Annotated in this window: 52 protein-coding genes, 1 tRNA gene and 2 pseudogenes (1 of these 55 only partly in view); 20 read left to right on the forward strand and 35 right to left on the reverse strand. The window is 63.3% G+C overall.

All coding sequences use genetic code 11. From position 1 onward, the window contains the following. Positions 1–657: the 3' portion of a thiolase family protein gene (locus AC4D6D_RS10895; protein ID WP_491325277.1), read on the forward strand. The gene continues 513 nt to the left of window position 1, outside the view; the window shows 657 of its 1,170 coding nt (coding positions 514–1,170); the start codon falls outside the window, past its left edge; its stop codon occupies positions 655–657. A gap of 35 nt (positions 658–692) precedes the next feature. Here AC4D6D_RS10895 and AC4D6D_RS10900 read toward each other — a convergent pair whose 3' ends face one another. Together AC4D6D_RS10900 and AC4D6D_RS10905 are read right to left on the reverse strand one after the other, a co-directional pair. Continuing rightward, a complete protein-coding gene (locus AC4D6D_RS10900; RefSeq protein ID WP_491325278.1) occupies positions 693–1,874 on the reverse strand; it encodes an acyltransferase family protein in 1,182 nt (393 codons plus the stop codon). Between the two features lie 169 nt (positions 1,875–2,043). After that, positions 2,044–2,826 (reverse strand): SDR family NAD(P)-dependent oxidoreductase, encoded by a 783-nt coding sequence (locus tag AC4D6D_RS10905; protein WP_491325279.1) that lies wholly within the window; start codon positions 2,824–2,826, stop codon positions 2,044–2,046. Between the two features lie 155 nt (positions 2,827–2,981). Here AC4D6D_RS10905 and AC4D6D_RS10910 point away from each other — a divergent pair, with 155 nt between their 5' ends. Beyond that, positions 2,982–4,232, forward strand: a complete 1,251-nt coding sequence (locus AC4D6D_RS10910; RefSeq protein WP_491325280.1) for a CaiB/BaiF CoA transferase family protein — start codon at positions 2,982–2,984, stop codon at positions 4,230–4,232. Positions 4,233–4,395: 163 nt separating this feature from the next. Then, positions 4,396–4,650 carry a hypothetical protein gene (locus AC4D6D_RS10915; protein WP_491325281.1) on the forward strand — a complete coding sequence of 85 codons (255 nt, stop codon included), beginning with the start codon at positions 4,396–4,398 and terminating at the stop codon, positions 4,648–4,650. 166 nt (positions 4,651–4,816) lie between these two features. On the opposite strand, the gene AC4D6D_RS10920 is transcribed toward AC4D6D_RS10915, so the two are convergent. Both AC4D6D_RS10920 and AC4D6D_RS10925 read right to left on the reverse strand, forming a co-directional pair. After that, positions 4,817–5,599 carry an enoyl-CoA hydratase-related protein gene (locus tag AC4D6D_RS10920; protein WP_491325282.1) on the reverse strand — a complete coding sequence of 261 codons (783 nt, stop codon included), beginning with the start codon at positions 5,597–5,599 and terminating at the stop codon, positions 4,817–4,819. Positions 5,600–5,632: 33 nt separating this feature from the next. After that, the gene (locus tag AC4D6D_RS10925; RefSeq protein ID WP_491325283.1) at positions 5,633–6,613 is read right to left on the reverse strand and encodes an NAD(P)H-dependent flavin oxidoreductase; all 981 of its coding nucleotides are present in this window, start codon (positions 6,611–6,613) and stop codon (positions 5,633–5,635) included. Positions 6,614–6,784: 171 nt separating this feature from the next. On the opposite strand from AC4D6D_RS10925, the gene htpX reads away from it, so the two are divergent. Both htpX and AC4D6D_RS10935 read left to right on the forward strand, forming a co-directional pair. Continuing rightward, on the forward strand, positions 6,785–7,654 hold the full coding sequence (gene htpX / locus AC4D6D_RS10930; protein WP_491325284.1) for a zinc metalloprotease HtpX: 870 nt from the start codon (positions 6,785–6,787) through the stop codon (positions 7,652–7,654). A gap of 101 nt (positions 7,655–7,755) precedes the next feature. Next, positions 7,756–9,171 (forward strand): aromatic ring-hydroxylating oxygenase subunit alpha, encoded by a 1,416-nt coding sequence (locus AC4D6D_RS10935; protein WP_491325285.1) that lies wholly within the window; start codon positions 7,756–7,758, stop codon positions 9,169–9,171. A 63-nt stretch (positions 9,172–9,234) separates the two neighbouring features. On the opposite strand, the gene AC4D6D_RS10940 is transcribed toward AC4D6D_RS10935, so the two are convergent. The 3 genes from AC4D6D_RS10940 to AC4D6D_RS10950 form a co-directional block, all read right to left on the reverse strand. Beyond that, complete coding sequence (locus AC4D6D_RS10940; protein WP_147215295.1) at positions 9,235–10,050, reverse strand: LysR family transcriptional regulator; 816 nt, start codon at positions 10,048–10,050, stop codon at positions 9,235–9,237. Positions 10,051–10,108: 58 nt separating this feature from the next. Then, entirely contained in the window at positions 10,109–10,507 is a 399-nt protein-coding gene (gene apaG, locus AC4D6D_RS10945; RefSeq protein ID WP_147215886.1) for a Co2+/Mg2+ efflux protein ApaG, read from the reverse strand. A 171-nt stretch (positions 10,508–10,678) separates the two neighbouring features. Next, positions 10,679–11,887, reverse strand: a complete 1,209-nt coding sequence (locus AC4D6D_RS10950) for a trans-sulfuration enzyme family protein (RefSeq protein ID WP_491325286.1) — start codon at positions 11,885–11,887, stop codon at positions 10,679–10,681. 131 nt (positions 11,888–12,018) lie between these two features. Here AC4D6D_RS10950 and AC4D6D_RS10955 point away from each other — a divergent pair, with 131 nt between their 5' ends. After that, a complete protein-coding gene (locus tag AC4D6D_RS10955) occupies positions 12,019–13,302 on the forward strand; it encodes a phospholipid carrier-dependent glycosyltransferase (protein ID WP_491325287.1) in 1,284 nt (427 codons plus the stop codon). Positions 13,303–13,319: 17 nt separating this feature from the next. On the opposite strand, the gene AC4D6D_RS10960 is transcribed toward AC4D6D_RS10955, so the two are convergent. The 8 genes from AC4D6D_RS10960 to AC4D6D_RS10995 all read right to left on the reverse strand — a co-directional run bounded on the left by AC4D6D_RS10960 (position 13,320) and on the right by AC4D6D_RS10995 (position 19,207). Next, on the reverse strand, positions 13,320–13,667 hold the full coding sequence (locus AC4D6D_RS10960; protein ID WP_491325288.1) for a hypothetical protein: 348 nt from the start codon (positions 13,665–13,667) through the stop codon (positions 13,320–13,322). Positions 13,668–13,745: 78 nt separating this feature from the next. Next, positions 13,746–14,393 (reverse strand): DUF2238 domain-containing protein, encoded by a 648-nt coding sequence (locus AC4D6D_RS10965; protein WP_491325289.1) that lies wholly within the window; start codon positions 14,391–14,393, stop codon positions 13,746–13,748. 11 nt (positions 14,394–14,404) lie between these two features. Further along, positions 14,405–15,580, reverse strand: a complete 1,176-nt coding sequence (locus AC4D6D_RS10970) for a glycosyltransferase family 2 protein (protein WP_147215303.1) — start codon at positions 15,578–15,580, stop codon at positions 14,405–14,407. Positions 15,581–15,642: 62 nt separating this feature from the next. Further along, positions 15,643–16,686, reverse strand: coding sequence for a 3-isopropylmalate dehydrogenase (gene leuB / locus AC4D6D_RS10975; RefSeq protein ID WP_491327241.1), 1,044 nt, complete (start codon positions 16,684–16,686; stop codon positions 15,643–15,645). 19 nt (positions 16,687–16,705) lie between these two features. Beyond that, positions 16,706–17,311: a DNA repair protein RecO gene (gene recO / locus AC4D6D_RS10980; RefSeq protein ID WP_491325290.1), complete on the reverse strand. Its 606-nt coding sequence runs from the start codon at positions 17,309–17,311 to the stop codon at positions 16,706–16,708. Positions 17,312–17,430: 119 nt separating this feature from the next. After that, the gene (locus tag AC4D6D_RS10985; protein WP_491325291.1) at positions 17,431–17,700 is read right to left on the reverse strand and encodes an accessory factor UbiK family protein; all 270 of its coding nucleotides are present in this window, start codon (positions 17,698–17,700) and stop codon (positions 17,431–17,433) included. A 67-nt stretch (positions 17,701–17,767) separates the two neighbouring features. Next, positions 17,768–18,322, reverse strand: a complete 555-nt coding sequence (locus AC4D6D_RS10990; protein WP_491325292.1) for a TspO/MBR family protein — start codon at positions 18,320–18,322, stop codon at positions 17,768–17,770. A gap of 93 nt (positions 18,323–18,415) precedes the next feature. Beyond that, positions 18,416–19,207 carry a TlyA family RNA methyltransferase gene (locus AC4D6D_RS10995; protein WP_491325293.1) on the reverse strand — a complete coding sequence of 264 codons (792 nt, stop codon included), beginning with the start codon at positions 19,205–19,207 and terminating at the stop codon, positions 18,416–18,418. A gap of 47 nt (positions 19,208–19,254) precedes the next feature. Between AC4D6D_RS10995 and AC4D6D_RS11000 the strand changes: the two genes are divergently transcribed. Both AC4D6D_RS11000 and AC4D6D_RS11005 read left to right on the forward strand, forming a co-directional pair. Further along, the gene (locus AC4D6D_RS11000; protein WP_491325294.1) at positions 19,255–19,803 is read left to right on the forward strand and encodes a hypothetical protein; all 549 of its coding nucleotides are present in this window, start codon (positions 19,255–19,257) and stop codon (positions 19,801–19,803) included. 874 nt (positions 19,804–20,677) lie between these two features. Further along, positions 20,678–21,778: a branched-chain amino acid aminotransferase gene (locus tag AC4D6D_RS11005; RefSeq protein WP_491325295.1), complete on the forward strand. Its 1,101-nt coding sequence runs from the start codon at positions 20,678–20,680 to the stop codon at positions 21,776–21,778. Positions 21,779–22,001: 223 nt separating this feature from the next. On the opposite strand, the gene AC4D6D_RS11010 is transcribed toward AC4D6D_RS11005, so the two are convergent. Next, positions 22,002–22,628 carry a TetR/AcrR family transcriptional regulator gene (locus tag AC4D6D_RS11010; protein ID WP_491325296.1) on the reverse strand — a complete coding sequence of 209 codons (627 nt, stop codon included), beginning with the start codon at positions 22,626–22,628 and terminating at the stop codon, positions 22,002–22,004. A 209-nt stretch (positions 22,629–22,837) separates the two neighbouring features. Here AC4D6D_RS11010 and yghU point away from each other — a divergent pair, with 209 nt between their 5' ends. From yghU to AC4D6D_RS11025, 3 genes are all read left to right on the forward strand, one after another. Continuing rightward, a complete protein-coding gene (gene yghU, locus AC4D6D_RS11015) occupies positions 22,838–23,686 on the forward strand; it encodes a glutathione-dependent disulfide-bond oxidoreductase (RefSeq protein WP_491325297.1) in 849 nt (282 codons plus the stop codon). Positions 23,687–23,771: 85 nt separating this feature from the next. Next, positions 23,772–23,846 (forward strand) — tRNA-Gln (locus AC4D6D_RS11020). 90 nt (positions 23,847–23,936) lie between these two features. Further along, positions 23,937–26,078 (forward strand): hypothetical protein, encoded by a 2,142-nt coding sequence (locus AC4D6D_RS11025; protein WP_491325298.1) that lies wholly within the window; start codon positions 23,937–23,939, stop codon positions 26,076–26,078. Between the two features lie 146 nt (positions 26,079–26,224). On the opposite strand, the gene AC4D6D_RS11030 is transcribed toward AC4D6D_RS11025, so the two are convergent. After that, entirely contained in the window at positions 26,225–26,932 is a 708-nt protein-coding gene (locus tag AC4D6D_RS11030) for a PIN domain-containing protein (protein ID WP_491325299.1), read from the reverse strand. 1,527 nt (positions 26,933–28,459) lie between these two features. Here AC4D6D_RS11030 and AC4D6D_RS11035 point away from each other — a divergent pair. Continuing rightward, on the forward strand, positions 28,460–28,879 hold the full coding sequence (locus AC4D6D_RS11035; RefSeq protein ID WP_491325300.1) for a hypothetical protein: 420 nt from the start codon (positions 28,460–28,462) through the stop codon (positions 28,877–28,879). A 393-nt stretch (positions 28,880–29,272) separates the two neighbouring features. Next, positions 29,273–30,607, forward strand: coding sequence for a hypothetical protein (locus AC4D6D_RS11040; protein ID WP_491325301.1), 1,335 nt, complete (start codon positions 29,273–29,275; stop codon positions 30,605–30,607). Positions 30,608–30,783: 176 nt separating this feature from the next. On the opposite strand, the gene AC4D6D_RS11045 is transcribed toward AC4D6D_RS11040, so the two are convergent. Continuing rightward, a complete protein-coding gene (locus AC4D6D_RS11045; protein WP_491325302.1) occupies positions 30,784–30,957 on the reverse strand; it encodes a hypothetical protein in 174 nt (57 codons plus the stop codon). A gap of 283 nt (positions 30,958–31,240) precedes the next feature. Here AC4D6D_RS11045 and AC4D6D_RS11050 point away from each other — a divergent pair, with 283 nt between their 5' ends. Next, positions 31,241–33,676, forward strand: a complete 2,436-nt coding sequence (locus tag AC4D6D_RS11050; RefSeq protein ID WP_491325303.1) for a hypothetical protein — start codon at positions 31,241–31,243, stop codon at positions 33,674–33,676. Positions 33,677–33,822: 146 nt separating this feature from the next. Beyond that, on the forward strand, positions 33,823–34,146 hold the full coding sequence (locus AC4D6D_RS11055; protein ID WP_491325304.1) for a hypothetical protein: 324 nt from the start codon (positions 33,823–33,825) through the stop codon (positions 34,144–34,146). Between the two features lie 34 nt (positions 34,147–34,180). On the opposite strand, the gene AC4D6D_RS11060 is transcribed toward AC4D6D_RS11055, so the two are convergent. The 10 genes from AC4D6D_RS11060 to AC4D6D_RS11105 all read right to left on the reverse strand — a co-directional run bounded on the left by AC4D6D_RS11060 (position 34,181) and on the right by AC4D6D_RS11105 (position 42,487). Then, positions 34,181–35,338, reverse strand: coding sequence for a hypothetical protein (locus AC4D6D_RS11060; protein WP_491325305.1), 1,158 nt, complete (start codon positions 35,336–35,338; stop codon positions 34,181–34,183). Positions 35,339–35,432: 94 nt separating this feature from the next. Then, positions 35,433–37,409: a S8 family serine peptidase gene (locus AC4D6D_RS11065; protein ID WP_491325306.1), complete on the reverse strand. Its 1,977-nt coding sequence runs from the start codon at positions 37,407–37,409 to the stop codon at positions 35,433–35,435. After that, the gene (locus tag AC4D6D_RS11070; RefSeq protein ID WP_491325307.1) at positions 37,406–38,299 is read right to left on the reverse strand and encodes a trypsin-like serine protease; all 894 of its coding nucleotides are present in this window, start codon (positions 38,297–38,299) and stop codon (positions 37,406–37,408) included. The genes AC4D6D_RS11065 and AC4D6D_RS11070 overlap by 4 nt, the downstream gene beginning before the upstream one ends. Before the next feature lie 309 nt (positions 38,300–38,608). Next, complete coding sequence (locus tag AC4D6D_RS11075; RefSeq protein WP_491325308.1) at positions 38,609–39,043, reverse strand: hypothetical protein; 435 nt, start codon at positions 39,041–39,043, stop codon at positions 38,609–38,611. A 109-nt stretch (positions 39,044–39,152) separates the two neighbouring features. Further along, on the reverse strand, positions 39,153–39,377 hold the full coding sequence (locus AC4D6D_RS11080) for a helix-turn-helix domain-containing protein (protein WP_491325309.1): 225 nt from the start codon (positions 39,375–39,377) through the stop codon (positions 39,153–39,155). Positions 39,378–39,474: 97 nt separating this feature from the next. Next, positions 39,475–40,263 carry a 3'-5' exonuclease family protein gene (locus AC4D6D_RS11085; protein ID WP_491325310.1) on the reverse strand — a complete coding sequence of 263 codons (789 nt, stop codon included), beginning with the start codon at positions 40,261–40,263 and terminating at the stop codon, positions 39,475–39,477. After that, a complete protein-coding gene (locus AC4D6D_RS11090; protein WP_491325311.1) occupies positions 40,260–40,601 on the reverse strand; it encodes a hypothetical protein in 342 nt (113 codons plus the stop codon). The genes AC4D6D_RS11085 and AC4D6D_RS11090 overlap by 4 nt, the downstream gene beginning before the upstream one ends. Before the next feature lie 183 nt (positions 40,602–40,784). Next, positions 40,785–41,411: a hypothetical protein gene (locus tag AC4D6D_RS11095; RefSeq protein ID WP_491325312.1), complete on the reverse strand. Its 627-nt coding sequence runs from the start codon at positions 41,409–41,411 to the stop codon at positions 40,785–40,787. A gap of 405 nt (positions 41,412–41,816) precedes the next feature. Continuing rightward, positions 41,817–42,269: a hypothetical protein gene (locus tag AC4D6D_RS11100; protein WP_491325313.1), complete on the reverse strand. Its 453-nt coding sequence runs from the start codon at positions 42,267–42,269 to the stop codon at positions 41,817–41,819. A gap of 29 nt (positions 42,270–42,298) precedes the next feature. Continuing rightward, positions 42,299–42,487, reverse strand: coding sequence for a hypothetical protein (locus tag AC4D6D_RS11105; RefSeq protein WP_491325314.1), 189 nt, complete (start codon positions 42,485–42,487; stop codon positions 42,299–42,301). An 84-nt stretch (positions 42,488–42,571) separates the two neighbouring features. Between AC4D6D_RS11105 and AC4D6D_RS11110 the strand changes: the two genes are divergently transcribed. Beyond that, entirely contained in the window at positions 42,572–43,660 is a 1,089-nt protein-coding gene (locus tag AC4D6D_RS11110) for an IS5 family transposase (protein ID WP_491325315.1), read from the forward strand. 322 nt (positions 43,661–43,982) lie between these two features. Here AC4D6D_RS11110 and AC4D6D_RS11115 read toward each other — a convergent pair whose 3' ends face one another. The 7 genes and pseudogenes from AC4D6D_RS11115 to AC4D6D_RS11145 form a co-directional block, all read right to left on the reverse strand. After that, entirely contained in the window at positions 43,983–44,249 is a 267-nt protein-coding gene (locus AC4D6D_RS11115) for a hypothetical protein (RefSeq protein WP_491325316.1), read from the reverse strand. Positions 44,250–44,325: 76 nt separating this feature from the next. Further along, a complete protein-coding gene (locus AC4D6D_RS11120) occupies positions 44,326–45,051 on the reverse strand; it encodes an SOS response-associated peptidase (protein ID WP_491325317.1) in 726 nt (241 codons plus the stop codon). Continuing rightward, positions 44,933–45,484 (reverse strand): annotated as a pseudogene (locus AC4D6D_RS11125) (transposase); the annotation flags it as partial. The gene AC4D6D_RS11120 and the pseudogene AC4D6D_RS11125, both read right to left, overlap by 119 nt. Positions 45,485–45,757: 273 nt before the next feature. Next, positions 45,758–47,014 (reverse strand): IS701 family transposase, encoded by a 1,257-nt coding sequence (locus AC4D6D_RS11130; RefSeq protein ID WP_491325318.1) that lies wholly within the window; start codon positions 47,012–47,014, stop codon positions 45,758–45,760. 65 nt (positions 47,015–47,079) lie between these two features. Beyond that, a complete protein-coding gene (locus tag AC4D6D_RS11135; RefSeq protein WP_491325319.1) occupies positions 47,080–48,381 on the reverse strand; it encodes a polysaccharide pyruvyl transferase family protein in 1,302 nt (433 codons plus the stop codon). Next, positions 48,378–49,280 carry a sulfotransferase family protein gene (locus AC4D6D_RS11140; protein ID WP_491325320.1) on the reverse strand — a complete coding sequence of 301 codons (903 nt, stop codon included), beginning with the start codon at positions 49,278–49,280 and terminating at the stop codon, positions 48,378–48,380. Before AC4D6D_RS11140 ends, AC4D6D_RS11135 begins: the two co-directional genes overlap by 4 nt. Positions 49,281–49,828: 548 nt before the next feature. Then, positions 49,829–49,978 (reverse strand): annotated as a pseudogene (locus tag AC4D6D_RS11145) (transposase); the annotation flags it as partial. 236 nt (positions 49,979–50,214) lie between these two features. Here AC4D6D_RS11145 and AC4D6D_RS11150 point away from each other — a divergent pair. From AC4D6D_RS11150 to AC4D6D_RS11165, 4 genes are all read left to right on the forward strand, one after another. Continuing rightward, positions 50,215–50,847, forward strand: a complete 633-nt coding sequence (locus tag AC4D6D_RS11150; protein WP_491325321.1) for a tyrosine-type recombinase/integrase — start codon at positions 50,215–50,217, stop codon at positions 50,845–50,847. Positions 50,848–51,159: 312 nt separating this feature from the next. Next, positions 51,160–51,834 carry a response regulator transcription factor gene (locus AC4D6D_RS11155; protein ID WP_491325322.1) on the forward strand — a complete coding sequence of 225 codons (675 nt, stop codon included), beginning with the start codon at positions 51,160–51,162 and terminating at the stop codon, positions 51,832–51,834. Between the two features lie 3 nt (positions 51,835–51,837). Further along, a complete protein-coding gene (locus AC4D6D_RS11160; RefSeq protein ID WP_491325323.1) occupies positions 51,838–53,235 on the forward strand; it encodes a sensor histidine kinase in 1,398 nt (465 codons plus the stop codon). Positions 53,236–53,414: 179 nt separating this feature from the next. Next, positions 53,415–55,928, forward strand: coding sequence for a TonB-dependent receptor (locus tag AC4D6D_RS11165; protein WP_491325324.1), 2,514 nt, complete (start codon positions 53,415–53,417; stop codon positions 55,926–55,928). Positions 55,929–56,629 lie beyond the last annotated feature (701 nt).

The raw sequence follows: 56,629 nt of genomic DNA on the forward strand, positions 1-56,629 counted from the left end.
CAGCTCGGCCAGATCGCCATCAACGCGTCGAAGAACGCCATGCGCAACCCCCGCGCGCGGGCGATCACCAAGGAAGAGCTGACGCTAGACAAGTACATGTCCGCGCGGATGATTACCACGCCGCTCTGCCTCTACGACTGCGACCGCTTCACCGACGCGGCGACGGTGGTGATCGTTTCCGCCGGAGACGCGCTGGACGAAGTGAAGACCACCCCCATACGCATCGCCGCGATGTCTGGTTCGGTCGATCGCTATTCGTGGGATCAGGCCGAGTGGTTCGCCACCTACGAGACCGGCGCTGACCTCTGGACCCGCACCGACTACACCGTGAAGGACGTGGACACCGTCCAGTTCTACGACGGTTTCGCGTTCCTGCCGATCACCTGGCTGGAAGGCCTCGGCTTCTGCGAAAAAGGCGAAGGCGGCAAGTTCATCGAGGGCGGCACCCGCATCGCCTTGGACGGCGAACTGCCGATGAACACTTTCGGCGGCCAGCTTGGCGCGGGCCGCCTCCACGGCTTCGGCTTTGCGCATGAGGCAGTGAACCAGCTTCGCGGCACGGCTGCGGGGCGGCAAATCTCAGGCGATCCGAAAGTGGCGGTGGCGACTTCCGGGGGTGGGCCGATGGCGGCGGCATTGTTGCTGGCGCGGGATTGAAGAGCAGGGATAAAGCAGGGGAGCCCTGCACTTCTTCAAGCGACGGCCACCTTACCTGCCACTTTGCGCTGCCCACGATGACGCTTGAGGCCGATCAAAGGCCGCAGCGGCCCGATCTCCCGGCCGATCAGGTAGAACAGCCAGGATCCGCCCGCGACGGCGGCGCAGAGGGTAAGGAACTCCGCCAGCGCGCCGAGGCCCATGTCGCGGATACCGTAGCTGACGAAGACCATCACCGTCTGGTGGGCGATGTAGATCGGGAACACCGCCTCCACCAGCGTCGCGCGCCAGCGGTGGTCGAAGTTCCAGAAGCGGTCGGCAATGCCGAACAGCGCGATCACCGTGCCCCAGCACTGCATCGACTTGGCGAAGGACAGCGGCTGCTCCCAGGCCGCGGGAGTCGGGATATTGCCGGGATAGAGCAGCGTGTCGCCGATAACCCATGCATAACCGAGGAGACCGAGCGCCAAGGCCGGTTTCCACTGGCGCGCGATCGCCTGTCGCATCGGCTCCGAGCCGCGCAGCAGGAAGCCGAACAGGAACATGCCGAAATAGTGGAGGTGCGCGCCGCGATCCTGAAGGAAATTGTGCATGTCCGTCCAGCCGTAGGGCAGCATGCGGATCAGGAAGATCAGCGCGATGCCCAGCGGCAGCAGCGCCGGTCCCGAGAGCAGCCGCCCACAACCGCGGCGAAGCGCCTCCTGCCAGGCTTTCGGCAGGACCATCAGCGCCGCGCAGAGCACCAGGGTATAGGCCAGCAGGTAGATCACAAACCACATGTGCATCGTGGCCGGAAGCACCTCGTATCCTACTTTGTGGAAGCGGAAGGCATCGTAAAGCAGGAAGTAACCATATCCATGCTCGTAGCCGCTGTTGACCAACCCCATGTAAGGCTGCGGCGGTACCACCACGGTAAGGCCGAAAAGCAGAGGAATTCCAAGGCGCAGGATGCGGCTCTTCAGGAAGGCCCGATTGTCGCCGTCCTTCTTGAGCAGAGCCGCGCTGGCATAGCCGGAAATCGCGAAAAGCAGCGCCAGGCGCCAGGCGCTGAGGCCGAGCAGCGGAATCTCCGCCCAGCCGACCACACCGCGCGAGGGCGTCTGATACCCCCAGGGCGTGAACGAAAAGCCGACGTGGTAAAAGATCAGCAGAACGAACGCGCCGATGCGCAGCCAATCCATTCCATAGTGGCGTTGCGACGGGGCAGGCTTCATCATTCTCCGGTAGCGTGGACGGATCCGCCAGGGTGCGGAAGCCCGGCTCACTTAGGGATTTCGCGGCTTTTTCGCAATGACGGGGTTGTATCAGGTCGTCGCAGCCACCCGGCGGAGCGGTCTTTCGGCACCCGTCCTGCCGGAAACCGGCGTTCCGAATCAGCTCCTTAAATCAGTTCTCGCCCGGCTCGATCCAGGTCGTTCGGGTCACGCGCGGACTGAGATATTTGGTCGCGGTCCAGCCGCCATCGACCACGATCGACTGGCCGTTGATCATTTCGCTGCCGGGCAGGCAGAGGAAGGCTATCACCGAGGCAACATCTTCCGGCAGGGCCAGGCGCGGATAAGGCGTGGTTTCCACATTGGCGCGCTTGAAGCCCTCGTCCCCGAAGCGGTGGCGCACCATGTCGGTCATCGTGACGCCCGGCGCCACGCAGTTCGAGCGGATGCCGCGCGGGCCGTATTCGCAGGCCATGTGCTCGGTCAGCGACTTGAGGCCGCCCTTCGCCGCCGAATAGGCGCCGCCGCGACGACCGCCGACATGCGCGAACGTGCTGGTTACATTGACCACGCTGGCCCCTTGCGAGAGGTGCGGGATCACGTCGCGACACAGGCGAAACGGCGCGACCAGCATGATGTCGAGGAAATCGTCCAGCGTCTCGTCGTCGGTCTCGTCCAGCGGCTTGGGGCTGCCGACGCCGGCATTGTTCACCAGCGCGTCGATCCGGCCGAAGCGTTCCAGCGCGGCCTGCACGATCCGCCCCGGCGCCGCCGGGTCGGTCAGATCGGCGCTGATCGCCAGCACATGGTCGGGGTTGCCGATCTCGGCCTCCAGCGCGGCCAGCTTGTCCCTGCTGCGACCGACGCCGACAATGGCGAAACCTTGAGCATGGAGAATCTTCGCCGTCTCCAACCCGATGCCGCTGCCCGCGCCGGTGATGATCGCCGTCTTCATCGCATGCTCCCGTTGACCTCTTTCACTTCGGGCTAGGCGCATTCCGCTCCGGGGATAAGCCCGGGCACGCCGCCTGGGATGCTTGATCGTCGCCGCGATAAGCAGCCCCGCTCACCTTGGCCGCCCCAAAGCGCCGGTCTAGCCTTGGCTCCATCATGAGCACCAACCAGAACGATAAAGCCGCATTGGGCGGCATCCGCGTCATCGACATGAGCCGCGTCTTCGCCGCCCCGGTAGGCTCGCAGATCCTTGGCGACCTCGGCGCGGACGTCATCAAGATCGAGCGCCCCGGCGTGGGCGACGACGGACGCGGCTACGGCTTTTCGTGGGTGCCCGGCAAGGACGGGATCGAGACCCGCCATTCCAGCTTCTTCACCGTCTCCAACCGCAACAAGCGCTCCATCACGCTCAACCATTCGAAGCCGGAGGGCCAAGCGATCCTCAGGGAACTGGTGAAGACGGCGGACGTGCTGATCGAGAACTACAAAGTCGGCGATCTCAAACGCTTCAGCCTCGATTATGAGAGCCTGCGGGAGGTCAACCCGCGCCTGATCTACTGCTCGGTCACCGGCTTCGGCCAGACCGGCCCGATGGCCGCGCGTCCCGGCTATGACGGGCTGTTCCAGGCCACCGGCGGCATGATGGCCGTGACCGGCATTCCCGAGGGCCAGCCCGGCAATGGCCCGCTGAAGACCGGCCCCAGCCTCGTCGACTTCGTGACCGGCCACAACACCGCCCTCGCCATCCTCGGCGCGCTGCAATACCGCAACCGGACCGGCGAAGGGCAGTTCATCGACATCGCCCTGCTCGACAGTTCGGTGGCGATGGTCAGCCACATCATGCAGGACTACCTGATCAGCGGGCAAGCCCCTCCCCGGCTTGGCAACGGCGGCAATGGCGGCGGCCCGGCAGACCTGATGCGCTGCGCCGACGGCATCATCTACCTCACCGCCGGCACCGACGAGCACTATCGCCGCCTGACCGTGCTGATGGAACAGCCCGAACTCTTCACCGACCCGCGCTTCGACAGCAACCTCAAGCGCGGCAAGACCAACCGCGCCCAGCTGATGGACATCATCAACGCCTGGAGCGAGAGCTTCTCCGTTACGCAGATGCAGGACATGCTGGACGGCGTCGGCATCCCCGCCGCGCGCTACAACGAACTGGCGGACGTGTGGGAGGACGAGCAGGTCAGGCACCGGAACTTGCGGGCTACCACGCCCCACGCCTGGGCCAAAAGCGGCTCGGTGGACCTGATCGCCAGCCCGCTTGCGAAAATGTCGGCCAGCCCGGCGACCATCCGCATGGCCCCGCCGATGCTGGGCGAACATACCGCCGAAGTGCTGGCCGAGATCGGTATCGACGAAGCGCGGCTGGCGGAATTGCGGAGTTTGGGCGCGGTCTGACGCTCCAACCTAACGACTATCGCGGCACCATACCCTTCCTCGTTCCAGCGCAGGCGGGAACGACAGGATACCCTCGACGGCAATCTGCCGCACGGTCCGTGCGGGTTGCGGGGATGATATGCTCATGCAAGTAAGGTAGCCAACACATTGAAGGATAGACGTAATGCCGACCATGCAGGACAAGCGACATGACTTCCTCTGGCTCGTGCAACTCTGGATGCAGCGGGAGCGGGACATTGCAGGCTGGACGGCAACCTGCGGCGATGCCGTGGCCGTAAGCTACAGGATTCCCGCCGCGATGACCGCGCGCGATGCCGCTTTCGACTTCCTGTCGTTCCACAGCGCCTCGTTCCGCGGCGAGACGGAGAACGAATGCCCGGAATGGCTGACCGCGCTGAGCGATCCCAGCTACGAATAGCGGGCGCGTTTTCCTACAGGGCATCGCCTGGGCTATGCTCCAGGCGATGCCGGCATTTTACCACCATATCTCGCAAGCGCCGCCCGGTCGGAAGCACCCTGCGCAAGGTGACGGTTTTTCTCCCTGGACCGTGTCAGCCGTGTCAACCTGACCGCCTTTTCCGCGATCAGCGCCCCGTGAAGACCGCCTCCCGCTTTTCGGCAAAGGCCGTCACGCCCTCGACGAAATCCTCGGTTCGGGAAGCATCGCGCTGGCCGAGGCGCTCGTTGATGAGGGCCTGCTCCAGCGTGCAGTCGGTCGCCGCCCAGGCCACCTGCTTGATCCGGCGCAGCGACCACGGCCCTCGCGCCAGCTCGCCCGCCAGAGCAAGCGCAGCGGCATCGAGCTCTTCATCGGGCACCACGCGGTTGACGAGGCCCCATTCCAGTGCCCCGGCGGCGGGCAGGCGCTCGCCCAGCAGCATCATCTCCATGGCGCGCACCCGGCCCACGGCGCGGGTCAGCAGCCACGAGGAACCCCCGTCGGGCACGAGGCCGACATGGCGGAAGGCCTGGAGGAAAAACCCGCTTTCTCCGCAGAGGATCAGGTCGCCCGCCATCGCCAGCCCCGCCCCCACGCCCGCCGCCGCACCGCGAACGGCGGTGACGACCGGCTGCTCCATGTCGCGCATGGCGATAATGACCGGGTTGAAGTGGCGGTCCAGCAGCGTGCCGACGTCCCGGCGCGGATCGGCGAGCATATCGCCCGCATCGCCAAGGTTGGCGCCCGAACAGAACGCCTTGCCTTCCCCCGTCAGCACCACCGCACGCGCTTCGAAGGCGGCGCGGTTCAGGGCGTCGAACAGTTCCTCGCCCATCTGCGCCGAACCGGCGTTGCGCGTGGCCGGATCGTTCATCGATATCCGCGCGACGCCGCTCTCCAGGCTGTAGAGGATCTTTTCGTAAGTCATTTCAGGCATCGCTCCGTCGATCTGCGTACTGGCTCAGGCCAGCATCGTTCCGAGACGGGCATTCACGATTTCCTCGGCTTCGGCAACGATCCTATCGATCAGTTCGCGGCAGGTGGGCAGGTCATGGATCAGGCCCTGTACCATGCCTGCCCAGAAGATGCCTTTGGTCAGGTCGCCGCTCTGGAGCAGTTCGCGGCCCACCGCCCCGGCGACGAGATGCCGGATGTCGTCGAACGTCGATTCGGGGCGGGCGGATATCTCGACCACTTCGTCGGACACGCCGTTCTTGCCGACGCGCGCGGTGTTCTTGAACTTGCGGAAGATCAGGTTGGTCCCGCGCTCGTCGTTCTCGATGTACCTGGCCTTCACGTTGTCATGGATCGGCGCCTCCCGCGTGGCACAGAAACGGGTGCCCATGTTGATGCCCTCCGCCCCCAGCGCCAGCGCCGCGACGAGACCGCGCCCGTCGCCGAAGCCGCCGCTCGCCAGCATCGGGATCGAGATCCTGTCCGCCGCCGAAGGGATCAGGATCAGGCCGGGAATATCGTCTTCACCGGGATGCCCGGCGCATTCGAAACCGTCGATCGAGATGATGTCGCAACCGTGCTTCTCGGCCGAGAGCGCGTGGCGCACGGCAGTGCATTTGTGGATCACCGTGATCCCGTGCGGCTTCACCAGTTCCCAGATCTCGCGCACCTGCTGGGTACCCGCCGTCTCGACGATCTTCACGCCGCCGTCGATCGCGGCCTGCGCGTAGCCCTTATAGTCTGGCGGCAGCAGCGTCGGGAAAACGGTGATGTTCACGGCGAAGGGCTTGTCGGTCATCGACTGGCAGCGCTCGATCTCCTCGCGCAGCGCCTGCGGGCTGGGCTGCGTAAGCGCGGTCAACGTGCCGAGGCCCCCTGCATTGGACACCGCGCTGGCCAGTTCGGCCAAGCCCACCCCCTGCATGCCGCCTTGCACGATCGGATGCTCGATGCCGAGCATCTCGGTGACGCGGGTCCTGAACGCCATGGCTGTAAACTCCCCAAAAGCCTCTTCGCGGCCGTCCTAGGCGGGATCGGCGCGCTTGGGGACACCTCAGCAGCGCAATTCGCGTCGGCGATGGAATGCCCGTTCCGGATATTGAAAGTCCGCAGGTGATACCCAGATTCGACAGACAACGATTTCAAGGAGTTTGCAGAAGTGAACGGTTTCAAGACGGCCATGCTGCTGGCGGCGCTGACAGCGCTGTTCATGGGGCTGGGCTATATCTTCGGCGGTAGCGGCGGCGCGATGATCGCGCTCATCGTGGCGGCGGGGATGAACCTGTTCACCTTTTGGAACGCCGACAGCATCGTCCTGAGGATGCACAATGCCCGCGAAGTGGACGAACGCACCGCGCCGGAATTCTACAATCTCGTCACCGAGCTCGCCCGCCGCGCGCAGCTGCCGATGCCGCGCGTCTATCTGGTCGAAAGCCCGAATCCCAACGCCTTCGCCACTGGCCGCAATCCGGAGCACGCCGCCGTCGCTGCCACCACCGGCCTGCTCGACATACTGGACCGCGAGGAAGTGGCGGCCGTCATGGCGCACGAACTGGGCCATGTGAAAAACCGCGATACCCTCATCATGACGATGGTGGCGACGATCGCCGGGGCCATCTCGATGATCGCCAATTTCGGTCTGTTCTTCGGCGCAGGACACGGTGAAGACCGCCCTAACCCGATCGCTGCGATGGCCGCCGTGTTCATGGCCCCTTTCGCCGCGATGATCGTGCAGATGGCGATCAGCCGCACCCGCGAGTTCGACGCGGACAAGGCCGGTGCCGAGATCAGCGGCAATCCGCGCGCGCTCGCCTCGGCCCTCGCCAGGATCGCAGGCCCGGCACAGGCGGTGCCGAGTGTCGCTTCGCAGCGCAATCCGGCCGCCGCGCAGCTCTATATCGTGCCTACCGCTGTTTCGGACCTGTTCTCCACCCATCCGGCGACCGAAAAGCGGATCGCGGCGCTGATGGCCATGGAGAACGCGCCTCCGCGCCGATCGGCATCGGCTCTCGATCCGACGCGGCGATAAGCTCCAAATAGCGCGGCCACGATAGGTCCCCGCATTGCCTGACCCGCCCCCGGTTGTACATTCGTTCAATACGAACGAAGAACAAGCCGAGAGGTGTCGGAGTGCTGAAATCTGTCGACGGCGGGCTGCGGTCCGTCCCCTATCCGATCGATGATCCCGAGCGGATCCCGGCCAAGCGCTACTACGATGCCGATTTCTACCAGGCCGAACTCGACCATCTCTGGCCGCACGTCTGGCAGATGGCCTGCCGCGAGGAGCAGATCCCCGAGGTCGGCGATTGGATCGAATACGAGAACCTCGGCAAGTCTGTCATCGTGGTGCGCGCAGCCGGCGGCGTGAAGGCCTTCCATAACGCCTGCCGCCATCGCGGCGTGCCTTTTGCGGGCGGCACCGGCCATGCCCACGGCAACTGCAAGAAGTCCGGCTTCGTCTGCCCGTTCCACGGCTGGCGCTGGAACATGGACGGCGAATCCACCCAGGTCTACGGCAAGCACATGTTCTCCGAGCGGCAGCTCCAGGAAGACGATATCAACCTGATCCCCTGCCGTGCCGAGACGTTCATCGGCTGCGTCTGGATCAACCATGACGACGATGCGCCGTCGGTGCGCGAATCGCTCGGCCCGATAGCAGTCAACCTGGAAGCGCGCGGGCTGGACAGGATGCGCGCGGAATGGTGCTTCGGTGCCGAACTGCCTGCCAACTGGAAGATCGCGATGGAGGCCTTCATGGAGGGCTACCATGTGATGCAGACGCATCCGCAGCTCCAGCACGCCGCGCCGATGATGTACGATTCGATGTACAAGACCCCGCGCGGCCCGGTGCCGATCATGGCCGAACCGCACTTGTCCTATCGCGAGAACCAGGAGCTACAGGTCAGGTCGATGGCCCTGCTCAGCGAGGGCATGGCGGGCATGGTCCATGAGAAGGAAGTGGAGATCGCGCGCGGGCTCATCGGCATCGAGGAAGGCCTGCCGGAAGACCAGAACATGGCAATGTTCCATTGGCTGGGCATCGTCATGCACCAGATCACCGAGCAGCTGAAGGCGCGTGGAGAACCGGTTCCCGATCTCTGCACGCTGTCGCAGACACACCCGGTCAACGCCGTGGAATTCCTCTTCCCGCACTATTTCCTGCTGCCCTACTTCACTTCGATGTCGGCCTACCGCATCCGCCCGACCGGGCCTGAAAGCTGTTTCTTCGAGATCTGGTCGCTGACCTACTGCGCGGAAGGGGAAAACCCAGAGCCGGTCATGGAAGCCACCGTGCTTCCCTATAACAGCCCGGATTTCCCGCCGATCCCGCGGCAGGACTATGGGAACATCCCGCTTCAGCAGAAGGGCCTGCACGCCAGCGGCTTCGAATTCATGCGCCTGGCCAAGGACGTGGAAGGCCTGATCAGCAACTACCAGCGGATCATCGACGGCTATCTCAAGGGCGTGCCGCAGGACAAGCTTGCCACGGCCATCCACAAATTGGGCGGCAACTTCGACGGGCAGATCGAGGAACTCGGTTTCTGACGATGCGATGCCTGCTGCGATTGTCCACAAATCGCGGCAGGTCCGGCACATGTCGGCGCCTCGCTATCCGTCGGTCGGCAGGTCCGTCAGAGCCGCGACCAGTGCCTTGACCTTCTTCTGCCGCCACTGAGGGAGCGGCGCCACCAGCCAGTAGCCCCGGCGGCTCGGCGTGGTCGTCTGCATAACGCTGTCGTCGCCGGGGGCGATCAGGCCCTTGGCGAGAAGACCCGGCACGCGGGCGCGCCCAAGCCCGGAGCGCGCGGCGGCAATCGCTTGCCCGGCATCGCTCACCGCGATGGCGGGCTTGGCCTCCTCTTCGTTGTCTTCGGCTTCGGCGCCCGGCGTCGGGTCGCCCGGCCAGCCGATCCAGTCGCCCTCGCCCACTTCGACCCATTCCGCCGCGCCCAGAGCCGCGCCTTCGAGTTCACCGGGACCATCGGTCCAGCGCACGGCCAGATCGAGGTTCGCCTCGGTGAAGTCGGTCAGTTCGCCGTCGACGATGACATAGCGCACTTGCGGATTCTCGGCGCGGAACGTCGCCAGTCGCGGGGCGAGCCAGGCCGCGAAGAACTCGCGCGGCGCCGCGATCGTGTAGACATGGCTGGACTGGCCCGCCTGCATCGCCTGCACCGCATCCTCGAAGTGCAGGAACCCGGTGCGCAGCGCGGCAAGGCCGGCGCCCGCTTCGTCGGTCAGCTCCAGCCCCTTGCTGGTGCGGCGGAACAGGACCACGCCCAGCAGGTCCTCCAGCGCGCGGATCTGCTGGCCGACGGCCGCAGGCGTCACCGCCAGTTCGTCGGCGGCGCGGGTGAAGGAGAGGTGGCGTGCCGCTGCGTCAAACACGCGCAGGGCATTGAGGGGCAGGTGCGTGCGCTTCATGGGAGTTCCCTATGCGCTGGCTTGCACACGGGCAATGGCGAACTGACTTACGCCCGCGTCAACGCGCCGTCGCGGGCGCCGCAAGCGGGAAGAACGGGATCAGCGCCTCCACCTCGCTGCCGTCGTCGCGCAGGAAAGTGTAATGCCCCTCCATCGAGCCCTGCGGCGTCGGCAGCGGGCATCCCGAGACGTAGTCGTGGCTGTGGCCGGGGGCGATAACGGGCTGTTCGCCGACGACACCCTCGCCGTCGACCATGCTGACATCGCCGTTGCCGTCGGTGATCCGCCAGTGCCGGGTCATGAGTTGCAGGGTCTCGTCCGAATCGTTCTCGATGCGAATGTGATAGACCCAGAACCACTTACCCGCCTCGATGCGCGATTGCTCGGGCAGGAAGTTGACTGCGACCCTTACGGTCACGCCGTCCGTCATCGCGGTATGTTGGAAGAATTCCTTCATAACGCTCACGAGACTAACGAGGAATTGACGGCACGACAACTGCGCAGGGCGGAAGCAACGTCCCGATTTCGAGCGGTTCGCCGTACGGCAAGGGCTGCAAAACGATAAACGCCTGTAAAGGAACCCGCGCCGACACGGCGAAGCCGGTGCGGGGCCGCCCGGCGCGGTTCCTCAGAGGCCTGCCTTGCTCAGCGCCTGATCGAGGTCCTCGATCAGATCGTCGGCATCTTCTAGGCCGACATTGATGCGCAGCATGCCTTCGGTAACGCCCATGGCCTCCCGCCCTTCCGGGCCGACGCCGTGGTGGGTGGTCGAGGCGGGATGGCACATCAGCGAACGCGAATCGCCGATGTTGTTGGAGATATCGATCAGTTCGAGCGCATCGAGCAGCGCATGGGCCTGCGCGCGGCCGCCCTCGAGTTCGAAGCTGAAGATCGGCCCGCAGGCGTCCATCTGCTTCTGCGCGAGCGCCTGCTGCGGGTGGCTGTCGAGCCAGGGGTGCAGGATCTTCGGCACGCGCCCGGCAACGAACTCACCGACCTTGAGCGCGTTCTCGCTCTGCTTCTTGGCGCGCAGATCGAGCGTTTCCAGACCCTTGAGCACGACCCAGGCGTTGAAGGGCGAGAGGTTCGGCCCGGTGTTGCGCTGGAACGGCAGGAGCTTTTCGTTGATGAATTCCTCAGTGCCGCAGACGGCACCGGCGAGCACGCGGCCCTGACCGTCCATCAGCTTGGTCGCGGAATAGGCGACGACGTCCACGCCGAACTCCATCGGGCGTTGCAGCACCGGCGAGCAGAAGGCGTTATCGACCACGGTGGTGATGCCATGCGCCTTGGCGATGGCGCAGATGCCTTCGATGTCGGCGATGTCCATGGTCGGATTGGCCGGGGATTCGAAGAAGAACACCTTCGTATTCGGACGGATCGCCGCTTCCCAGGCGGCGGTGTCGGTGGCGTCGACCACCGTCACTTCAATGCCGAAGCGCGGCAGCAGGCTGTCGCCCAGCCAGCGGCACGACCCGAAGGCGGCGCGGGCCGAGACCATGTGGTCGCCCGCCGAAAGCTGGCAGAGCAGCGCCGTGGTCATCGCCGCCATGCCCGAGGCCTGGGTGCGGCAGGCTTCCGCGCCTTCGAGCAGGGCGATGCGCTCTTCGAGCATCTGCACGGTCGGGTTCTGGAGACGCGAATAGGTCATGCCGTCGTCCTCGCCCTGGAAACGGGCGGCGACGGTCGCGGCATCGTCGTAGCTGTAGCCGGAGGTGAGGAACAGCGCCTCGCTGGTCTCCCCCATTTCCGAGCGCCAGGTTCCCCCGCGGATCGCGCGGGTGGCAGTGCGCCAGTTGCGGGTCTTCGAGCGGTCCTGTCCGGTGGTGCGTTTCATGGCCCAAGCCTCTAGGATCGCGACAGCGCCAGTGCAAGCGCCTCTGCAACCTTCCCTCGCGTGCCGCTTCGGTGGAGCAAGTTTCCGGCAGTCTTGCAGTCCCCCCGCTTCGCCCTTATTCCGCCGCTCCGATGCCGAACGCTTCGCGCAATGACCGAGATCCGATCGGCTGGAGCCTGATCGTGGCGGGCCTTTTCCTGGCCCTCGCCCTGTTCCGACTCGCGGAGCCGGGGCGCTACTACTTCGACGAGGTCCACTACGTTCCGGCGGCGCTGAAGCTGCTGGACCTCATCCCGGCCAACCGCGAGCACCCGATGTTCGCCAAGGAAGTGATCGCGGGCTTCATCGCCCTGATCGGCGACCGCCCGCTGGCCTGGCGCATCGGCCCATTGCTGTTCGGCGCCTTCGGCCTGTTCGCCTTCGCCCGCTTCGTCTGGCTTTTGTCCGGCCGCCGCCGCGCGACGATCGTCGCAGCGGTGCTGCTGGCGACGAACTTCATGTGGTTCGTCCAGAGCCGCATCTCGATGCTCGACATGGTCGAGGCCGCGCTCTGCATGGTCGGGCTCTGGCAATTCGCCGCAGCCCTGCGCGCGCGGACGCGCGGCATGGCCCGCGGCCATCTGGCGGCGGCGGGCATCGCGCTCGGCCTTTCGCTCGGGGCCAAGTGGAGCAGTGCGCCTGCACTCATGATCCCCGGCCTGTGGTTCCTGGCGCTGCGCATCCGCGAGAGCGGCTGGAAGCTCGTCGGCCGCAAGGGAGCCGGTCCGATCCCCGGCATCTCGCTGGTGGAGGCGGCGTTCTGGCTCGGACTGCTGCCGCTGCTGGTCTATTGGGCGACTTACGCCCCAGCCATGTTCTACAGCATCAGGCCGACCTCGCCCTGGGGCTTCATCGAGCAGCACCGGCACATGATCGCGCTTCAGGACAGCGTGAAGAAGCCCCACCCCTATCGCAGCTACTGGTATCAGTGGATGGTCGACTGGCGGCCGATCTGGTATCAGTTCGAGAACATCGACGGCCATCAGCACGGTATCGTCATGCTGGGCAATCCGGTCTCGATGATCGCCGGTCTCTTCGCGCTGGTCTGGGGCCTCTGGGCCTCGCTGCTCCGCGCTAGGCGCGACGTGCTGACCGTGATCCTGCTCTACGCGAGCACGCTCGGAATCTGGATCGTCAACGGCAAGCCGATCCAGTTCTACTACCACTATCTCCTGCCCGGCGCCTTCCTGATGGCGGTGCTCGCCTTCGCGCTGGACGCGCTGTGGCAGCGCAAGGACCGCTGGCGTCACCTCGCCACCTGCACGTTCGTCGGCTCGGTCGGCCTGTTCGTGCTGTTCTACCCGATCATCTCGGGCGCGCCGCTGCCTACCAAGGAATTCTACAATTTCTGGATGTGGTTTCCGAACTGGCGCTGAGGGCCAAGGCTGAGCGTTCAGGCGCCCTGCATTTCGGCCGTCAGCACGTCGATCCGGCAATCGCCTTCCAGCAGCAGCTCGATCACACCTGCAGTTCCCTGCGGCCGGCGATGGCGGGCCGGCCATCCCTCGCGGCCGGCGATGGCGAAGACTTCGGCAATGGTCAGCGGCGTGGCCAGAGCGATACCGCATTCGCCCGAGGACGGCGCCCCTTCCGGCCGCTCCAGCACTTCGAGATCGGATCCCTGCCCTGAAGTGATGAGCCAGCCCGCCCCGGCATCGACCACCGGGCGATCGACGATTTCGGCAAGCACGGCCGCGACATGACGTGGATCGCGGACCTTCATGGAAACGCGCAGTATCATGGTTCGCCCTATCCCCCCGCCGGTTCTCCGCGAAGACAGGATCGCATCATACTCTACAAAGGGAATCCGGCGAACGCCTTACCGGCACCGTCGAAGGTATTTTCTGGAGAGGCCCGCTTTCACCCGCAGGAAAACAGCCGCGAGCGCCGCCCCCAGCCCCGCCATCGCCATGTCCTTCTGCGGGTCCCAGGGATCACCCTGCTGCCCGTTGTAGGCCAGCGCGTCCGGCCCCGCCATGAACACGGTGAGCAGCCACTCAAAGATTTCGTAGAGCGCGCTCCCGGCGAGCACGAATTCGACCGCAATGTAGGTCGCGAGCGTCAGCGACAGCGCCTTGTGCCGGGCCAGCCAACACGAGATCGGATGGACCCAGAGCGCGCCGAAAGCGAAATGGACCAGCCGGTCCCAGGAATTGCGTTCAAGCCCGAAGGTCGCGGCAGGCGAAGGCAAGCCTAGCGCACGCGCCCAGTCCTCATACGGAACGAAGGAATAGATGTAGCGCCCGCCGATCGTGTGGAGCACCAGGAACAGGCAAACGCAGATCACCGCACTCGTCGGCATCGGCCAGCGCCGCAGCGAGCAGCCGATAGCGGCGAGGATCGCCAGCGTCGGCAGGTTCTGCATCGGCGCCAGACGCGGAAACGGCGTGTCCAGCAAGCTGAACAACGCCGCCATGCCCGTCACCACGAGCAACAGGATCTGCCCGCGCGGCACGCGGTGCCGCATCTTGATGATGCTCAGTACTTGCCCCAGACGAACTTCGACGAGAGCGCGAAATTGAACACCGAGGCAAGCAGCACGCCGGTGATCACTGCCAGCACGTCATGTATGCCGATGGTCTTGAGCACGGCCGCCGAACCGATGTTGGTGAGCAGGCCCAGCGAGCAGGTCAGTGCGAACTGCGCCCAGCCGCGCATCAGCGGGCCGAAGCCGCGCAGGCGCTTGTCCGAATACGTCAGCTCATTGTTGAGCACGAAGTTGAACGTCATCGCGACGACCGCCGCAATGGTGTTCGAGATGTTGAAGGTCGCGCTCTCCGACCAGTTGCCGTAGACGAAGCGCTCGGCGAACACGAGGTGAAGCATCACCCAGAGCACGCTCAGCTGCACCACCACGCCCAGCGCACCAACGGTGCCGAACAGCGCGAAACGGGTCGGGATGATCCGACCCAGCCACTTGTCGTAAAGGCCCACGAGGAATTCGAACACGACGGTCTGGTCCAGTTTGCTTTCACCTTCCGCACGTGCCGCGAAATGGAGCGGGAACTCCTTGACTCGAAGCGGACGGTCGACGGTTGCGAGGATATCGAGAAGAATCTTGAAGCCCACGCCCGAAAGGCGGTGCGCATCGGCGCGCAGGGTTTCGGCGCGGAGCATGAAGAACCCGCTCATCGGGTCGGTCAGTTCGACTCCGGTCACCTTGTTGGCGATGCGGTTGGCAAAGCCCGAGGCCTTCACGCGATCGGGACGGCCCCATGCCTCGGTGCTGGCACCTTCGGCGAAGCGCGAGGCATAGGCGAGATCGTATTCGCCCGAGGTCACGGCCTTGAGCATACCCGGCAGCAGCGCCGGATCATGCTGGTGGTCGGCATCCATCACCGCCACGACCGGCGCGGCGGTGGAGCACATGCCCTCGATCGCGGCGCTGGCAAGGCCGCGCCGCCCGATCCGCTGGATGCAGCGCACGCGCGGATCGACGAGCGACAGACGGCGCGCCTCGTCCGAGGTGCCGTCCGGGCTGTTGTCGTCGACGAAGACGGCTTCCCACGACACGCCTTGCAGCGCAGCGTCGAGCCGCTCGATCATCGTCGCGATGTTCTTGCGCTCGTTATAGGTGGGCAGGACAATCGCCAGCTCCAGCGGTCTGGCGCCAGCGTCGATCGTCCCTGCAATATCCGAACCGGTAATGTTCATGCGCCCCGTGGTAGGTGGTAAATCTGAATAAATCTTGTCACCGGTGAAGGCCCGCGAACGCCTTACAGGCGTTCGAGCACCGCGTCACCGATTTCCCGCGTACCCGCGGTGCCGCCGAGATCGCCGCCCTTGATCCCGTCGGCCAGCGTCTTCGCGACAGCCGCCTCGATCCGCGCCGCCTCGGCTTCGAGACCGAGCGAGTGGCGCAGCAGCATGGCCGCCGAGAGGATCGTCGCCATCGGATTCGCGAGGCCCTTGCCCGCGATGTCCGGCGCCGAACCGTGGATCGGCTCATAAAGGCCATAAGTGCCCTCGGCAAGGCTGGCCGAAGCGAGCAGGCCGATCGAACCGACGCACATCGAGGCCTGGTCCGAAAGAATGTCGCCGAAGAGATTGCCGGTGACGATCACGTCGAACTGGCCGGGGTTCTTCACCAGCTGCATCGCCGCATTGTCGACGTACATGTGGGTGAGTTCGACCTCGGGATATTCCTTGGCGACCTCGATCACCACGTCGCGCCAGAGCTGCGAGGTTTCGAGCACATTGGCCTTGTCGACCGAACAGAGCTTCTTGGAACGCCCCATCGCCGCCTTGAAGCCGACATGGGCGATACGGCGCACTTCGTCCTCGGCGTAGGACATCATGTCCCAGCCCTGACGGCGGCCGTCTTCGAGAGTGCGCATGCCCTTCTCGCCGAAGTAAACGTCGCCGTTGAGTTCGCGCACGATCAGCAGGTCGATCTTGCTGGCGACTTCTGGACGCAGCGTGGTCAGGTCCTCAAGACCGGCGAAGACCTGCGCCGGGCGCAGGTTCGCAAAGAGGCCGAGTTCCTTGCGCAGGCCGAGAATGGCCTGTTCCGGGCGCAGGTGGCGCTCCAGGTGGTCGCAGGAGAAATCGCCCACGGCGCCGAACAGGATCGCCTGCGCCGAGCGCGCGATGTCCAGCGTTTCGGCGGGAAGCGGGTGGCCGTGCTTGTAGTAGGCCGCGCCGCCGACATCGCCTTCGACCAGCTCAAGCCCCGGAAGTTCAAGCTTTTCGAGAACACGCACCGCCTGCTCGGTGACCTCGGGACCGATCCCGTCTCCTGCAAATACCGCGATGCGCATGTCGTTCTCCGCTTGCTTCTCAGCCATGAATCCGTGCCAGCCGCTCACGCAGCAGGACGCGCGACCCCATAGCGTCTCCACGCCGATCGGCAAGCGGATAGCGCGCAAGCTCGCGCCCGAGCCGGTCGAAAGTGGTGAGTATCGCGCCCCAATCGTCGTCCTCGGGGCGGCCGACCGGCACGCCGTAACCCAGTTCGCGCAGCAGCAGGACCTCGTAGGACAGCAGCGGCAAGGCCCAGCCCCGCGCCGAGGGCGCGACGCAGATCGCGTCCAGCAAGGCGCAGAGGGCATCGTAGAGCGCAGGGAACGGTTGCCGTTCCGGCAAAGCCATGGCGGTGAGCGCCGTGACCCAGGAAATCGCGGCAGCGGGCAGTGGTTCGGTCAACCAGGGACCGCGGCTGGTGACGAGTTCGATCCGCGCGAAGGGAAGCTGGCTGTCGCTTTTGGAGCGGACTTCCGCCTCCACGGCATTGCCGGGAATCAGCACCGGGCGCAGTTCCCGCCCCCTGCCCCCGGCGACATAGGCCGCGACGACCCCCGCCTCGGCCGTAAGCAGCCGGGCGATCACCGCCGCCTCGCCGTGCGGGCGGGCGGCGCAGACTATGGCAGGCGCGCGAAGCTGCATGAGGTGCGGTTAATGGCGTTCGCGCTGCGACATGACAAGCGTCGCGACCGGAAACGCAAAACGCGGAGGAATTCCCCCGCGTCTTTACATGGTCCCGGATTTCGGAGCGAAGAGCGGCCTTACTGGCCCGACTTGCCTTCGAGCGCCTCGATACGCGCCTTGAGTGCCTCGATACGCGCCTTGAGTGCCTCGACTTCGCCGCGCGCGGTGGCGGCGAGTTCCTTCACGGCCTCGAACTCCTCGCGGGTGACGTAGTCCATGTCGCCCAGCAGTTCCTTGAAGCGCTCGCGCGCGTTGTCGCGCGCTTCACGGCCCACGCCGGCGAGCGTGCCGGCAGCACTGTTCATCATCTTGACGAAATCGGCGACGAAGGGGTTTTCGCTTTGCATGGGGCCTATTTGGTATTTTGCGCGAAACCGCGCAAGAGGCTCCGGCGATTTTCCAGCAAGCAGACGCTCAAATCTCGAACCGCTGGACGGCCCGTGGGCCTTCCACGCCGTCGAGCGCAGGGTTGGCCTGAAGGAAGGCGTAGTTGAGATAAGTCGCGAAGCAGACCCACGCGAGATAGGGCACCAGCAGCAGTGCCGCGACCGGGCGAATCCGCGCGAACAGGGCGATCGTTACCAGCACCGCAAGGTCGAGCAGGCCGATCACGACCAGACCGCCCGTGATCCGGTGGGCGCCGAAGAACACCGGGCTCCAGGCCAGATTGAGTGCGAACTGCACGGCAAAGGCGACGACCGCCAGACCGCGTCCCCGCGCACCCCGTGCCGCGCAGACCATCGCCAGCGCCACGCCCATCAGCACGTAGAGAATAGTCCAGACGATCGCGAAAGTAATCGGCGGCGGATAGATGTCCGGCTTCACCAGCGCATCGAACCAGGGATTGCCCGGCCCGCTCTGCGCCATACGCCCGGATACGAAGCCGAGGAGCACGACGAGGGGAACGAGCACGAGCGCCCAGCGCAGCAGGCTGGCGCGCAACTGGCCGGACGAGGCGATCAGGTTCATTCCCTTGGCAACTCCCGAATCAGGAAAAACGGCGTTGATACGCGGGTTGTGTAACGAGCCTGCCTTGTGCGCAATTGCCACAGGCCGGGAAAATTACCCACGCTGCGCCGAAACGAGGAACTCGATATTGCCTTCCGGCCCCTTGATCGGGCTTTCGACGATGCCCTGAATGACCCAGCCATCCGCTTCCAGCCAGTCGCGCACTTCGTTGCAGACCCGCTCGTGCAACACCGGATCGCGCACGACGCCGCCCTTGCCCACTTCGCCGCGACCGACCTCGAACTGCGGCTTGATGAGCGCCACCAACCGGCATTCGCGCGCGGCAAGGCTCAGCGGCACTTCCAGCACTTTAGCCAGACCGATGAAGCTGGCGTCGCAGACGACCCAGTTGCACGGCGCATCGATCTGCTGCGGCGTCAGGATGCGGGCGCTGGTCTGCTCCAGCACGGTGACGCGCGGATCCTGCCGCAGCTTCCAGGCAAGCTGGTTCGTCCCCGAATCCACGGCGAAGACGCGCTGCGCCCCGTTCGTCAGCAGAACGTCGGTGAATCCGCCGGTCGAGCTGCCGATATCCATCGCCACGGCCCCGGTGGGGTCGAGTTCGAAATGCTCGATGGCATGGGCCAGCTTGATCCCTCCGCGCGAGACCCACGGATGATCGCGCCCGCGCACGTCAAGCGGGGCATCGGACTTGATGCTCTGGCCGGGCTTGGCGATCTTGGTCTCGCCCGAAAAGACCAGCCCCGCCAGCACCATCGCCTGCGCGCGGGTACGGCTCTCGACAAGACCGCGATCGACCAGCGCCTGATCGACGCGGACCTTCGCCGCCTTGGGTGCGGCGCCTGATTTCTTTTCGACGGGACGGGGTTCGATCGGGTCAGTCATGGCTTTGCATACTTGAGATGAGCGGCGCCTCATTCCATACCAAGGGGATGAAGGCAAATCCGCGCCGGCGCACCGACGCCCATTCGTTGTCCCGCAAGCTGCTGGCGACCGCTCCCCTGACCGCACTGGCTCTCGTCGCCGCCTGCGTTCCGGCCACAAAGCCGCCCGTCCAGGCGCCGCGCCCGGTGCCGACGACGCCCGCCGCGCCGCCAAAGCCTACCCCTCCGCCGCCCACGGACTGGCGCGATGCCCCGCAAACGCCGGGCGACTGGCGCATCACCAGCCCTGGCATCGCCAGCTTCGCGAACGGCACATTCGGCATCCGCTGCAACCGCGCCGCCTCCACGATCTCGCTGTTCCGCAGCGGAACGAGCGCAGGATCGGCCTCGCTGGCGATCACGACCTCCGACACGAATCGCGCCCTGGCCGCCCATCCCGTCAGCGGCGGCATCCAGGTCGATCTGTCCGCAAGCGATCGCCTGCTCGATTCGATGGCCTTCAGCCGCGGACGCTTCATGGTGCAGGCACAGGGCATGGCACCGCTCTATATTCCAAGCTGGTCGGAAATCTCGCGAGTCATCGAGGACTGCCGCTGACCCGCCCTTCGGATCGCCAAGCCTTTCCGTACCGTTCCGGATTTCCAGAAGGATAGGAGCAGGCCGTTCTCGCCTGAGTCCCTCTCGTTTTCGCTATGACCAAAAGTGAACAGGAATCACCCGGCAAAAATCGCTCCCACGCAAGGCGATTCGAAACAAAAATCAGCGATTTCAGGAGGTTTCAGGCCGCAGTCACCACTCCCCAGAAACCACCCTTTGGCAGGGCATGCAGGCTGGGGAAAACTTGCCCGAAGCGTCGATAATGACCGCAAAAAAGATGTTTTCAAGGCTTGTTGTGCGCTGCGGAATCGGACACAAATTCCACAGGACGAAGGGTTAACGGGAAACGCGCCCGGAACATTCCGAAGTCCAGCCGCTCGGTGCAATATCCAGGGCGGCAACCTTGGCTCAACAGCGCGAAAGGAGGTGATCCGATGTCTCATGGTTCAGCAGAGAGGTCGGCAATTTCCGTCGCGAGGCATTATCGCTAAATCCTGATGAAGCGATAAAGGCTTTCGCTGGCGGCACTTCCCGGCCGCTGACCATGCGAAGGGCCGCACCGGGCAACCGGGGCGGCCCTTCTCATTTAGGGGCCTTCATTTCCGGATTGCGAAGCGGAACCTTTCAGGGCGCTCATCCGGCGCATGTCGAAAGGCGAAATTCGCAATGGCCCTCAGCCGCTTCCCGACGCAAACGCACTCCTGCACTGCCCCGCCTTCCATGGTGTCTTTTGTGGTTTAGGGGCAATCGTGTTTGCCTCACCCCAGCGGCGTGGTAATGCTATAAAAGCGAGTATCAAAATTACTTTTCGGTTGCCAAGAATGTAATTTTCATTCAACGCCCGCCGGAAACGCATATAAAGAGGACTAGTTCGATGGCGACTCTCGCCGATGCCGGCCTGACTTTCACCACCCAGCCCCACCCTTCGCCCGTCGGCACGGAGCAGCGTGAGGCCGTACTTGCCAATCCCGGCTTCGGCACGAACTTCTCCGATCACATGGTGACGATCGAGTGGACCGAAGGGCAGGGCTGGCACGATGCCGTCGTCGGCCCGCGCCAGCCGATCGCGCTCGATCCGGCCGCCTCGGTGCTGCACTATGCGCAGGAAATCTTCGAAGGTCTCAAGGCCTACAAGCAGGCCGACGGCTCGATCGCCCTGTTCCGCCCGGAAGCCAACGCGGCGCGCTTCAACCAGTCGGCCCAGCGCCTCGCCATGCCCGAACTGCCCGAAGCGCTCTTCGTCGAGGCGATCGAACGCCTGGTAAAGATCGACAGCGCCTGGATACCGGCGGCCGAAGGCGCTTCGCTCTATCTGCGGCCCTTCATGATCGCCACCGAGGCTTTCCTCGGCGTGCGCCCGGCCAAGCAGTACAAGTTCATCGTGATCGCCAGCCCGGCAGGCAACTACTTCAAGTCCGGCGCCCCGGCGGTCTCGATCTGGGTTTCGGACTACACCCGCGCCGCCCCCGGCGGCACCGGCGCTGCGAAGTGCGGCGGCAACTACGCCGCCAGCCTCGTGCCCCAGGCCGAAGCCATTTCGCGCGGCCATGACCAGGTCGTCTTCCTCGATGCCGCCGAGCACAAGTGGATCGAGGAACTGGGCGGCATGAACCTCTACTTCGTGTTCGAGGACGGCACTCTGCTGACTCCTGCCCTCACTGGCACGATCCTGCCCGGCATCACCCGCGACAGCCTGCTTCAGCTCGCCCGCGAGGAAGGCCTCAAGGTCGAGGAAGGCAAGTACAGCCTGGACCAGTGGCGCGAGGATGCCACCTCCGGCAAGCTCGTCGAGACGTTCGCCTGCGGCACCGCGGCAGTCGTCACATCGGTCGGCAAGGTTTCGGGCCGCGACGGTGAGTTCGTGATCGGCTCGGGCGGCCCCGGCCAGCTTACCGCCAAGCTCAAGAACCGCCTGGTCTCGATCCAGCGCGGCGAAGCGGCGGATACCCATGGCTGGATTCGCAAGGTCTCGTAAAAAAGGAAAAAGCAGGGGGCATTGCCCCCTGCACTCCTCGCCTCTCCAACCGGCACCTAGTACGATATCTCGCCGCGCCCGTTGCGCCGATTAGAGGCGCCGCCGCAAGGCGCCCACTACGGATAGGCGCGTTCAAGGTCGGCATTTCGAAGGCCTGGGGGATATCCTGAGCTTGTCGAAGGGCCTCAGGACTTCGCCTGCCTTACGGCACACCCGCTGCGAATTAACGCCCCGGCGTCACGCCGATCAGGCGCAGCATGGCGGTCTGCGAGCGTGCCAGACGGTCCACGGTTTCCTCCAGCGACAGATCCGGCCGCACGCTGTTGCGATAGACGCGCGGGCCGATCATTGCCCAGGTCAGCAGCAGCGCTGCGAAAGCCTCGGCATCGATATCCGCCGTTTCAACGCCTTCCACGAATTGCGACCGCAGGCCTTCTACAAGCGTATCCCAATGCGGATAACGCTCGACCACACGACCGGGACTCAGGAATTCCTCCGTCCACAGCGCGACCACCTCGGGCTTTTCGATGACGAAGCGCGTAATGAAACGCGTGCGGTTCTCCGCCGTATCCGAAGGTGCGAAGGCTGCTGCGAACTGATTGGCAGACCATTCCCGCACCGCTGCCAGCAAGGCCTCGCGACTGTCGAAATGATAGTAGACCGTGGTGCGATTGACCCCCGCCTCGCGCGCCACCTCGGAAAGCGACAACGCTTCCGTGCCCTTTTCCGACATGAGCCGCACTGCAGTATCGATCAGCAAGGCATGGGTTTCCTGAAACCCCTTGTTACGGCGACGCGAGGGTTGCCTGCGGCCCGCTGGCGCTATCGGCGCGTCGATAGTCTTTGTCATTGGCCTCCTGCCTATCTATGCGGCGCGGCCGGATCAGGTCGCAAAAATCCCGCTAGACAATTGATTTAAAATGACATTCATGAAAAGTCGAGGGCAAGGAAGCGGTTTATGTCGCTTACAGCCTAAAGCGGGCCGCGAAGATGCTCCCCGGCCTTGTCGGCCCCTCCCCTGCTCCCTAGATCTGGCTCCGACACATCAAGGAGTTGCTCATGGCCGATCCCACCTACACGCCGCCGAAAGTCTGGACCTGGGATAAGGGCAACGGCGGCGAATGGGCCAGCATCAACCGCCCGACTGCCGGTGCCAGGCATGACAAGGAACTTCCGCGGGGCGTACACCCCCTGCAACTCTACTCACTGGGTACGCCCAATGGGCAGAAAGTCACCATCATGCTGGAGGAACTTCTGGCAGCCGGCGTGAAGGAAGCCGAGTATGACGCATGGCTGATCAATATCGGCGAAGGCGATCAGTTCGGCTCGGGTTTCGTCTCGATCAATCCGAATTCGAAGATCCCGGCCTTGCTCGACTGCTCAGGCGACAAGCCGGTTCGCATTTTCGAATCGGGCGCGATCCTACTCTATCTCGCGGATAAATTCGGAAAGTTCGTTCCGGCCGATTACCCCGAGCGCGCTGAATGCCTGTCCTGGCTCATGTGGCAAATGTCCACCGCGCCCCTGATCGGCGGCGGATTCGGGCATTTCTATGCCTATGCCCCGGAAAAGTACGAATACCCGATCAATCGCTATACGATGGAAGCCAAGCGCATTCTCGACGTGGCTGACAAGCGCCTCGGCGAAACCCGCTATCTTGCGGGCGCGGACTACACGATCGCCGACATCGCCGCCTACGGCTGGTTCGGCGGCTTCGTGCGCGGCGATGCCTATGGCGACGCTGCAACGTTCCTGGATGTGCCGAGCTACAAAAACCTGATGCGCTGGGGCGAGGAACTGGGCGCCCGCGAACCCGTCCAGCGCGGACGTATCGTCAACCGCAACGGTGAAGGATTCGTCCGGGAACGCCATTCCGCCGCGGATATCGACGCCGTTCTCAAGGCCTGAGAGCACATATGGAAGCCGGTTCTGGAAAACTCTTCGATAAGGGCTTTTCAGCACCGGCTTTAGCCGCTAAGCGCGCACTCCCTGCTGGGGCGTCGCCAAGTGGTAAGGCACCGGTTTTTGGTACCGGCATTCGCAGGTTCGAATCCTGCCGCCCCAGCCAGGTTAGGATAACTCGTTGATATAGGAGTGCGGCTAGGCGCGCGTTCCGGCGAGTCGCCACGACGTGTAGCCATCGAGTGAGTCAAAACTCATGCGCACGTGCTCCCAGCTGTTTCGCCGCGGTGCGGTCTATTACTACCGCCAGCAGGTGCGCTGGTCCGACGGCGCGAAATACCGTATATCGCTGAGCTTGCTGACGAGGAGACTCGAAGTGGCGAGATCACGCGCGGCCCACCTTTCGAGTGCTGCAGACTTCCTGCAGCGCGGGCTGGACCGCGCCGACCCGCCCATTCCTTTCTTGCAGCGCTGCGAGATTTTTCGCCAGCGCCTGCTCGCCGAGCGCGATCACCTCGAGGCGCTGCATCATGAAATCGTGCGGTCCACGCCCCCACATGTCGATCCGGAGGCCCAAGTTGAGAGCGTGTTCGACGGCGTCGAGCGCTGTTCCCGTGCCGTGGTCCGCGGTGGCATGCCGAACGCGGCATCGACCGCAAAGCTCGCCGCCGAGGGGCTGATCGTGAATTCGCAGACCATCGCGATGTGGGATGCCGAGGTCGACGGTGCAATCGCCCAGTTCGCTCTGACCGACGGCGCCGCCATACGCCAGGCCATGCTGAAGATCATCCATGAGGCGCGCATCGCCGGAATTACGGAGTTTCGCCAGCGCCTGCTCTCGCCGGCCAGCGGCTATGATCTGGTACCTACCATCCAGCCTTCAACGACCGATTATCCCTTTGGATCAGTCCCGCCCGAGGAGAATGGGGACAATCCGCTGCCACCTTACCAACCTCATCTGCCTGAACGCGGCGTGCCGGTTCGCGATCGCGCAGATGCAGCGCGGCGACGGACAAAACCGCCCGCGGATCAGCCATCTGCCGATTGGGCACGAGTTACCGTCCTGCAAGCCGGCCAGCGCTTTATTGCCGGACAGCCGAAAGCGGGCGGCGGCGCCGCGCCCAAGCTCAAGAAGGCGCGCCATACTTGGGATCCGAAGACGCTTCGCCAATTCGAGAGCGCCGTGATGCTCCTCAACAAGGCTTGCCCGGGGCCGATCTGGCAGCTTTCACAGTCCGACCTCGATCGCTTCGCCGCCCTGCTCGACCGCCTACCGGCCCGCAGCCATCACAAGACGGCGCGGCATGAGGCGATGACCCTGGAAGAAATCGCGATTGAGGCAGAAGGCCGGGTCGCGGCTGGCGAGCTCTCCGAGGACGCTATCGGGCTGATGCCGCAGACTACCAACCGCCACTTTCGCTTCTTACGAGGCTTGTGCGAATGGGTGAAGAAGCGCGTGCCGCAAATGACCGAGTTGGACTGGTCCGACTTCATCATCGATGAGGCTGGCGACAGCCGCGAACAGCGCGACGCCTTCACCGCCGATCAGGCCCGCATGCTCTTCCAGCTCCCGACCTGGACGGGCTTTGACAATATCGGGCGGCGCAACCTGCCGGGTGCGCGGATCGTCCATGACGCCGGCTATTGGCTCCCGCTCCTGGCGCACTACACCGGCGGACGCCGGAACGAGCTCGCCAAGCTTATGCTAACCGACATCGACGTCGAGGACGACATTCCTCACCTCCGGATTGAGGCGACCGAGACCGGTCGGGTCAAAACCCCGCGTTCGAAAAGACTGATCCCGATCGCCGATGAACTCATCAGACTTGGGTTTCTTGAGTACGTGGCTGCCATGCGGCGAGACGGACAACGCCTGCTGTTTCCCGATCTCGTTCCGGGCACGCCAGGCCAGAAAATGGGCGACGTCTACTACAAGCGCTACTGGCGCGCCGTGGCTCGGCAGCTGCCATTTCTGAAGCCCGGGCAAGCGATGCATGCGTTCCGGCACCTGGTATCAACGGAATTGAAGGACGCTGAAGTCTTCGAGGAAAAGCGCAGTGACCTGCTTGGCCATGCCGGGCGAAACGCCATGGCCGACCGCTATTCGAAGGCGACCGCTTTGCGGAATCTTCGAAAGGTCGTGAACAAAATCCCGATTGTGACGGCGCACCTGCAGCCTGCCCCGCTCACACTCTGCAAAAGTCATTGGCGAACGGAAACCCCTCGTTTTCCCGTCGCACCAATCGACGCGGGCCTTGGAGTCCGCCGCCGCCGTTCAATGCCGAATATTCCCGCAACACCGGCTCAGCGTGCACCCCGCCCCAACCGCCGCCGCAAACATCGCGGTACCCCTGGGCAACCTGCATCACGTGCTCAGCCAGCCTTCCCGGAAACCTGAAAAGTAAGGCGCCGCCTGCCATGGCGAACGGAGATCGCTATCCCGGTCATGATCCGTGATCTGCGAACGAAGGCGATTTGCGTAACAGCGATCCGATCGCACAATCATTGTTCGCAAGCTTTTCGGTTCAGGGCGCCAGTTGGGCGTCAGTGCAGATGTATCGTGTCCACGCCGAACAACCGACCGAGTATCAAAACCTCTTCGTCCGTAGAGACGACAGTAGCCCCCCGCTCTACCGCAATTGCAAAATTTAATGCAATCGACGGATGTGCGAATTTTGACCACGCGACGCAGTATTCCGCAGCAATACGCCATTCCTCCGGTGTGATACATGTCGGCACCAAGGACCCGTTTGTCATTGACCGAAATCCTGCGATCCGTTCGGCCATTTGGTCGTAATTTCCGCCATTACTATAGAAGCCTTGAACCACCTCGAGGCGCGTCATTTCGCTAACCAGGATTTGCTCGGGAGATTGCTGATCCAGCCATCTCCACACCGCTTCGCTAGCGGCTTCTTTGCGGAACGCAGCCATGAGCACCTGAGTGTCCAAACAGTACACACGCCCTGGCTTGCTCAATCTGCCCTGCGACGCAACGGCCAAATTGTTTGCCCCGACGCTTGGTTCCACCAACTGTTTAGGGCGCGGCGCAACAGGCGATCTATTTGCTCCGCCGCTTCGCTTCGCCAACTCTCTCATCCGCTGAACGTCGATTGGCTTCCTGGGAGGCTCCACCGGTACGAGTCGCGCTACGGGTTTGCCGTAGGACAAGATGAGAATTGAGCCATCGGGTGCCATATTTTTGATATCGCGACCCCGAATTTTCTTCAAATCGGAGATATTTATGGTGTCCACATTCCACTCCCGAGAATGGGTATAAATTTACACCATAACTGATGGGCCGCAGGTGATCGATGCCGCCTTTGCTCCGCTTGCTCCCTACAAATTTCTTTTGATACCCAATTCTCCTCCTCATCATCGATAATGCGATCAAGGTATGCACCCGATCGCGTGAAGCTTGCCCGACCAGTAAAAAGCCCAAATTCTCCTGCACGTTAATTTTCGCGACTTCGCTTCGCAGGCAGTGGTCTTGGCCGAATCAACAGCATGGCATGGATTTCAAGTTGGCACATTAAGACCTACTCAGTTGCCTCTTGGCGCCAATGACGAGAATATTCGCCGATATCCGTCAATTCCAATTGCGGAACCTTTGATTTGACCTTTCAAATGAGCCGATTGACTGCCCTAATCCGACTGCTGCAGGATTTTTCCATTGACCGATGTTGTCGATGATGAGAGCAAATACTGAAGCCGATACAAAGGAAAGACCGAAAGACAGGCAGTTTCAGGCAAACTGAATACGCCTGCCTCAAAATCACATCTTTGAATTGGGCTTCCTCGGAACAAATTAGCGCGCACCAGAATTTGGCTATTTTATGCATTCGCCACTTTATGTTGGTGAATAGCGTTAAATGTTCTCAGTTTTTAAATGAAATATATTCGAAGATAAGAACAATTATGCAGCCAGCCCTTCACAGCGGCTGCTTAGCGACGAACGTCTGCGTGTCCGTCTTCGATGTGTGTTTCTGATTAAACGAGTGCCGTATCGATAGCAGTGGCCGTGGAGAGCGCTTGAGCCCTGTTCGTCCACTTGAAGTTCACGGAACCGCTTCAAGCAACCTTCGGAAAGGGAGGGCCAAATGGAAAAAATGCGTGCGTCCCCCCCCATCAACGAAAAGCGGTCGGAATCGCCCGCGCGGCCTGACCGGCCGCAGCCCCGGCGCCGCGCGGGCTGGCCCGAGCACTTCAAGCGCCGCCGCCCCGGCGCAGCGCCCGCCCGGCGGCCGTGTGCGGCCCGCGCTGCGCTCCGCGCCCGCCCCGCCGCCCGCCCGTTCGCCGCCAATCCAATCGCGCCTGGTCGCCGGCCGCGCCGGCAGACGCAGCGCCTGTCGCACCCCCTGCCCGCCTTCCCGTCGGTCCGCGCCCGTGCCATCCCGGCTTCCCCGCGGCCGCCAAGGAGCGTAGACTGGCGCTCTGCCGACTCGGCCGCCGACCGGCGAGCGCGCGCGGCAGACGGTCGCCTCACAAGCGGGGACCTACTGCTCCCCACCCATCGTTGCCCGCCCGCGCAGCGCGCACCCCCGGCCTGAGCGCCACCCGGCGCCCCCTGCCCGCGCGCACCGCCCGCCCCGGATAGCCCGCCCGCTGTCCTGCCGCCCGCCTGCCCGCCGGCCGACGATGTCACCCTGAACCGAACCGCGACGCCGGCAATCCCTCACGGATGCGGCCCTCACGGATGCGGCCCGCCCGGTGCTGCACGGCCCACCGCCCCCGCCCCCCACGGCGGACGATGGTGTGCGGCCCGCTGACAGGAGAGCAGTGATGCCCAGAACCTTCCATTTCGATGTCCCCGACAACGCCGTGCGCGTCAGCTTGCGCGTGGTGGTCACCTTCGCCCCCGGCGACGACACCCGCGTCTATGCCGCGCGGCCATGGAGCCCGCCCTTCGCACCGTCCGCCGTGCCGCTTACCGCCCTGGCAACCGGCGCCCGGCGCCACGAGCGTGCCGCCCTGAAGCTGGACGATGACCTGGCCGCCGCGCTGTCCGCCAGGATAACCCGGCCCGCCGTCCGTCACCGGGCGGCAGGCCTGACCAGGACCCCGGCGGCACCGCAAGAACCGCAACCGGCTGCGCCCGTCCTCCGGCCGCAGCCGCTACGACGCCGGGCCCTGGAGGCCAAGGCCGCCCCGCGCACGCCGCGGAGCCATTTCCACCCGCGCCTGCACAAGACGCCGGCGTAACCTATCCCGCTCGGTGGCCTCGCCGCCTTTGCGGCGCACGGCCACCGAGCGCGGTCCTCTCTTCGGGAGGATTTCATCATGGCCTATTGCCACCCCCATGCTGCGCGCCCGCGTCACCGCGCCGGCTGCCATCCCACCCGCCGGCACGCGAGCACCCACCGCGGCCGCGAGGTCACCGCCCTGCTGGCGCTGACCGACAGCGTGGTGGCCGCGGCCAGCCCTGTCCCTGTCGCTGCGGCGCTGCCTTCGCCGCCGGCGGCGCCGTGCAGGGGGCCATGCGACGCCAACCGTGCCGCAGCAGCGCAGCCGATCCAGCCCGGGGCCGGCTGGGGTCGCCCATTCGCCCATGGCCTCACGCTCTACCCTTCGGGAGACGACGATCGGCGCTGCCTCGTGCTGGGTCCCGACAACCGGGTCCACGCGGATTTGTCGAGCGCGCTCAGCGAGATTGCCGTCGACCAGACCCGCAGCCCCAGCAGCCAGCGGTTGTACCTGTCGGCGTTCATCGCCGTGTTCGGCCCGGTCGTCGCCGCCCATCGCGATTGGCTGGACCTGCTGTTCAGCACCGTCGCCGGCGCCCGCCGCGCCGTCATCCAGGCCCTCCAGCACCATGGCTACCATGTGCGGACCAGTTCCTATGCCGACGGCAGTTACACCGTGCGGGCACCGGAGCGGGTGCTCGGCGGCAACGCCGCGGATCCTGTCGGTTCGCCCCGCGCCGGCAGCCCCGCCGGGCTCAAGCGCACCACCCTCGCATTGCTGCTGCTGCGCGACTGTTTCGACACCTTGGCCATCCTCGGCCGCTGGCCGCACGCCAATCCGCTCAAGGTCGACAACCACACGATGCTGGCGCGGCTGCTCGCCAGCAGCCCAGCGCCGGCCTGGGCCAGCCCGTTCGCCCGCTATGCCGGCAACCAGTTCAACGTGGTCGGTCTTGCCAAACATTATCCCGCGCTCGACGCCGAGGTCTACACGCCGCGGATCCTCGCCGCTGCGCGCGAATGGCCAAAAGGTGTCGCGCTCGCCGCCCGGATCGCTGCGGTGACCGGTGCACGCATCAGCGAACCCCTGGCGCTCAATCTGGGCGACTGGATCGTGCGCGGTGCCCAGCGCGAACTGCTGGCGCCCAACAAGGGATCGCGCGGCACGCGAACCAAGCTGCTGATCCTCAATGAAGCGGTCGCCGCCGAACTCGCCGCCTACGTCTGCGGCGAGCGGGCGGCCCAAACGGGCATCGGTCTTCCCCAGATCCGGCGCTGGGCCGGCGGCGGCATCCCGGCCCAGCGGATCAGTCCGGCGCTGCTTTCCCAGCCGCTGCTGCTCGGCCCGCGCGGCACCCGCATCACCCCGATGCAGTTTCGCACCACCTACTTCCGACCGGCGATGCAGCGCCTGGGGATCGGCCACGTCACCCCCCATCGCCTGCGCCACGAGCATGCCCTGCGCGCGATGCTCGCCATTCGCCGCATGTCCGAAACCCCCGAAATCGAGGCCGCCCGCATCGAACAGTTCGCCCTGCTGCAGGGCTGGCGCAGCGGCGCGGCGATGGCGCACTACTACGCCCCGCAGTTCCGCTTCCTGACCCAGCGTGACCTCGCCGAGACCCTCTATGCCGAACCCGATCCCGCCGGCGGCGAGACCGGATCCTGGCCGGCGGCGCCAGCCCGCAACCCTGCCACCACCCGCATCGCCCGCGCTATCGCGGAATTGTCCGGAGACCTGTCATGACCCGCACACCCCGCATCTCACGCTCTTCCCGCACCCCGCGCACTCCGTCCGGGGCCGCACCGGGTGCTGCCGCGGCCCGCCAAGCCGGCGACGATCGGCTGCGCGCCGACCTGCTCCCGGCCTTTCCCGGTCCCCGACCGCGCGGTCACGACGGGCGGTTCTACCGCCGCGATTACTCATCCCGGGTCGCGGCGCTCGAGACCTGGCTCGCCAGCCTTTCTGGCGCCGGGAGCGATGACGCCGGCGCGGACGGAACCCGAGATACCGCAGCCGCCGCCAAGGATGTGGAACGCACCCTCGAAGTTCTCACCGTCTACCGTCGTCACCGCGCCGGTATCCCGCTCGCGCATTGTCCGCATCCTGCCGCGATCGTGCGCCGGGCCGCGGGCGCCCTGCCCGCCGGGCACCTGACGCGACAGGCGCTCCACGCGCTGCTTGGCGGCTCCGCCGTCGAGATGACCGATGCCTACGCCCTGGCCTGCGCCTTTCGCGGAGAAATGCCCGCTTCGGGCAGCGTCGCGATGTACCGCCCGTCGGATTCGCTCGCGCCGTGGCTGCTTGAAGTGCTGGGTGGGGCCCCTGCCGCAAACCGCCCTCGCGGGTGGCAATACGGCGCCCTGGCCGGCACCCCATTTGCGTATCGCGCTGGCAGTCGCGGCCTTCACCGTCCCCGATGTGCGCCTCGCCGCCGGCCTGGCCCTGACCCGGATTGCCGCTGCTGGCGCGCCCCGCGGTAAGCAGAATGCGCTGTGCGGCGCGTTTCGCCATCTCGATTCCGCGTGGGCCGATTGCCCGGCCGGCGATCCGGCCGCGCGCGACGCCGCGCTGCGCCGCTACCTGCACGACCGCCGCTATGCCGTGACCACCCGCAACAACCACCGCACTATCTGGCGCCGCGAGCTCAAGCGCAACGACGCCTATCTCGAGCGGCACAAGACCGTTGCCGCGCGCTACGCCCCGTGGCGCATCGACCTTCCCGCGGTCACCGCGACGCCTCTGCCACCGCGGCTGGGGCGCCCGACCTATGCCCGCGAAGTCGCCGCGCTGCACGCCTATCTCGCGGCAGCGGACGGTCCGAGCGCGGAGACCCTCGCCGGCTATCGCCGCCACCGCGCCGCGATTCGCCTGCCCGATTTCCCGCATCCCGAGCGCGTCCTCGACCTGGTCGTAGCCGCCCTCGCGCCGGGCGAAGTGCCCTCGCGGCAGCGTCTGCGCGCCCTGCTCGGCGGCCAGGCCAAGGACCTGCCGGCAGCTTATGCCGGCCTCTGCGCCCGGCTCGGGCATCTGCCGCATATTGCCAGTCGCGCGACCTACCGCCCCGCCGACCCGCTCGCCCCATGGCTGGCCGGCCTGCTCGGGCCGCTGCCGGAAACCTATCTCGATGCCGACCTCGGCGCCGAGCTGCCCGCACCGAGCCGGCGGCGGGCCGTGGCCATCGATAAGCTGCAGGTAGCCGCCGTCCGCCTCGCGGCCGCACTGGTGCTGGCGCTCGCCGCAGGCCGCGGGATTTCCGGGGAATCGCAAAATGCCATGGCGGCGCCGCTGCGCCATCTCGACGCGGCCCTGGTCGCCGCCGGCGCGCCGGTCGGCCGCGAACTCGTTGCGATTCCCGCGGCGATGATGGTCGCCGCCGTGCGCGGCTTCCTCGCCGACGAGCATCACCAGCCGCAGACCCGCGAGACCAGTTGGACACTATGGGTTCGGCAATTGGCGGTCATCGACAGCTACATGCTGCGCCATCCCGACATCGCCAAGCACTACGAACCCTGGCGCCTGACGCTGCCGCACGCGCTCTTCAACCCCCAGGCCCGCCGCCTGCGCCACCGCGCCGCCGCAATGCGCGATCTGCGGCGCGACCACAGCTGCGCACCGACCGCCCTCGACCCGGCGGCGACCTACCGCGCCTACGACACCCGCTTCCAGGAAATCACTACTATCCGCGAAACATTCGACGCCCAGTGCCGGCTGATCGACGAAGGCGCCGCGCCGTTTGTCGGCGGCCGCGCCCGCTTCAGCGTGACGATGCCGCGCACCGCTCCCGACAGCGCCACCCGCGAAGGCACCTGCGTACTCGACTTCGCCGTGGTCACGCCGGTGCAATTGGGGGAGCGCGTGCCCTCGATCCTGGCCACGGCCCTCAGCAAGGCCGGCGGCAGTCCTTATCTGCTCGCGTATCTCGGGCCGCGCAGTCCCGCCGATCGCCTCGACGTCTCCGCCGATACCGCGGCGAGCAGCGAGGCCGGCGAACCGCCGCTGCTCGCCATGTACCGCGCCGGCTGCTTTCTGAAGCGCTGCCATGCCTCCTCGGCGCAGCGGGCCCAGCGCGACCGGTTACTGCCGCCGGTAATGTGGCCGCAGTCGCCGGCGACATCCCGCCTGTTCAACTACCTCGGCAAGCCGCGCATCCGCCTCGCCACCGAATCGCTACGCCGCGGCATCACCCTCATCCCGATCCACGAACTCCATCATGCCGTGGCGATCGGCCGCGCGCTGGGGCGCTCGATCATGCGCGGCGCCCGGATCGGGGAGACAATGCAGCAGGTCTTTACCCATGACGCGTTCCTGCCCGTCGAGGCCGACAGCCGCTGCCTGTGGGGCTACCAGGCCGTCGCCAAGGCCCGGACAGCGCCCGAGACCTATCTGCTGGCGGAAAAGGACATGGAGGCGGTGCTCGATGTTGTCCGCATTGTCCGCGCCAACGGCTGGTCGCTCAGCGTCGTGCCTGCCGACTACCGACTGCGCCGCAAATGCGGTCCGGCCGTCTACCTGTATCAGCGCGACGGCGGCGCGCTGGCGCAAGGCGCGCTGACGCTGCCGTTGGCACTGCCGCTGTGGCCGACCTCGCAGCGCGGCCATGACCTGCGCCATGGCATCGCCCGGCATCTGTTGCATACGGGACAGTCGCTACGCTCCATCGCTGCGCTGCTCCACCACCGCGAGCCCCGCATTTCGAGTGATCCCGGCGGCGTCGATCAGGCCGCTGCGGTCCACGGCTACACCCGCCCGCTGCCGCCGATGTGGGCCGAAATGGTCAAGCTGCTCGCCGCCTTTTACGATCCGCTGCCATGATCCTCGTGCCATCCGCGTTTGGCGGCGTTCGGCGAGACGCCCCGACGAGATCGTCTTCGCCGCGTGCCTCCGCCCGGCCAGCCCCGTCACCGGCCCTGGCCACAGCCAGCCGCGCGCGCAGCGCGGCTTCGGTTGCCCGGGTGGCTGTGGCCATCGCCAGTCTGGTGGCGCGCGGCGCGCGCGTCAGCCTGCCGGCGATCAGCGCCGAGACCGGCCGGCTGGCGCCGGAATTGCCGCCGGTCGCACAGTCGACGATCGCCAACAACCCGGCCTGTCGGGCGCTCTACACTCAGCATGCGCCGCCGCCCCGCCGCCAGCGCCGCCGGCTCGGCCCGGCACCACCGCCGCAGTTGCTGCGCCGCTCCAAGCGCGAGCTGGCGATCGCCCTGCTCGCGGCCCGTGCCGAACTCCTTGCGGAACGCCAGCGCAGCCGGGCCCTGGCCCGCGAACTCCTCGCGCGCGGCGGCTGACCCGCGGCCGCGCCTCACCTCGCGAGGGCGATGCTTATTCCGCCGGTGCGAGCAGGTCCGCCTTCTTTTTGCGCGCTTCGATCAGCTTGATTTCCGCTTCCTCGCGGGCGGCCGCGCGGATGAGATCCTGGGTCGCCCGGTCGCGCAGGACCGCGCCGGCCTCCGCCGCCCCGTTTGCCGCGGCAACCACGTCCTTGAGCTCGGCGCTGCTCTTATACCCGATCTTGCTGGCAGAACCGCTGGGGTCAAAGGCGGCTGACAGGCTACGGCTGCCGAAGGCCGATGATTTGAGCGCCAGGGTCCGGTACGGCGCGACCTGCGGCACGGTGGAAGGCACCGATTTCAGCACATTCAGACATTCCTGAGCGGCGGCGTCCCAGGTACAGACACGCGCCGTGGCCACCGGTGGCTGGACCGCGGCTATACCGTTGGCGATCGCCACCGCGCCGTTCGCACCAGCCGTGCGCAACGGGGCGCCAGAGTCGTCCAACGCCACAGACAGGACATAGCGGTTGACCCCTTGGAAGATACTGGCTGGGACCCGCCCCCAGTCATTTGTCCCGATCTGCAGCCAGCGGTCATACTTTGGACGATCGCTGGGAGCCGTTTGCCAGTGGCGCGCGCTGCCGTCCGAAACCGGCACGAGTTCCAGATCGGTGGTTAGAGTGAGCTCCTTTTCCCGCGCCTCAATGCGAGCCTGAAGCGGGGCGATCTTGGCCTGCGCGGCCGCCTTCGCCTTATCGTCCGCCGCCAACTGCGCGTCGTTTTCGAGCCGGGTCAGTTCGCTGCGCAGTCTGGCAAGCGTCGTCACCTTGTCCTGGATCGCCGGGAGGCAGGGCGGGACCGGCGTGCGGTCCTGGCTCATCAGCGGAATGGCGATATTGGCGATGGCCTTGAACAACCCCGCCACGACCTCACCACCGGCACCCTCGGAGGTCGCATTGACCGCCTTCACGCGCCCATCGTCGTAGAGTTCCAGGTCGAAACCCACACCCGACAGCAAGCCGCTCTTGGGCTTCAGCTCAAACGATCGGGTCAGGTCGGCCGCGTAAGCGGTATCGATCGTGACCACGCTGCGCACCCGTGGCGACGTCCCCCCAGCAGGGCATTCCAGCAAGGTCTCGGCGACAACCGCGCTGAGCGTCGCCTTGGGCAGATATTGGGTATGCAATATCAGGGCGTCAGCGGCCAAAGCGGGTGCCGCAAGCACCAGACCAGGCAGTGTGACCAGGACGGCAGATCGTACAAGGCGCATATCGTTTCCCCTCATGAACGGTACAAGCATGTCAGCGGCTGGGCCAGGCCAGGCTCAGATCGAGGATGTCGGCCAGCGCGATGCGGTCCGCGGTCTCGCCATCGGCACCATGATGAACGATGGGCGCGCCATCGACCGCCTCCTCTTCAAAATAGATATCGACATCGCGGCGCGGAGCGCATTTGCCGATCAGGTACTGGCCATTGCCAAGAAAGTACCCAAAGCGCAGGACCATCGCGGTCTTGTCGACGCTGATCTTGGCGAGCTGCGCAATGTCCGGGACCTGCATATCCTCGCAGACATCGCGGGTGCCGGGCATCCCGTACTTGACATGACCGAAACGCAGCACGCCGCGCTGGGTGGTCAAGACGTCGCGAGAGAGGCTCACCGCCCGCAGGAAATTGGCGTTTCCGCCCATGGCGGTGAGATCGTCGAGCGCCGGCGTCCAATCGATGGTCTGCGCCAGCCGGCGTTTGATATCGGGCGGTTCGAGCCCTTGTGAATAGAGCAGGGCGGCGCCGAACGAGGCGAGTGCCGTCGACAGCGATGTGCCCTCAGCCAGTTGCGGCCGGTTACCGCGACCAATGGCGGCCACGGTGCAGCCAGGAGCCGCCAGGTCGACGCCGCTGGCACCCCGGCCGCTGAACACCGCCGGCGCGCCGTGCTGATCGTGCGCCGCCACCGACAACACGAAGTCGCTGTAATCCCCCATCGCGCCGCCATAAGCAGCCGGATAGAGCGAGGTTCGGCGGAAATCCGTACGGTCGTTGCCCGCCGCGGCCACCAACAGCATATCGTGGTTGGCGGAAAGGACGTCAGGGAAAGAGCCCAGAGCATCGGGCGCCTGGAGGCTCAGATTGATGATGTTGGCGCCGCTTTTCGATAGATAGCTGACCGCATCGGCAATGTTGTTCAGCGGGATGATCCCACCTGGCGCCCGCGAATCGACCACGTTCACCACCCGCACCCGGATCCGCTGCGCCAGCTTGCCCGGCCCGAACGCCTGGAAGAACGCCGGCCCGCCCAGGGCCAACGAGGCTATGAGGGTGCCATGCTCGGCATCGGCGAAATCATCGAACGGGGTCGGCGGACCGCTGCGCCGCCATAGCACCGCGCCATACTGATCGTTCGAATAGCTTTGATCGGTGCGCGCACGCGGCGCGGTGAACACCGGTTCGGGAAACTGGGCACTGGGCAAGTCATACAACCCACTATCGGCAATCCCGATCACCGCCAGGCGCTTGGGAGGCGGCTCCCGCTCGAGCAACCGGGCGAGCAGCTCCGCATCGAAGGGCCACACGGCGTCTGCCTCCTGCGGTTTACGGCAATCCGCTCCCGCGGCGAGCGCCGGCACCAGGCGCGCATGCCCCGGTTCATCGGCGGCCTGCTCAATATGCAAGGCGCGCCGCAGCGCCCGGATCGTGCGATCTGCCGGGATCCCGGGTTTAAGCCGGTAAATGACCGCCTGTGTCGAATAGGTGACGATGACACTGGTATCGTCCCCAAACTTGTAGTTTCGCTTGGCCTCGTCCTCGGTCACACCATCGGCGGCAAAGCCCTCCGCGAGCGCCGGGTTGTCCGCAGCCATCCGGTTCACCGTCACCATCCCCGAGGCGCCGACAACCCGGTCGGCAACGTCAGCGACACTCTCCTGCCGGTCGACCGCCACGGCGATCGCTCGGCGGTAGATCAAAAAGCAGGCCGGGACCTTGAGGATCCGGTCTTGGTCAGCGGCGCGCATTGCAAAACCGCGGTTGTCCGCGGCGAGCAGCGCGGCAAAGTCCTTATCGTAATCCCCGCAAATGGTCCGGACTGCCGCGACCGGGTCCTCGCCGGCATGGATGGTCAGATTTCGGGCCTGCGCCTGCTCCGCCAGGATGCGTTGGGCCGCGGCGTTGACGCCGGCTCCCGCCCGCACGCGGATCAGCGCCTGGCTCGCAGCGGCCGCGGGGCACCAGGCAAGCCCGAAGGCGCCCAGCGCCAGCCACCCCCTCGCCGTCCGCCTCACTGGACTCTCCGGCACTTGCTGGATTGCCAACCGGCACCGCATATCTCGGCCGAGATGTCACGAATAAAGGCGGCTACCGGCGCAAACGCGAGCGTCGCCACGCGAGACTGATCCGTCATGCTCCCTCCAGCGATCTCACCGCTGTAGGCCACACCGATCTGCACCCGGTCCGTCAATGCCGCGCCGCTGACAAACACGGGGCCGCCGCTGTCCCCAAAGCATGTCGCCGCCCCGCCCTTGGTCCGCAGCAGGCCCGAGGCCGAAGTCGGACGCCGTTCAATCGGCGACTCGCCGTAACGCAAGGTCCCGAACTCCCCCATATCCTCGTCGGTGCATCCGGCCCCCGTCAGCAAGACCTCGCTGGCGCCGGCCAGCAATTCCGGCGTCAACGACAGCTGCTCATAGCGGACCCGCGGCACCGGCGTGTCGAGCAGACAGATAGCGACATCGAGTGTGGGGTTGGCGACCGGATCCTTCAGGAATTCCGACGGGATATGGCAGGTCATGGGTATGACCTTTCCAGCCGGGCCTTCCATTCCCACCGCCTGTTCATAACGAACGCAGTGCGCCGCCGTGATGACGGCCCGCGGCCCAACCTGGTTGGCGGTGCATTTGCTGGCAGTGTGCGCAAACGTCGCCGGCCAATCCTCGGGCTTCGCAATGGCCCCCTTTCGCAGCACCATGGTAATGCCGGGAGGTGGCGCCTTAATCGCCGCGAACACGAACGATGGGGGTTCGGACCCGCTACTCGGCGCCGCCACGGCCGTCGCGCTTTCCGCAGCGACCGACTCGGCGACCTCCTGCTTTGCTGCAGACGATGAACTATCGTCACTGGCCGGCGTACACGACACAGCGCAAATGAACAGAATCCAGCGATTACCGACACCCATCTGCGCCCCCCTTCATCAATGCCCCCGCAACGATGATTCCGCAGACCCAGAACATGCCTGATCTGGTCGATTCGGCGAACAAATTTCACGCTTACTTCACTAATTTCTTCGCCAGATCGAAATCTCTGAACGCTTTTAGCAAGCCATAATCGCTAAATACCCAGCTTCTCTGTCGTCATTGGGCCATGTCGCTGTCTGCAGAGTATCTACACCCCGCATTCTCGAAACACACGCAATCCGGTCGCGGCAGCGGGGAGCGGTGAGACGAGTGGCTTTGCCGTGATCGATCCCAAAACGCGGCCGGCCGGCCTAGTTCGCGAGGGTGGGGCCGGCGGTCTCCACCAGCATCGCCTCGAGTGTACTGACCAGGCTCGTGACTTGTTCCGCGGTCAGTAACGACAGCTCCCGTGCCGTACCCAACTCGCGGCGCCATCGCTCAACCAATAGCGCTCGAACACTCAGCGCGCTCAGCTTGGCCGCCCACTGCGAATTCAGCAGGGGAGGCGGTAGCCGGCGACACGCCGGATCCCATCCCAGCGCCGCATCCAAAGTCGTGATCACTTCCGCGAACGCCGAATCGCCGCAGCGGTACTGCAGCCGCAATTCCGTGCCCGCGCGTCGCTGGAATGTCCGGGACCGGAGAAACGCCTTGAGCCCTCCCCAATTGCGGAACACCCGCACCTGCGTGACCGCACGGGCGGCAGGCTTGCCCGCATCGATTTGCCACTCGAGAACATAGCTCATGACGGGCCTCTTGACGGATATACGCACTATACATATATGTATCACGTCAGAGGCAAAGATATGAGGTTTTCTGTGGCCTAGATCAGCTTATTTGAATTTTCACTCACCTTCAAGGTTCGCGGTCACAGCCGCGCAACAGGGTGGTCGTTCGAACCCCCAATGCGGCCGCAATCTGAGCCAGCAGGGTCACGGTGGAATTCTGTTCTCCGCGCTCCAGGCGCGCGATGGAGTTGCGCGTCGTCGCAACCTCGCGGGCAAGCGCATCCTGGGTCAGGCCGCGCTTTTCGCGCAAGGCCCTCACGTTGGCGCCAAGTCTGAGCAGGACAGAATCCATCCTGCCCTTTAGCCGAAAATTCTTCCATGCCACCAGTGGTCTTGAGACTGCTGGCGTCAGCTGGGCGCGCTTGCCCCCGGCTCGCCTTGGCGTGCCTTCACCCGGCGCCGGGCCAGCACCCCGCCGCGCCCACCGCCTGGATCGCCGCGCGCGCGCCGGCACAGGTGGCAAACTGGGTTCGGTGAAGGCTCGCCGGGCCCGCCACGCACCAGCGCGCGAGCGCCGCCCACCCGGCGGTGAAACAGGGCGCTGCCGGGTTACCCCCGGCGCGCCAGAGCAAATGGAGCAGGAAGGTGGCCAGCACATCGGTCTCACTCTTGCGAATTGCCGCCGGAATCCGGTTTGGCTGCGCATGCGCCGCATGCGGGATACCCGCCGCCGCACAGGCTCCTGCCAGCGACGGCCAGCGCCGGGCGGCGGCGCGTCCGGCACCATGTCCGGCGGCGACCAGCTGCTCCATCACATCGCCGTGATTCGCGGCAGCGCAGCCGCTATACCGGGCCAGCGCCGCGCGTGCCGGGATGTCGCAGGCACGCCGCCGCATCAGCAGAAACGGCACATCGTGCCGGCGGCCGTTGAACGTGATCAGCACCCCATCCTCGCCCAGTCCGGCAACAAGTCCCTCGATTTGCGCGAGCGCGGCGGGTTCGTCCGGCCAGTCTGCCGCGCCCGCCGCTAGGTTGCCGCGCGGCGCGACCAGGCTGCTGGTCAGCTTGAAACCCGAAAGGGCTCCGCCCTCACCTTCCTCATAGGCCAGCGCTGCAAACGCTGCCAGCCGGTGCAGCCAGGCGCGGCGTTCGGCCACCCGCGGGCTAAGCCCGCACGCTGCGAGCAGGTCCCGATCCGGCGCGGTCTCGATGTCGAGGACCAATCCCAGCCGGCTCATGGCCGTGCCCAGTCCGATGTGAGGAAAGCGATGGGCACGGCACCCCAGGCGCCCTCGTCGAGCCCCTGTTCCGCCAGTTCGAAGAGGAGCCTGGCCCGTAAATGCCCGCTGCCCACGCAAGACGACAGCGCGACCTCGACAGGTCGGCTGTGGTAGAGCCAAGGCTGGCGACGCCACAGCCACGCGCGGACGAGCGCGCGCGCCCCGAACAGGCGCAGCAGCGCAGCGTCGATGTCGAGGCAGTTCTCGAAATGATCACGCGGCAGCACCGCCAATCTGTGCCGGCCAGCCGCCGGCAGTCGCCAGGCCGCAGCCAGCGCCTCGGGGGAGTACGTCATGTCCGTTTACCCGTGCCCCCGCAACCGACAATGATACATATATGTATCAAGACGTCAAGCGATTCGCCCCTCCGGAATGACCGATAAACGCGGGTTTTCAAGTATTCTTGTACGGACATCGGAGCGATCAATGAGCTGCGGCCGGCCCCATGTCCGGCCGGCCACAGCGCCGTGCCGCGTGGGTTAGCGACCCGCCAGTATCTCACGAAACAGCGGCCCATCGATCCCGCGAATGTCTTCGAGCTTGAGCAGCACGATCCCTGCTGGGGTGAGTAGCCAGACCCGCTCGCTGGTTTGCGCGATTGGAACGCCGTGCACCACGCCGGCTCTATTGTGGTAATTCCAACCCTGACGGTGCTGAACGCGGTCGACCAGCTCCTTCGCATCTCGCTGGGCGGCAACGTCACCGCTGGAGAGGACGACCACGCCGCCGATCGTGAGACCAATGATCCGCCCGGTTTTCGCCAGTTCAGGGAGCGGCGATGCCACCGGTTTGCCTGTTGTCCGCCCTCGCCACTGCGCGATCGCCATACCCAGCATGATCAGCCCGAAGGCAAGGACCGCCACCAGCAGCCCAGTACCAGCGCTGGTAACAATCGCCACCGCCCCTTGAAAGCCAACGGCCAGGTTCGATGCGGTGGCCGCCTGCGGATCGATACTGAAGCGGAGCAGAAAAGCGCGCTGGTAGGACCAGCCCGCAAAGTACAGCGCACCGACGCCCAGCCCCAGAACCAGCGCCGGCTCCGCCGCGCCAAACCATCGAAGCCCGTCTGGCTTGGCGGTGGGTGGCACGGGCTCTTGGTCTGACATTGTAAATCCTCGTCTTTTTTGTAAGTTACACGTCTTAGGACGGGCAAACCGGCGGCCAGGCAGATTCCTAAAAAAATTGCGCAGCCAAACGGAGCAGCGCGACGTGGCGATCGCAGTCCTGCCTTCGGTCGCAGTCCTGCCTTCGGTCCATGAGCAGGCTGGATCGCATGCGTGGTCGCAGCGCCCGTTGCGACGGCGTTGACTTCGCCGCTTCGGCGCCGGTGCATGGTAAAATCAGACAAGCGCCCCCCGTGGCGGACAGAACGACGCCAGGAGCCAGCCACAAGCGACAGAGCGAGCACAGGCCCGTCGCCGATCTCCACGCGCGCGCCAGGCCATGCAGGCGTGCAACGCGGGGAGGTTCAGGCTGCGCAGAACCATGCGGCTCGCCGGCGGCGCCCCGGTTCACGTGCGCGAATGCAGCCTGTCCCTTGCAATGGCTTTCGCCATCGCCACTTCGAGTACGTCTAGTTCTCTTCGTTCCCGCGCCGCAAACTCGCGGTGCAGCGGCCCGAACGCCATTGCCACCTCGCGCTTCGCCTGGCGGTACCAGGCACGGCGCTGCGCCTCCGGCTCCACCGGCGTTACCAGGGAAAACGGATTGCCGCTGCGCACCCAGCGCCCCCGCGCGCTGTCCTCGACCAGCAGCCTCAGCGCCACCGCGAGAGGACGACGACCTAACATAAAGCGCCAGTAGCGATACACCGCCAGCGACCGGGCCTCGTCGTGCAGCCATGCCTGCGCCCTTGGCACCAAGGTCGGATCCGCCGCAATCAGGATCACGTGCCGGCGGGCGTTGATCAGGCTCAGCCTGTCGAGGATCGCATGGGGGCCAGGCCGGCGGGTCGCTTCAACCATGGTCAAAGGAATGCCTCATAATTGACGGGTTACACCGCGGCCTCAAGCCGATCGAGCACCCGCCGCACCAGAGCCCAAGGGCCTTCCCGCCGAGGATGGCCTGCAATCTGGACGGTCGTATCGATAGCGCGGACGTGGAGCGCGGGCGAAGCTCTCTGGGTGACGCGAACGGCGTAATCACTCACCTCGGCCAGGTTGGTCTCATTACTGAGCTCCATCCGGCCAATTGGACACTTCGAAAAACCGGTAGCGCCTGACGGCATGAGATGATTCACTGCGCGAGCGCGACAGCGGAGGCGGTGATGGTTGGACAGCCGGGTTTCTTCGATCTTTCGGACCGATATGAGGCGTTGAGCGCGGCCGGTGATCCGTTGGAGCGCTTGGCGGCCGTCGTGGACTTCGAGGTATTCCGTGGGCCACTGGTCGCGGCGCTGCGCCGCGGCCCTCGGGGCAAGGGTGGGCGTCCGCCGTTCGACCCGGTCCTCATGTTCAAGATCCTGGTGCTGCAGGCGCTCTACTCGCTGTCGGACGAAGGGACGGAATTCCAGATCAAGGACCGGCTCTCGTTCCAACGCTTCCTGGGCCTGGGTCTCGACGGAACAGTGCCCGATGCGACAACGGTATGGCTGTTTCGGGAGCGCCTGGTGAAGGCCAAGGCGATCGACAAGCTCTTCGCCCGGTTCGATGCGGCGCTGACCGACCGGGGCTACCTCGCCATGGGCGGGCAGATCATCGATGCCACCGTGGTGCCGGCGCCCAAGCAGCGCAATACCGAAGAGGAGAAGGCGGCAATCAAGGCGGGCCGGATCCCCGAGCGCTGGAAGGACAGGCCTGCGAAAGTCCGGCAGAAGGATCGCGATGCCCGCTGGAGCGTGAAGTACACCAAGGCCAAGGTGAAGGAAGGCGCCGATCCCACGGCGTTCAAGCCGGTCGACCTCGCCATTCCGATGTTTGGCTATAAGAACCACATCGGCATCGACCGGGCTCACGGCCTGATCCGCACCTGGGATGCCAGCGCGGCGAATGCTCACGATGGGGCCAGGCTGCCGGTGCTGATCAGTCCGGACAACACCGCCTCGGGCGTCTGGGCCGATACGGCCTACCGATCGAAGAAGAACGAGGCCTTCCTGGCCAAGGGCATGTTCACCAGCCACATCCACCAGCGAAAACCGCACCGACGGGCGATGCCCGAGCGTATTGCACGCGCCAACGCAAGGCGCTCGGCGGTTCGCTCGGCCGTCGAGCATGTCTTCGCCGGACAGAAGCATCGCATGGGCCTGGTCGTGCGCACCATCGGCATCGCTCGCGCCCGCATCAAGATCGGCATGGCCAACCTCGCTTATAACTTTCAGCGGCTCGCCTGGCTTGAGGGGCGAACTGCGCCCGCGTGACGCCGAAAACCGGCCTTAAGGCCGCCCAACACCCGAAAATCAGAAGATCAGGAGGATGAAACAGAGGCACACCGGGCCCCCGTGCCTTCACCTTGCCATCATGCCGAAATCAGCCGGTTCTTCGAGGCGTCCAATTTCAAAACGACCCGACTCGTCCCCGTTCGGCCAAATCTGAACGCTCACCACCATCATGACCGAGCTCCTGCTGAATCGTTTCCAGCACCCTACCTGATCGCTGACGGCACCGCGCCGTCAGTGCATCGTACCGCCTGCGGCCTCGACCCGGATTGGCTCTGGCGGTGCGCCGCGACCCGAGTGAGGCTCAATCGGCTAGCGCGAGCGACATCCCGGCTTTTGCCGCGTACAGCCGAGCGACGTGGATTACCGATGCCATGTCGAGTTTCATCGCCTCGATAAAATCTCGCTGGAGGTCCGCCCTCACCTCGGAAAAGAACGCGAAGACGAACGCGTCGACAAGGGCAGCACTGCGAGGATCGGAAATCCGCTCCGCAAGCTGGCGGGCGTCCAAGCTGCCGCGATAGGAAGCATTAACCGTCGTGAGGACCTTGGAGGCGGCCAGCTGGTTCATGCGATCTGGCATACTGCATGTACGGTCGCCCAAAAAGGTCGCCAGGAATGAACGCAAAAAGCGGCTCGGGCACGCGTCACAGCAGGACCGGTTCATCGCTCGATCCGGATTGGAACCCTCTCGGCTTGGTCGCTCGTCCCAACCAGAGCTGATCGGTCCGATCCACCGCCAAGGGGCTCTCCCAGACCCGGCACAGGGCAAAGGCTTCGTCCGGTGTGCCATCAGTCCAGGTTGCCCAGTTTTCCGGCGCCAGGATCGTCGGCATGCGATCGTGGACATCGGCCATTTGCGCGCAGCCATCGACCATGACCATGGAGTAAGCATTGCCCCACGCATCGGTCGGTCGCCAAATGCCGGCCACCGCAAACAGCTCCTGATCGGGCAGCGAGTACCAGGTCCGCGTCATGCGCCCAGCCGGGCCCTGCGCCTCTGCCCAGGCGGAAACGGGAATAAGGCAGCGCCGAGCGCGGAAGCTGTCCCGCCACATCGGGTTGCCGCGCAGCTGGTCGTCGCGCGCATTGTTGGTAGCGGTAGGCTTCAGTGGCTTACCCGTCTTCTTGCTCACCGCGCGGCGCGGAAAGCCCCAGGTCATGGTGCGCACCTGCCCGTCTGCGACCACCAGTCCGGTATATTTCGGGTAGACCTCGGCGGCAAAGTTCGGCGCGCCGCCGCTCTCCGCGCGAAATAGACCAGCGACCGCGTCTGCGGGTGTCCTTCCAGCGCTCGGGGATCCGGCCCGCCTTGATTGCCGCCTTCTCCTCTTCGGTATTGCGCTGCTTGGGCGCCGGCACCACGGTGGCATCGATGATCTGCCCGCCCATGGCGAGGTAGCCCCGGTCGGTCAGCGCCGCATCGAACCGGGCGAAGAGCTTGTCGATCGCCTTGGCCTTCACCAGGCGCTCCCGAAACAGCCATACCGTTGTCGCATCGGGCACTGTTCCGTCGAGACCCAGGCCCAGGAAGCGTTGGAACGAGAGCCGGTCCTTGATCTGGAATTCCGTCCCTTCGTCCGACAGCGAGTAGAGCGCCTGCAGCACCAGGATCTTGAACATGAGGACCGGGTCGAACGGCGGACGCCCACCCTTGCCCCGAGGGCCGCGGCGCAGCGCCGCGACCAGTGGCCCACGGAATACCTCGAAGTCCACGACGGCCGCCAAGCGCTCCAACGGATCACCGGCCACGCTCAACGCCTCATATCGGTCCGAAAGATCGAAGAAACCCGGCTGTCCAACCATCACCGCCTCCCCTGTCGCGCTCGCGCAGTGAATCATCTCATGCCGTCAGGCGTTACCGGTTTTTCGAAGTGTCCGACTGGCGCCGTATCCACACTCGCTACGATCGACGCGCGCACACCTTCATGTCCGCCATCTGCATCGCAGCAACCTTCATCTTCTGGATCGATCAATGAGTCCTGAGCTTAGTACTACTTTGGCAGAAGTTTGCTGGAATGCCTGATGAGGTTGCATCCGCAGTGAGGGCATTGCTCCGGCGGTGAGCGAGACAGGCGGTCAAGGATGGCCTGGCGCACTGCCGGCAAGGTGGGTTGGGGAGGCGGGCCAAGGACTCTTTTTTTTCCGCCCCGCCTGAGCGAGCCTTCGAGACTGCAGAAAGGCGTAGGCCATCATCGACATCAAGGCATGGCGGTGAAGTCCAGTCCAGGATCGTCCTTCGAAGTGATCCAACCCCAATTCTTCCTTGAGTTGCTGATGCGCTTGTTCGCAGATCCAGCGCGCTTTGATCGCGCCTGCGAGAGCCTTGATCGGAGTGTCGCGGGGCAGATTGGAGAGATAGTATTTTCGCTCGCCATTCGAGCGATGCTCACCCACCAGCCAGGCTTCCTCACCTGGCATGTGCTGGGCCCCGGCAGAGCCGATCCGCTGAGGCGCACCATCGGCAATGCGCACGCGCATGGCCGCAAAGCGGGCCGTCAGTCGTCCCTTGGTTCCCTTGCGCCAACTGACCTGCCACCACTTCGCAGTTTCGAGCATCGCGTGCGCGGCCATGGATTTGACGTCCGGCACATGCCGTACCCGAGGGCGACCGCGGCCTGCGACCGGGAAGATCAGTTGCACGTTGGTCGGATAGACCTTCTGGTGCCTGGGGATGCCGACAGCCCAGCAGAGGCCGCGTGTACTCAGCGCCTGCCGGAACGGAGCCGACAGCCCATAACCGGCATCAGCCAGCACACAGCCGAAGCGCACGCCGGCAGCGATGATGCGATCGATCTCCTCGATCGCGATCTCGGGCTTGGTGCGATATTCCTGCAAAGGAGCAGGCACGCCCGACTTGTCCATGCGAGCGGTATCGCTTGTCCAGCTTTCCGGCAGGAACAGTCGCAAGCTCAGCATGAGCGGAACTTCGCTCGAAGCCAGCGTCACCGACACCAGCGTCTGACAGTTGGCATTCTTCCCGAGCGCCGTGGCATACTGCGGCGCGACGCCAACCGAGGCCTTGCCCTTCTTTGGCAAGGCAGTGTCGTCGATGATCAGCCAGGCTCTATCGCCACCAACCAATTCATCCGCCTGGCTCCACAAGGTCGCTTCCAACGGGGCGCTGTCCCACAGACCGGCCCCGATGAAATGATGAAGCCGGTCATAATGGATCGCATCTGAGCGGGCTGCCATGGGCTGGATGCTTTTGCGATCACCGGGTCCGATCAGACCAGCAATATAGGCTGGGCACATTCGACGCCGCGTCTTGTTCCCCAAGGCTTCCAGATAAGGCGCCAGCCAACGCTCAAGATCCGCCTGCCAGTCTTCGTCCATCGCCAGCCTCCGTCAAAGCTGGCTCCCCATGAATCACGCAATCAGCGACATGGGAATCCCAAAAATCATACTTCTGCCAAAGTAGTGTTAGCTTGCCCATTCCCGCGCGGGGATGCGATTTGGTAATGCGCAACGCCTGCTGATAGGCCTGGCTCATCTAAGACACGTACCGCCTGCTCCACTACAGATGTAGCTTGGACATTTTCCAGACTTCTTTTTATGCGCTTTGCTTCATCCTCATAATTCATCCTCATTTTATCCACTCCTTCCAGGATTCTCACGGCATCCGAATCTCTGATGTCGAAGACGTAATCCTGCTGTTGAAAGAGTGCCGTAAGGTCAGAATATTTACTGGCCCACCCCAGTACGACTGCAGGGACACCGCTTCTGTAAGCGAAGACCACCGAGTGATAGCGTGACGCGACGACATATTTAAATCGTGCGATAATTTCTATCAGTTCCGGGCTTGAAAATTCTCCGGAAATTACGTGCACTTCTGGGCCTATTTTTACCTTGGCAAGTATTTTTTCGACCAGATCCGTATCTGCCGTCGATGTGTTTAGAACGTAAACCTTCTCGCCGTTGTCCAGTAATTTCTGAAGCATTTTCGCATACAAATCGATAATCGAAGACGAATCGCCAAATCTAAATATGTTTTTATTTATAATGAAGCCAACAGAATTTTGGGTAGGATAATTTTTTCCCTCATCCCTATAGTCAGAACAGATTTGGCCGACACTAGGAAAAATCTTTTCCCTAATCACCATGTCTGCTGATAATTGAACGTTACGAAGACCGATAGAGGTAAGACATTCATACCCCTCGCGCTCGCGAGCATATATCCGCAAAGGATAAGTCAGTTCTTTCTTGACCTCGCCGATAAAGTTAGAGTCATCTTTCTCACCCCAATCGAATGGTCCGAAGCTTTGCGGCATAAGAATTATCTTTTTCTTGAAACGCCGAGCAATTTTAATTGTATCTAATAGCATTCTTCCGCTTTGCTTAGGCCACCCGGAGCCCAACGTGTAACCACTCGCGTCAAAGATAGCATCCGCTCTTTGCAGAGCCTTCCTCATCTCTGTAATCTTATCACGCCATTTATCGCTTTTTCGCAGACGCCCAACAATACTAGCTAATATTTTTACTAGAAATGGCACCCTGCACAAATCGTATTTCAACATTGGACGCGTAAAGTCGTCGTACGGCAGCAATGTGAATGTATATTGCTCTGGGTCGTCGTATTTATCTGAGAAACCGATTACCTCGCATTCACCGTAAATCGATTTCAAGGAATAGCTCAGGGAAAGAAACATGGCCTGCGCGCCTTTGTTTCTCATCTGTATTCCCGTAATGATGAATGTTTTCATATAGCCGCACCTTCCCCTAGATAATTGATCCGCGCAAACCCGTCTGCGTCAGCCATTTCCTGCTGTGCCCGGCCTACCGGTCCGTACCAGTGACTGAGTGAATGGCCGCTCATGTTCTCTAATAATTCAATTGATGGTCTATAGTAATCATTGAGACGATTTCGAAGATCATCTGTTAATGGCGGGTATCGGGTCTCGCGCGCAACCAAATTGCGAACGGCTTGAAAAGCGGCGGTACCTCGTAACGGACGAGCAATTGGTTTCATCCAGGCCAGACGCTTTCGCAATCCGGCGGGTACGATCGGGACCGTCCTGTCTTTCACTTTATTTTGCCCGCTTGGTGCCAGACGCCGCGGCGGCAAGCCGAGATGGGTCCGGACGCGTGACATCTGCGTTTCCGGGTCATCCAGCACACCCTCGAAGAGAAGAATGAGAAGTGCCTCACGTCCGAAAATGTCGACATAGGATTGCAAGTGCGAAGCGAAATTGCCCCCAACCAGAAACCGCAAATTCTCACCCAGCGAGGGATCGAGGTAGTTCCCTATGTCCACCCCGACTTCGCCACGCCTGAAAAGCATGCAGTAGTTGGAATAGGCGCGTTCCACCGGATCGCGTAGCTGCACAATCAGTTTCACATGAGGCAGGTGTCGGTGGAGGCGGGCCGGTGCTTCGGGCATGTAAAGGTAGGAATTCGATTTCTCGCCGACGATTCGGCCCGCTCCCTCGTCGCTGAATTGCGACAGATACCACTCTTCTCCTCGGTCGTACTCTCTGGAGAAATAGTGCAACTCCGGATCAGGCATGTAAACCGCCGGGTCCGACTGCAGCTGCGTCTGAAGCCACGTGGTCGCCGATTTGGCCGCTCCGATAATGACGAAGTCAATGTCATTGAATTGCATTGGTACTGCCCCCTCCGGTTGATACATTGATACTGGAGCGATGTACGTCGATGAGGGCGGACAGGTGCTATCTTGAGATGGCTCCTGCGGGCACTCGCGCAAATCATTGGGAGCAGCCGCGCCTCTCCCTTTGTTTTTAGCGGACATCTCTATCGAGGATCGCGGAATCGCGGCACACACAAGCTCCTAAAAATCGTCCTTAAAAACATAGATGGAAGGCGCTCGTAAAAAGAGTACTCTTTTGGTTTAAACCGTATGCGTCTGTTGAATTTGTTTCATTCGCAGAGACATATGCACACAAAGTAGAAAAGATTACGTCTCAAGAACTGTTGACCAAGCACCGTTAGATTTCGTTTGAGAATGCTCATGGATGGAAAATTCTTCGGAGCATGAGGCTGCCGAGAGCGCCGTAGATCATCGGTGTCCATCACAAAGATGATCGCGGCGGAGACGACCTCCCCATGCGCTGGCGAAGCGACAAAATCGACCAGCGGCCGATTGTAAAAGCTCCACGCCAGATCGGGTAACGCGTCATCTAAGCTCAGGACTCATTGATCGATCCAGAAGATGAAGGTTGCCGCGATGCAGATGGCTGACATGAAGGTGCGCGCGCATCGATCGTAGCGAGTGTTGATACGGCGCCAGTCCTAGAGCCTGCCGAACATGTTTTCGATCTTGTGGCGCTGGCGATAGAGCACGGCATCGTGCGGGATAAGAACCTTTCGGTTTTTCTTTGACGGGATGCGGGCCGCGATGTTTCGTTCGGCGAGCGCGGCCTCTCACGCGCGCGCCGCGGAGCGGCTTAAGTTGGTCGCGAGCTACCTAAGCAGACTGTCTGTACCTGGGATTCCAGAACCGGCTCCTGAACGGCGACAAAGGGTCGCCTCTCCTGAAGCGTTCTACCTATGGCCGTCAGGGCCATAGGAGATGTGTCATGGGATTATCAGAGTTTGATCCCGCCGCTCGTGAGCGGGTATGTTGGAACGCCGGGCGCAAGGTTGGTGCGAAGCGAGCGCTAAAGCCCCGTCAGATATGGGCGATCCGTTTCTTTCTCGACCAGCATGGGCGGATCCGCGACCGTGCCCTCTTTGACCTGGCCATCGATAGCAAGCTTCGCGGATGCGATCTGGTGAAGATCAGGATCAGCGATATCGTTTGTGATCGGAAAATTCGAACACGGGCCACGGTCGTACAGCAAAAGACCGGCAGACCGGTTCAGTTTGAACTGATGACCGATGCTCGCGCCAGCCTGCTCAAATGGCTGGAACTGAGAGGTGGATCCTTGGAGGATTTTGCATTTCCGAGCCGTACCGATCACGCAGCCCACATAAGCACTAGGCAATATGCTAGCCTTGTTGACGAATGGGTCACGGGGATCGGACTGCCCGGCGAAGATTATGGCACCCACTCTCTGCGCCGAACCAAGGCGTCGATCATCTACAAGGCGACTGGAAATCTTCGCGCCGTCCAGATTTTGCTTGGGCACACGAAGATCGAAAGCACGGTGAGATACCTTGGCGTGGACGTGGAGGACGCTTTGACGCTCGCAGAGGGCACTGAAATCTGAAACTCCCCTGGGTCCTTGCCGTTGCAAGGACCCAGGGCCTACAGCTTGGCGGCTGCCCTGCGCCCATTCAAGCCGTTCGACAGTGATTTTGCCACGTTCGTGAACGGAAACACAGTTTGGCACAGAGCTGCCATTGATCAGTCATTAAGTATGACTAATGGGCATCTGCCCATCGGGCGCTGTCACACACCATTCGCACACCGAACTGGCTTCGCGACGCGTTTCACCAACGGTCTTTAGCAATGCGTTTGGGTCCTGAGCGAAGGTCAACTGCTGTCGCTTACCCATCCTGCCCGGATCTGGAGTGCTCTCGTGAATATTCTGCTCGTCGAAGACGACGCGTATCTTTCGGGCTACCTTGCAACCGAACTGCGGACGAGTGGTCATGATGTCACCACTGCGCATGATGGCCATGTGGCTTTGCAATTGGTGTTGGACCACCAGTTCGAGGCGGTAGTCCTCGATCGCATTTTGCCGCAGGTAGACGGGCTGACAGTAGTCCGGCGGCTGCGGGCGGACGGGATCACTATACCGGTTGTCATGCTAACCGCACTCGGTCAGCTTTGTGACCGGGTGGATGGATTGGATGGCGGAGCCGATGACTACATCGTCAAACCTGTCGATGTGGATGAACTCCATGCGCGGCTCAATGCCTTGGTGCGCGGGCGCAGTTGGACGATTTCTGATAATGACACCGTATCCGCAAAGGAGATCATCATCAGTCCAAAGCGGTTGCGCGCCTGGTATCGAGGGGTGGCGCTGGACTTGCCGAAGATGGAGTTCAATCTGCTTTCAGAATTGGTCCGTAATGCTGATACCGTATTGACACGCAAGATGCTGTGTGAGCGTCTTTGGAGTGTCGATCTCGAACCTCAGTCGAAATTCGTCGATTCCTATGTTAGCCGCTTGCGTCGCCGCATTATCGCGCAAGTAGGCGATGATCCGGTCGTTACCGTCCGAGGGCTGGGTTACATGGTTCGGGCCTAAACCATGAAACCACTGACGCTGAGAACCTTGGCGCTTCTGTTCTTCTTCGCGGTGCTGGTAGCGCTTGTCTCTACCGCTGCAGGAACACTGATCGCGACTGATGCTGCAATCGTGGACCTGGTTGACCGGCGGATTACGAACGAGAGTGAGGAGATCGCGTCTCCTGGAACATCCCCAGTTCGCAGCGAGGTTATTACCCGCATCGATCTTGCTTCCCGGCGGCGCGATTCCGGCGATATCGGTTTCCTCCTGTCAGATCGACAGGGGCGAAGGCTGGGAGGCAACGTCGTGTTGCCGCGGCGCTTCGCAGAAGGGTTCTCGGATCTTACCCAAAAAGATGGGATCGAGGGGCTCACGCGTGGCCGGGCGCTGGTGCGTGATATCGGTAACGATATGATCTTGACCACCCTTGCTGAAACCGAACCCATCGAGCATTTTCGGTCCGCTCGGTTAAAGATCATCCTGATCGGTTTCATCTCCATCATCCTTATCGTCATTGTTGGGTTGATCCTTTTCGGAAGGCAGATAAGCCGCCGCGTGAGCGCGATGCGTTCGACCGCAGAGGCGGTCATCGATGGAGACATGAAACAGCGCGTACCTGTAGATGGCTCAGGAAGCGAACTCGATCACCAAGCCTCGACGTTCAACCGCATGCTTGACCGCATCGAAGCGCTGATGACCAGTATTTCCAATGTTTCTCATGACATCGCGCACGATTTGCGGACACCATTAGCCCGCATGCGTGCAGGATTGGTGCTGGCTCGGCGCGAGGCTACTGGAACCCATCTGCAGAACCGGATAGATGATGCGCTCATCGAGATCGATCAGGTTCTTGAGATGTTCTCAGCCATCTTACGCATAGCGGAGGTCGAGGGAGGGCGCCGACGAGCCGGGTTTGAAAACTTCGATCTGACCGAAATGTGCAACGATGCAGCAGCGATTGTTGAGGCTCTGGTCGAAGAGGAAGGGCATTTCCTCCTGCTTGAAGGGTATCAAACCGCCTGGATTTTTGGCGACCGAAGACTGCTGATGCAAGCCGTCATCAACTTGCTGGAGAATGCTGTTCGCTATACGCCGCCCGGCTCCACGATACAGCTACATGTCAGAGTAGCTTCGGACACCGTTACAATCTGCGTCGCGGACGATGGCCCCGGCATCCCTGAGCATCAGCGTGCCACCGCTATGCGGCGTTTCGGTCGACTGGCAGCGGCGCGGACTTTGCCCGGCAATGGGCTCGGTCTATCACTCGTCGAAGCGATTGCCAGACTGCACCGTGGTTATGTCACGCTCGGAGATGCTTTACCTGGATTGCAGGTCCTGCTCACTCTGCCCTTGACCAACAAGCCCAGCGAGGTGGAAACGAAATCGAACACCTCGGTCCGCCAGATTGCTCACAGATAAATTTGCGCGAGCAACACTTTGTTAAATGATTGAAAATCATTACCTTAAATGATTTCTGACAGATAGTTACAACGTCAGTGTCGCTGGTGTCATCAGACCTGCATCGATCTGACTTTAAAGCTCCATATTCGCGCCCCCGGCAGACCATTCAGGTGTCTTTCCAGGGAGCTAATATCAAAATGTTGAACAAATCCATTCGCCTTAGCGCGCTTGGAGGTACTATCCTCGCGAGCTTATTGGCCACAAATGCAATGGCGCAGACAGCCGAATCAAGCCCCGGCGATAGCGCGAGTGATTTTGGATTGGGCGACATCGTCGTCACCGCAACCAAGCGCGAGACGAATTTGCAGAAGACGCCGATTTCGATCAGCGTCGTAGATACGGCGATGATCAAGGACCGCCACGTCCAGAGCTTGTTCGATCTTGCCGATGGCGGTGTACCGTCGCTTCGTGTGACGACATTCGAAGCACGCCAATCTGCGCTGACGATCGGCATTCGCGGTATCGTTCCGCTCGACGCAAACCAGCCCGCACGCGAACAGGGCGTCGGTGTCTACATCGACGGCGTTTACCTGGGACGCCAGCATGGCCTCAACGCTGCACTGTTTGACACTGAACGCGTGGAGGTCCTGAAGGGGCCGCAAGGCACACTGTTCGGCCGCAACACGGAAGGCGGCGCCCTTTCGATCGTCACCAGAGCACCCACCGGTGAGTTCGGTGGCCGGATCGAAGGTGGTATCGGCAATCTTGGCGCTTATTCGGGTGCTGCGCACATTGACCTGCCAGAGTTCGCCAATTTCTCCGTGAAGGTGGATGCTGTTAAGCAGTATCAGGGGCCGACGACTAGGAATCCGATGCCTGGCCAGACGGGCTGGGGATACTACGACCGCACCGGTGGCCGTATTGCCGTACGTTGGCAGCCTGTAAGCGGGATCACCAACGATTTCGCCTATGACGTGGCTGAAGACAAGAACTCTCCGTTCTACAGTCAGTTGCTGGCCTTCAATCCCTATGGTTGCCAAGCCGGCCCGCAGTCCGCTTCTCCAAACTGCGTACTTCCCGGAACCAATTATACCGATCTGACAGGCACAGTACGCCCCACTGGCCCCGGCGTGGTTGTCAACGGGAAGACTTTGATGCGCAACGCCGACATTGGTGTTCCGCAGCAACCGAGCGTCGACAAGACCCACGGTTTCACCAATAACTTCAAGTGGAATTTTGGGCCTGAACTTGAAATCAGGTCCATCACCGCATGGCGCGGTGTCGACGTTGAGCAGTGGGACAATGCCGGTGGCGCTCACCGTCCGCCTGTTCTGGCTATAACGCGTAACCCCGCCACCGGCCTGTTCCCCACGACGGTGCCGTTCAGCCGCTACAGCCTTGCCAATCTGCGCCAACGTCAGTTCAGCCAGGAACTGCAGGCCGTCGGCTCAATCAACAGCATCGATTATGTCGCGGGCCTGTTCTATTTCAATGAGCATGTGAGCGACGATGCGGCGACGCCGAACTCGAACTTGTGGACTGTTGATCCCAACACGGGTGCAGTTACGGGTTACACGATCAATCCTGCGGTGTTCACCAATCCGTTCGCCACGATCGACCGGGCTTCCGAAGTTGTCTCGAAGAGCTACGCCGCTTACGGCCAGTTAACCTGGCATGCGACGGAGGCATTACACCTCACCGTGGGCGGTCGTTACACGCATGACAAGAAGCATGGCGAACTGCTCATCGCCAGCGGCGTGAACTATGTAACTAACCCCGCGCAAGCTACCCTTCGCGGATATCAACCACTCGATCGCACCTGGAACCGGTTCGATCCAATGATCACGCTCGCTTACGACCTCAATCCGGACGTTCATGTCTATGCCAAGTATGCGACTGGTTATCGCGCGGGTGGTGCAAGCTCGCGAACGATCAATTATCAGCCGTTCAATCCTGAGGACGTAAAGTCCTATGAAGCTGGCATCAAGGCGGACTTCTGGAATCGCCGCGCACGTTTCAACCTGACCGGCTACATCATGGATCGCAGCAACAGTCAGGTTGATATCAACACTTTCCTGTATCTTGGCGCCAGCACCTACAACAACCTGGAGACCATCAATCTCCCGGGCAATGCGAAGATCAGGGGTATCGAAGCGGACCTGACGGTAAAGCCGTTCGAAGGTCTGACGTTGAATGCCAGCTACGCTTATACCTACACCAAGCTGCCACTCACTCCGATCACGTATACCGCTCGCAATGCGGCGGGTGTGATCACCGACCAAAGCACGGTCATGCAGCAGTTCTTCATCGTCTTCACACCGCGTAATGCAGCGAGTGGTTCGATTGACTATGTCCTGCCTGTTGGTGGTGCCGGTGCCTCGCTTAAGTTCCACTTCGACGGAAACTATGCGCAGTCGACACAGACCTTCGATGCCTATGCGCGCACAAACGATGCATCTTTGATCTTCAACGGTCGCCTTTCGTTGGCGGACTTGGATATGGGCGGTCACGGTCAGAAACTGACCTTTGGCCTTTGGGGACGTAACCTGTTCAACGAGGCTTACGTGTACCGACGTGACCCGACGCAGGCGCTGCCTGGCTCCCCGGGCGCCACTAACGTACGCACGGGCAGCATTTCCAATGTGATGGGCGAATACGGTAACTTCAACATGCCACGCACGTTCGGTCTCGACGCCAGCCTTAGCTTCTAATAACATAAACCTTATGACCTGCGGCGAGCCCTCGTGGTTCGCCGCAGACATTTTTTGGCTGTCGAAGTTGGGCGCTGCGGTCGACTGGAGAGCGCACTCCGGTGCAAGTGCCCAACTTCAATACCTTGCCTCACCGGTAACAAAACCTCATCCTTCCTGTCTGCTTCTCGACGCCTTGGGGCTCAAGATCGAAGGGCGATGGGAAGACGATCTTCTTCCCAAATCGGAAGGAACAGGTTTCAGGCTTTGACCGCTTTTAGGAACAGCCATTGTTCGTGCCATATCTCAATAGTGGCTTGAGTTAGTCGATAGGAGCCGACGCCGCGCAAGCGTCAGCTATCTGCACGCTAGGCCTCTGGACCAGACGTTCCGCAATCGGCCAGTCCAAGGCATCCCGAATGAGGAAGCTGCCGGTCCATACCTGAGAGCGTAAAAATGGGTGCTGAATGACCGACAAGGGGTCGCCAATTTCCTCAGCCCCGAACGAGTGGAAGTGGGACGAAGCCGTCGTTCCCGAGAGTGAGACGCAGCGTCGGATTTCGCCAGTACCGGACAGGTGGCCGCTTTGCACGATTTTGTCGGGCGCCGCCAATGTACCGACAGAAGGAAAGCGGTCATCGCTGACACGCCTCGTCCAGCGCATCGTGGGGCACATGACGACGGCCGAGGATTTGCAGCCGCCTGAGATTGCACACTCAAAT

Source organism: Novosphingobium sp. BF6 (assembly GCF_058273105.1).

Excerpts from the sequence above, each read along its gene's own strand:
- AC4D6D_RS10900 (WP_491325278.1), bottom strand. The coding sequence starts at position 1,874 with ATGATGAAGCCTGCCCCGTCGCAACGCCACTATGGAATGGATTGGCTG.
- AC4D6D_RS10905 (WP_491325279.1), bottom strand. The coding sequence starts at position 2,826 with ATGAAGACGGCGATCATCACCGGCGCGGGCAGCGGCATCGGGTTGGAG.
- AC4D6D_RS10910 (WP_491325280.1), top strand. The coding sequence starts at position 2,982 with ATGAGCACCAACCAGAACGATAAAGCCGCATTGGGCGGCATCCGCGTC.
- AC4D6D_RS10915 (WP_491325281.1), top strand. The coding sequence starts at position 4,396 with ATGCCGACCATGCAGGACAAGCGACATGACTTCCTCTGGCTCGTGCAA.
- AC4D6D_RS10920 (WP_491325282.1), bottom strand. The coding sequence starts at position 5,599 with ATGACTTACGAAAAGATCCTCTACAGCCTGGAGAGCGGCGTCGCGCGG.
- AC4D6D_RS10925 (WP_491325283.1), bottom strand. The coding sequence starts at position 6,613 with ATGGCGTTCAGGACCCGCGTCACCGAGATGCTCGGCATCGAGCATCCG.
- AC4D6D_RS10940 (WP_147215295.1), bottom strand. The coding sequence starts at position 10,050 with ATGAAGCGCACGCACCTGCCCCTCAATGCCCTGCGCGTGTTTGACGCA.
- apaG (WP_147215886.1), bottom strand. The coding sequence starts at position 10,507 with ATGAAGGAATTCTTCCAACATACCGCGATGACGGACGGCGTGACCGTA.
- AC4D6D_RS10950 (WP_491325286.1), bottom strand. The coding sequence starts at position 11,887 with ATGAAACGCACCACCGGACAGGACCGCTCGAAGACCCGCAACTGGCGC.
- AC4D6D_RS10955 (WP_491325287.1), top strand. The coding sequence starts at position 12,019 with ATGCCGAACGCTTCGCGCAATGACCGAGATCCGATCGGCTGGAGCCTG.
- AC4D6D_RS10960 (WP_491325288.1), bottom strand. The coding sequence starts at position 13,667 with ATGATACTGCGCGTTTCCATGAAGGTCCGCGATCCACGTCATGTCGCG.
- AC4D6D_RS10965 (WP_491325289.1), bottom strand. The coding sequence starts at position 14,393 with ATGCGGCACCGCGTGCCGCGCGGGCAGATCCTGTTGCTCGTGGTGACG.
- AC4D6D_RS10970 (WP_147215303.1), bottom strand. The coding sequence starts at position 15,580 with ATGAACATTACCGGTTCGGATATTGCAGGGACGATCGACGCTGGCGCC.
- leuB (WP_491327241.1), bottom strand. The coding sequence starts at position 16,686 with ATGCGCATCGCGGTATTTGCAGGAGACGGGATCGGTCCCGAGGTCACC.
- recO (WP_491325290.1), bottom strand. The coding sequence starts at position 17,311 with ATGCAGCTTCGCGCGCCTGCCATAGTCTGCGCCGCCCGCCCGCACGGC.
- AC4D6D_RS10985 (WP_491325291.1), bottom strand. The coding sequence starts at position 17,700 with ATGCAAAGCGAAAACCCCTTCGTCGCCGATTTCGTCAAGATGATGAAC.
- AC4D6D_RS10990 (WP_491325292.1), bottom strand. The coding sequence starts at position 18,322 with ATGAACCTGATCGCCTCGTCCGGCCAGTTGCGCGCCAGCCTGCTGCGC.
- AC4D6D_RS10995 (WP_491325293.1), bottom strand. The coding sequence starts at position 19,207 with ATGACTGACCCGATCGAACCCCGTCCCGTCGAAAAGAAATCAGGCGCC.
- AC4D6D_RS11000 (WP_491325294.1), top strand. The coding sequence starts at position 19,255 with ATGAAGGCAAATCCGCGCCGGCGCACCGACGCCCATTCGTTGTCCCGC.
- AC4D6D_RS11005 (WP_491325295.1), top strand. The coding sequence starts at position 20,678 with ATGGCGACTCTCGCCGATGCCGGCCTGACTTTCACCACCCAGCCCCAC.
- AC4D6D_RS11010 (WP_491325296.1), bottom strand. The coding sequence starts at position 22,628 with ATGACAAAGACTATCGACGCGCCGATAGCGCCAGCGGGCCGCAGGCAA.
- yghU (WP_491325297.1), top strand. The coding sequence starts at position 22,838 with ATGGCCGATCCCACCTACACGCCGCCGAAAGTCTGGACCTGGGATAAG.
- AC4D6D_RS11025 (WP_491325298.1), top strand. The coding sequence starts at position 23,937 with ATGCGCACGTGCTCCCAGCTGTTTCGCCGCGGTGCGGTCTATTACTAC.
- AC4D6D_RS11035 (WP_491325300.1), top strand. The coding sequence starts at position 28,460 with ATGCCCAGAACCTTCCATTTCGATGTCCCCGACAACGCCGTGCGCGTC.
- AC4D6D_RS11045 (WP_491325302.1), bottom strand. The coding sequence starts at position 30,957 with ATGCGCGAGCGGGATACCGGCGCGGTGACGACGGTAGACGGTGAGAAC.
- AC4D6D_RS11070 (WP_491325307.1), bottom strand. The coding sequence starts at position 38,299 with ATGGGTGTCGGTAATCGCTGGATTCTGTTCATTTGCGCTGTGTCGTGT.
- AC4D6D_RS11075 (WP_491325308.1), bottom strand. The coding sequence starts at position 39,043 with ATGAGCTATGTTCTCGAGTGGCAAATCGATGCGGGCAAGCCTGCCGCC.
- AC4D6D_RS11080 (WP_491325309.1), bottom strand. The coding sequence starts at position 39,377 with ATGGATTCTGTCCTGCTCAGACTTGGCGCCAACGTGAGGGCCTTGCGC.
- AC4D6D_RS11085 (WP_491325310.1), bottom strand. The coding sequence starts at position 40,263 with ATGAGCCGGCTGGGATTGGTCCTCGACATCGAGACCGCGCCGGATCGG.
- AC4D6D_RS11090 (WP_491325311.1), bottom strand. The coding sequence starts at position 40,601 with ATGACGTACTCCCCCGAGGCGCTGGCTGCGGCCTGGCGACTGCCGGCG.
- AC4D6D_RS11095 (WP_491325312.1), bottom strand. The coding sequence starts at position 41,411 with ATGTCAGACCAAGAGCCCGTGCCACCCACCGCCAAGCCAGACGGGCTT.
- AC4D6D_RS11100 (WP_491325313.1), bottom strand. The coding sequence starts at position 42,269 with ATGGTTGAAGCGACCCGCCGGCCTGGCCCCCATGCGATCCTCGACAGG.
- AC4D6D_RS11105 (WP_491325314.1), bottom strand. The coding sequence starts at position 42,487 with ATGGAGCTCAGTAATGAGACCAACCTGGCCGAGGTGAGTGATTACGCC.
- AC4D6D_RS11110 (WP_491325315.1), top strand. The coding sequence starts at position 42,572 with ATGGTTGGACAGCCGGGTTTCTTCGATCTTTCGGACCGATATGAGGCG.
- AC4D6D_RS11115 (WP_491325316.1), bottom strand. The coding sequence starts at position 44,249 with ATGAACCAGCTGGCCGCCTCCAAGGTCCTCACGACGGTTAATGCTTCC.
- AC4D6D_RS11120 (WP_491325317.1), bottom strand. The coding sequence starts at position 45,051 with ATGCCACCGTGGTGCCGGCGCCCAAGCAGCGCAATACCGAAGAGGAGA.
- AC4D6D_RS11130 (WP_491325318.1), bottom strand. The coding sequence starts at position 47,014 with ATGGACGAAGACTGGCAGGCGGATCTTGAGCGTTGGCTGGCGCCTTAT.
- AC4D6D_RS11135 (WP_491325319.1), bottom strand. The coding sequence starts at position 48,381 with ATGAAAACATTCATCATTACGGGAATACAGATGAGAAACAAAGGCGCG.
- AC4D6D_RS11140 (WP_491325320.1), bottom strand. The coding sequence starts at position 49,280 with ATGCAATTCAATGACATTGACTTCGTCATTATCGGAGCGGCCAAATCG.
- AC4D6D_RS11150 (WP_491325321.1), top strand. The coding sequence starts at position 50,215 with ATGGGATTATCAGAGTTTGATCCCGCCGCTCGTGAGCGGGTATGTTGG.
- AC4D6D_RS11160 (WP_491325323.1), top strand. The coding sequence starts at position 51,838 with ATGAAACCACTGACGCTGAGAACCTTGGCGCTTCTGTTCTTCTTCGCG.
- AC4D6D_RS11165 (WP_491325324.1), top strand. The coding sequence starts at position 53,415 with ATGTTGAACAAATCCATTCGCCTTAGCGCGCTTGGAGGTACTATCCTC.